Below are 57,671 nucleotides of genomic sequence, written 5' to 3'. Positions count from 1 at the left end.
CGCCGTCATGCGGATGGCATGGGCGCCGCCGGGTGACTGCGGCGCCAGCGGGGCGGCGGGGAACCAGGTCTCGCCGCGCAGCAGGGCCGCCACGGCCTGCTGCAGCACCTGCGGCGGCTGGGACTTGAGCACAAAGCCATGGGCCCCCGCCGCGCGTGCCTTCAGGGCAATCGCGCCATGCGTGTCGCCGCTGGTCATGAGCACGCGGCAGGCGGGCGCCAGCGTGCGGATTTCGCGCACCACGTCCGTGCCCGCGCTGGCACCCAGCCAGAAATCCACGATGGCCAGATGCGGCGATCCCCTGCCGGCCATGCACTGCAGGCCTTCGCCCGCATCGGCCACGGCATGGACTTCGGACAGGCCGAATTGTTTCAGGAACTCGGACACGCCCATGGCAGTCAGCGGGTGGTCGTCGATCACCAGGGCATAGCGGCCCGATTGGAGACAGGAGGAATCGGTCAGGAGGCGATGGCTGTACATGGTCCGCGCGAAGGCATGTCGAAAGGGCTGGAGCGCCAGGGCGCGCCCGGATACACCTTGCGCACATCGTAACGATTACCCCCCGGCCGGGGGGTGACCGGATGTCGGCCAACTCCCCAAAATCGCCGCCGATGCCCTGAGATTCCGCATGGAACGGGCATGTATTCAACGAGAAGGGGAGATAGTCATGAAGATGGTACAGCTCACGCGCCGCAGTGCGGCATTGATGCTTCTGGGAACCCTGGCCGCCTGTGGCGGCGGCGGTGGTGGTGGTGGATTGGGAGAACCGGGCGGCGGAGATCCCGGCAATGGCGGAAATCCTGGCAACCCCGGCACGCCCGGCAACCCTGGCGGCGGCACGACGACCCCGGTGACCGGCCAGTACCGCATGGAGACGGCTGCCGAAAACTTCGACGCGGCCCTGTCCGCCATGAACACGCTGGGGGCGCAAGGCTATGCCTTCACCTACAGCCTGGCCTCGGGCGGCACGACCTTCCCCGTTCCCATCGGTGACTTCTACGTTACCGACACGGCCCACACCGGCACGCGCCTGGACTACCGCATGGTGGCCGACGTGGCGGGCGTCTCGGCCCTGGTGGCCCAGCTCAATGCGCAGGGTGCGCAGGGCTACCTGTACAAGTCGGGCATGGCGTTCCCCGGCAGCACGCAGGACCTGCGCAACCTCTATGTGCGCAGCAGCAGCGCCGCCGCCACCTACAGCTACGAGACGCGCCCCGCCGTGGGTGCGCTGGACACGTCCGGCTTCACGCAGCAACTGGCCGAGATGAGCGGCCGGGGTTTCCGCTACATGGGCCCGCTGATCTCGGGCGACGAGATGTTCAACCTCTACGTCAAGGACTCCAAGGCACCGGCCTTCGAGTACGCGGTCTTCGCCCTGGCCGCGCCCTTCGGCATGGCCAACGGCACGGCGCTGAAGCAGCGCCTGGACGAGATGGGGGCCAAGGGCTACCTGCTGCGCGGCGCCCTGGTGCTGCGCGGCAATACCGAAGGCGTGCAGCTGTACGAAAAGAGCGGCGACCAGCAGGGCGCCATCGAGTACCGCCTCGAATCCGTGTCCAACAACGCCAGCCTCGCGCAGCGCCTGGAGCAGTTCAACCGCAACGCGGCCGAAGGCTTTTTCGCCTTCGGCGATGTGGTCACCGACGATGGCCAGTTCCATTCCATCTCGGTGCGCAACGTCCGCCGCATGGTGCATCCGCTGGCCGGTGCCTCCTTCCCCTGAGCAGGGCACAGGCATGCGCGGCCGGCGCATAATCCGGCCATTTTCCGCAGCAAGGGCGCCCAGGGCGCCCTTGCTCAGTTTGTTTCGAGAATCCATTCATGACTGCTTTCGAGGCCGTGCTCTTCGACTGTGACGGCGTGCTCGTCGACAGTGAATCCATCACCAACCGCGTGCTGTGCACCATGCTCAATGAATCGGGCTGGCCCATCAGCACCGAGGAATGCCTGCGCGAATTCATCGGCAAGACCGTGCGCAGCCAGGCCGCGCTGATCGAGGCGCGCACCGGCAAGCCGCTGACCGACGCATGGATGGCCGCTTTCTACGAGCGCCGCAACGCCGCGCTGCGCGCCGAGCTGGTGGCCATTGACGGCGCGCTGTCCGCCGTCAGCGAATCCCATGCGCTGTGCGCTGGCCGCATCGCCTGCGCCTCGGGCGCGGACCGCGCCAAGGTGGAGATGCAACTGGCCCAGGTCGGCATGGCCCCGTATTTCGAGGGCCGCGTCTTCAGCGGCCATGAGCTGCCGCGCAGCAAGCCCTTTCCCGATGTGTACCTGGCCGCAGCGGCGGCCCTGGGCGTGGCGCCTGCCAACTGCCTGGTCATCGAGGATACGGTGACGGGCGTCACCGCAGGCGTGGCCGCAGGCGCCACGGTCTGGGGCTACTTCCCGGCCGACCAGGGCCACGCATCGGCCGAGCAACTGCTCGAAGCCGGCGCCAGCTGCGTGTTCGGCGACATGGGCGAACTGCCCGCCATGCTGCGGGCCATTCTCCCGTCACGGGCCTGAGCCCCGGTCCCGCCTTCAGTCCCGCAACCGGGGCGAAGGCCGGGCCTCCACGCCCTGGGCCTGCGCGGCCTGCTGCTCGGCCAGCAATGCGCGCTGGAAGGCGGGCCGCTGCTGCAGGCGCGTCCAGTAGGCCTGGGTGGCCGGTCCCCACTGGGCTTCCATCTCCAGGTGGGCCGACAGCATCAGCGCATAGCCCACGGCCACGTCGGCAGCGGTGAAGCGGCCTGCCGTGAGCCAGTCGCGCTGTTGCACGTCCTGCTCCACGGCGCGCAGCCGCGCGAGGAACCAGCGCTGGTAGTCCTGGGCCACCTGGGGCTGGCGCCGCTCTGCCGGCTCGAAGTGCGCATAGCGCAGCACCAGGGTCTGCGGGAAGGTCAGCGTGGCATCGCTCATGTGCAGCCAGTTGAGGTAGGCCGCGAAGTCCGCCTCCTGCGGCTGCACGGACAGGCCGGCCCCGGGGTGCAGGGCGGCCAGGTATTCGCAGATGGCGGCCGACTCGGTCAGCCTGGCCTCGCCGTGGCGCAGCAGCGGCACCGTGCCCAGCGGGTTGAGTTCAAGGTAGCTGCGCTGCCGCACGCGCGGCGGAAACGGCAGCATGTGCAGCGTGTAGGGCAGCTGCAGCTCTTCGAGCATCCACAGCGCGCGGAAGGAGCGCGCGCTGACGCAGTGGTGGAGGTGGTGCATGTGCAAAGCCTAGGCTAGATGCGCGGACGGCGGCTGTCGCGCAGGATGCAAATCGCGCCAGGATGCACGCGGCCCTCATTCGGGCCGGGCTCGCGCGCTCTTGCGGAACTCGGAAGGCGACAGCCCCGTCCACAGCCGGAAGGCGCGGATGAAGCTCTTGTCGTTGAGAAACCCGCAGGACTGGGCGATGCGCTTGATGGGCCGGCTGGTGCGCAGCAGCAGGCCGATGGCGCGCTCGCGCCGCACCTCGTCCTTGAGGGCCTGCAGCGAGGCGCCTTCTTCCTTGAGCTGGCGGTGCAGGCTGCGCTGGGACAGGTGCAGCTGGCGCGCCAGCGTATCGGCCGTCTGCAGGCATTCGGCGTCGGCCGCCAGCAGCTGGCGCACGCGCTGCATCAGCTGGCGCTCGCGCCGGTAGGGGCGCACCTGCAGCGGCAGGGCGCGCTGCAGCATGCGCTGCAGCGCAGGCTCGTCGCGCGACAGCGGCATATCCAGAAAACGCGCGTCGAACTCGAGGCAGGCCCGGGCCGCGCCAAACTCCACCTCGCCCGGCGGGAACAGCAGCGCATACACGCCCGCATGCGGCGGGGGATCGAAGGGAAAGCAGGCGCGCCGCAGCGGCAGCGGCTCATCGATGAACCAGCTGGCAAGGCCGTGGATATTGCGCAGCACCGACAGCAGGCAGAACTCGCGCATGGCGCCCAGCGTGGACAGCTCCTCGATGGCCAGCGTGGCAACGCCGTCTTCCTGCGTCAGCGTGAGGCGGATGTCGTCGGCCAGCAGGCCATGGTGGCGGCACCAGCGCGCCAGCGCCAGGCCCAGCTGCTCGCTGCCCATGCTGGCGCGTGCCAGCATGCCGTAGCTGCCCCAGGGCAGGCGGCGCGAGAACCAGCCCAGGGCCTCGTCGTCGAGCTCGCGCATGGCGGCATCGGACAGTGCCTCCATCTGCAGCGCCGTGATGCACTCGTTGCGCTCTTTGACGGAGTCTGGCGCGATTTGTGCCTTCTCCAGGGCGGACAGGGCGCTGATGCCCCGGCGTTCGTAGGCCAGCATAATGGCCTGCACAAAGGCCATGGGCGTGACTGCAGGGTGTGCAGAGGCCATGGTGGCGGCCGCCTGGGGCAGGGGGGTCTTGACCAGCGAGGGGGTGAACATGCTGGCAATTATTGCAACCTTCGTGGCCTGTTCTGCTCGGGGTTGGCCCTTATGCTGCCACGCAATAGCTGCCGTGACGGGGCAGGCCACTGCATTTGCCCGTCCCAGGCGCCGCCGACGACACAGGAGACAACGCATGCCCGCCCAGAACGCCCCGCTCGCTTCCAGCCATGCCCAAGGCCGCACCGATGTGCCGCTGATCGAGCAGACCATCGGCGATTTCTTTGCCGACATGGCGGCCCGCCAACCCGGGCGCGATGCCCTGGTCAGCCGCCACCAGGGCCTGCGCTACAGCTATGCCGGCCTGCACACCGAGGCGCGCCGCCTGGCCAGCGCGCTGCTGGGCCTGGGGCTGGACAAGGGCGACCGCATCGGCATCTGGTCGCACAACAACGCCGAATGGGTGCTGATGCAGTTGGCCACGGCCCAGGTCGGCCTGGTGCTGGTCAACATCAATCCGGCCTACCGCACCTCCGAGGTGGAGTACGCGCTCAACAAGGTCGGCTGCAAGGCCCTGGTGACCATGGCGCAGTTCAAGACCAGCGACTACCTGGGCATGCTGCGCGAACTGGCCCCCGAGCTGGCCACGGCCGAGCCCGGCCGCCTGCATTGCGCGCGCCTGCCCCAGCTGCGCAGCGTGGTCTGGATCGACGTCGCAGGGCAGGGCGAAGAGCAGCCCGGCATGCTGCGCTTTTCCAGCCTGCTGGCGCGCGGCGATGCGCAGGATGCGCGCATCGACGCCGTGGCCGCCACGCTCAAGAACACCGACCCCATCAACATCCAGTTCACCAGCGGCACGACGGGCTTTCCCAAGGGCGCCACGCTGACCCACCGCAACATCCTGAACAACGGCTTTTTCATCGGCGAGTGCATGCGGCTGACGCCCGAGGACCGGCTGTGCATTCCCGTGCCGCTGTACCACTGCTTCGGCATGGTGCTGGGCAACCTGGCCTGCTTCACGCATGGCTCGGCCATCGTCTACCCGAATGACGGATTCGATCCGCTGCTGGTGCTGGAGACCGTGCAGGCCGAGCGCTGCACGGGCCTGCACGGCGTGCCCACGATGTTCATCGCCGAGCTGGACCACCCGCGCTTCAAGGAGTTCGACCTGAGCACGCTGCGCACCGGCATCATGGCCGGCTCGCCCTGCCCCATCGAGGTGATGAAGCGCGTGGTCAGCGACATGCACCTGTCCGAGATCACCATCGCCTACGGCATGACCGAGACCAGCCCCGTCAGCTGCCAGAGCGATGCCGACACGCCGCTGGAGCGCCGCGTGTCCACCGTGGGCAAGGTGCAGCCGCACCTGGAGGTGAAGATCGTCGACCCGGCCACGGGCGAGGTGGTGGCGCCCGGCGCCTCGGGCGAGCTGTGCACGCGCGGCTACTCGGTCATGCACGGCTACTGGGGGGACGAGGCCCGCACGCGCGAGGCCATCGACGACGAGGCCTGGATGCACACGGGCGACCTGGCCACCATGGACGAACAGGGCTATGTGAACATCGTCGGCCGCATCAAGGACATGGTGATCCGCGGCGGCGAGAACATCTACCCGCGCGAGATCGAGGAATTCCTCTACCGCCACCCGCAGGTGCAGGACGTGCAGGTGGTCGGCGTGCCCGACGTGCGCTATGGCGAGGAGCTGTGCGCCTGGATCATCGTCAAGCCCGGCCAGACGCTGACCGAGGACAGCGTGCGCGACTTCTGCAAGGGCCAGATCGCCCACTACAAGGTGCCGCGCTACATCCGCTTCGTCGAGGCCTTCCCGATGACGGTGACCGGCAAGATCCAGAAGTTCAAGATCCGCGACGAGATGATCGCCATGCTGGATCTGCGCCCGGCCAGGACCGCCTGAAGGCTGCTTTCATGCGCTGCCGCCAGCTGTCCACCGCGTGCCGCCTAGGGCGTGCCGCCCTCGGGCGCGGCCCCGGCCGAGGCTGCAGCGCGGCGCGCCACGACCAGGCGCTTGCGCAGCGAGACCTCCTGCATGTCCAGCTCGCTGACCAGGCGGCGCAGCGACTCGTCGTTGATGCGGTGGGCCTGGCGCTCGGCGTAGAGCGCGTCGCGCTCCTGGTGGATGCAGCGCAGCCGCAGCTCGATCTCCAGCAGGTAGCGCAGCTTGCGCTGGCGCACGACTTCGGGCGCCTCGCGCTGGATCTCGATGCTGGAGGCCGTGCCGCTGCCGTCGTCCAGCAGCTGGACGCGGTTGCGGTACTCCTGCGTCAGGTGGCCCATGACCTCCTGGTGCATGGCCACCCATTCGGGCGTATGGCCCTGGATCTCTTCCTCGCTGAGCGTCAGCCCGCCAATGGCGGACTGGCAGGCGGCCACGCGCGCCAGGCGTTCCTCGCGCACCGTGGGCGATTCGCCGGGCTGGGGCATGCGGCGCAGGATCAGCGGCAGTGCGATGCTGCCCAGCACCAGGGTGAACAAGATGGTGCCCGTGGCCAGGAAGACCAGCATCTCGCGGCCCGGAAAGGGCTGGCCGTTGTTCAGCAGCATGGGCACGGACAACGCGCCGGCCAGCGTCACGGCGCCGCGTATGCCGGCCATGGTGGTGGCCAGGTTCAGCAGGTGCGAAGGGCGCTCGGCCATCTTGCCCTGGAAGTGGGCGCGTGCCAGGCTGCGCTGCACGCCCAGGGTCAGCCAGATCCAGCGCATCAGCAGCAGTGCGCTGGAGATGATCACCACATAGCCCACCAGCACCCACCATTCGCTGCCCGCATCGTGCAGGGTCACGCCGATGATGGAGGGCAGCTGCAGGCCCAGCAGCAGGAAGATGGCGCCGTTGAAGGAGGCCTCGACCATGCTCCAGGTGCCCTCGGTCTGCAGCCGCTCGCTGATGTAGCTGCTGCGCTCCAGGTCGGCGAAGTTGGTGGCAATGCCTGCGGCCACGGCCGACAGGATGCCCGACACGCCGATCTTTTCGCCCACGATGTAGGCGGCGAAGGGCAGCAGGATCAGCAGCAGCACCATCTGCGTGGCAGCCACGTCGCCCAGGCGGCGCGTGATGGTGCTGCGCGCATAGGAAAAGCCCCAGCCGATCAGCGTGCCCACGCCCAGGCCGCCCAGGGCCATCCACATGAATTCCTTGGCCACTTCGGTCCACGAGAACAGGCCGGTCAGCGTGGCGGCAATGGCGAACTTCAGCGCCACCAGGCCCGAGGCATCGTTGAGCAGGGACTCTCCTTCGAGGATGTGCATGGTCTTCTCGGGCATGCCCAGGTTGCGCGTGATGGCCGAGACGGCCACGGCATCGGTGGGCGAGACCACGGCGGCCAGCGCGAAGGCCACGGTCAGCGGCATGCCGGGCACCAGCCAGTGGATCAGCCAGCCCAGCCCCACTACCGTGAACAGCACCAGGCCCAGCGCCAGGCGCAGGATGGGGCGGTACAGCGAGAAGAACTCGCGCTTGGGGATGCGCCAGCCGTCGGCAAACAGCAGCGGCGGAATGAACAGCAGCAGGAACAGCTCGGGATCGAAGGCGATGTGCAGGCCCTTTTGTGGCCAGGCGATCAGCGCTCCCAGGGCGATCTGTATCAGCGGCAGCGGGATGGCGCGCACATAGCGCGCGGCAATGCCGGTCAGTGCCCCCAGCAGCAAAACGAGCAAGACGATTTCAACGGTGTGCATACGGCATTTTCCCCAGCCCGGGCCGCCGTTCTTTGCAGCACATTCGAAAAAACCAAGCGCCCGCATCGGGCAAACACAAGAAGAGGCCACACATGAGCATTCTGGGCACCCAACTCAATCCGCGTTCGGCGGACTTCCTGGCCAATGCCGCCGCCATGCGCGCCGTGGTCGAAGACCTGCAGGCCCAGGTGGCCAAGGTCGCCGAGGGCGGCGGCGAGGCCGCGCGCGCCAAGCACGTGGCGCGCGGCAAGCTGCTGCCGCGCGATCGCGTGGCCATGCTGCTGGATCCGGGCACGCCCTTCCTGGAGATCGCGCCGCTGGCCGCGCTCAACATGTACCGCAACGACGCGCCCGGCGCGGGCCTGATCGCCGGCATCGGCCGCGTCAGCGGCGTGGACTGCATGATCGTGTGCAACGACGCCACGGTGAAGGGCGGCACCTACTACCCGATGACGGTGAAGAAGCACCTGCGCGCCCAGGAGATCGCCGCGCAGAACCGGCTGCCCTGCATCTACCTGGTGGACTCGGGTGGCGCCAACCTGCCCAACCAGGACGATGTGTTTCCCGACCGCGAGCACTTCGGCCGCATCTTCTTCAACCAGGCCAACATGAGCGCCGAGGGCATTGCCCAGATCGCCGTGGTCATGGGCTCGTGCACGGCCGGCGGCGCCTATGTGCCGGCCATGAGCGACGAGTCCATCATCGTCAAGAACCAGGGCACCATCTTCCTGGGCGGCCCGCCGCTGGTGAAGGCCGCCACGGGCGAGGTGGTCAGCGCCGAGGACCTGGGCGGCGGCGACGTGCACACGCGCCTGTCGGGCGTGGCCGACCACCTGGCCCACAACGACACCCATGCGCTGGCGCTGGCGCGCCAGTCCGTGGCCAACCTCAACCATGGCAAGCAGCCGGCGGCCGGCGACCTGCCGCCCGAGGCGCCGCTGTTCGACGGCGGCGAGCTGTACGGCGTGATCCCCGTGGACACGCGCAAGCCCTTCGACGTGCGCGAGATCATCGCCCGCGTGGTGGACGGCAGCCGCTTCGACGAGTTCAAGGCGCGCTTCGGCGCCACCCTGGTCTGCGGCTTTGCGCGCATCGAGGGCATGCAGGTGGGCATCATCGCCAACAACGGCATCCTGTTCAGCGAATCGGCCGTCAAGGGCGCGCACTTCATCGAGCTGTGCTGCCAGCGCAAGATCCCGCTGGTCTTCCTGCAGAACATCACGGGCTTCATGGTGGGCCGCAAGTACGAGAACGAGGGCATTGCCCGCCACGGCGCCAAGCTGGTCACGGCCGTGGCCACGGCGGCTGTGCCGAAGTTCACCATCATCATCGGCGGCTCCTTCGGCGCGGGCAACTACGGCATGTGCGGCCGCGCCTACTCGCCGCGCTTCCTGTGGATGTGGCCCAACGCGCGCATCTCGGTCATGGGCGGCGAGCAGGCGGCCAGCGTGCTGGCCACCGTCAAGCGCGACGGCATCGAGGCCAAGGGCGGCCAGTGGACGGCCGAGGAGGAAGAGGCCTTCAAGGCCCCCATCCGCCAGCAGTACGAGGATCAGGGCCACCCCTATTACGCGACGGCGCGCCTGTGGGACGATGGCGTCATCGACCCCGCCGACACGCGCCGCGTGCTGGCGCTGGGCCTGGCGGCCACGCGCAACGCGCCCATAGCGGACACGCGCTTCGGCGTGTTCCGCATGTGACGGCGGCCCCTCTTTCCTTGCAGCGAGGTACTCCATGAAAACCACCGCACTGACCCTCGAATTCCAGGGCCCCCTGGCCACCATCACGCTGACCCAGCCCGAAGTGCGCAACGCCTTCAGCGACGAGGTCATCGCCGACATCACCCACGCCTTCCACACCGTGGCCAAGCGCAGCGACGTGCGCGCCGTGGTGCTGGCCGCCGAGGGCCCGGCCTTTTGCGCAGGCGCCAACCTCAACTGGATGCGCCGCATGGCCGACTACTCGCGCGACGAGAACCGCGAGGATGCCGGCCTGCTGGCCGAGATGCTGCGCGTGATCTACGAATGCCCGCAGCCCACCATCGCGCGCGTGCAGGGCGATGTCTATGCGGGCGGCATGGGCCTGGTCGCTGCCTGCGACATGGCCGTGGCCGCCGAGGGCGCGGGCTTTTGCCTGTCCGAGGTGAAGATCGGCCTGATCCCCGCCACCATCAGCCCCTACGTGATCCGTGCCATGGGCGCGCGCGCCGCCCACCGCTACTTCCTGACCGGCGAACGCTTCGACGCGGCCGAGGCGCTGCGCATCGGCTTCGTGCACCGCGTGGTGGCGGCAGACGAGCTGGACAATGCCGTGGACGGCCTGCTCAAGCACCTGGTCAGCGCCGGCCCCGAGGCCGCCCGCGCCTGCAAGCGCCTGGTGATCGAGGTGGCCGAGCGCGAGATCAACGAACAGCTGATCGCCGCCACCGTCGAAGGCATTGCCGACATCCGCGCCAGCGCCGAAGGCAAGGAGGGCGTGCAGGCCTTCCTGCAAAAGCGCAAGCCGGCCTGGCTGGCCTGATACGCGCAGGCTGCCCTCCACCGAGCCAACGCCATGAGCACCCTGACCGACTCCCTCGTCCAGTGGCTGCAGTCCGTGGGCCTGTACCCGGGCCCGGCCGTGCACCACACGGTCAGCGAGGCGGCCGGCGAAGTGGCCGAGCGCGTGGGCCAGGCCGCCAGCGGCATGGACATGGCCGGTCTGCTGGCGTTGGCGGCGGCGCTGGGCTGGGCCAGCGGCTTTCGGCTCTACGCCGTGGTCTTCGTGACCGGGCTGCTGGGCGCGCTGGGCTGGGTGGCGCTGCCGGGCGGGCTGCATGTGCTGGAGCATCCGGCCCTGCTGTTCGCCAGCGGCGCGCTGCTGTTCGTGGAGTTCTTCGCCGACAAGATCCCCGGCGTGGACTCGGTCTGGGACCTGCTGCAAAGCGTGATCCGCATCCCGGCGGGCGCGGCGCTGGCGGCCGGCGTCTTCGGCGCCGACAGCGCGACCATGGCCACCATGGCGGCCCTGATGGGCGGCTCGCTGGCCCTGTCCAGCCAGGTGGCCAAGAGCACGGCGCGCGCGGCCATCAACACCTCGCCCGAGCCGTTTTCCAACGTGGGCGCGAGCCTGGTGGAGGACGGTGCCTCGGTGGGCGCGATCTGGCTGGCGCTCTCGCATCCGCTGGCCTTCGGCGTCGTGCTGCTGGTCGTGGTCATCGCGCTGTGGCTGCTGACCTGGGCACTGTGGCGCTTTCTCAAGGCCGTGGTGCAGCGCCTGCGCTCGCTGTTGGGCGGGTCTCCCGCGATGAATCAAAAACCATAGCCGCCGGTCGCCGAATGACCGGGGCTGCAGAGAAAACACTGGAGATAACGCATGTTCAAGAAGATCCTGATCGCCAACCGCGGTGAAATCGCCTGCCGCGTCGCGGCTTCCGCCCGCCGCATGGGCGTGCGCACCGTGGCCGTGTACTCGGACGCCGATGCCCGCGCCAAGCATGTGCAGGCCTGCGACGAGGCCGTGCACATCGGCGGCAGCGCCCCCAAGGACAGCTATCTGCGCTGGGAGCGCATCCTGGAGGCCGCCAAGGCCACGGGAGCCCAGGCCATCCACCCCGGCTACGGCTTTCTCAGCGAGAACGAGGAGTTCGCCCAGGCCTGCGCCGATGCCGGCCTGGTCTTCATCGGCCCGCCGCCCTCGGCCATTCGCGCCATGGGCCTGAAGGCGGCCTCCAAGCAACTCATGGAAAAGGCCGGCGTGCCCCTGGTGCCCGGCTACCACGGGGCCGACCAGGACCCGCAGCTGCTGCAGCGCGAGGCCGACCGCATCGGCTACCCGGTGCTGATCAAGGCCAGTGCCGGCGGCGGCGGCAAGGGCATGCGCCTGGTCGAGCGCAGCGAGGACTTTGCCGCAGCCCTGGCCAGCTGCCAGCGCGAGGCCATCAACAGCTTCGGCGACGACGCCGTGCTGGTCGAGAAATACGTGCTGCGCCCGCGCCACATCGAGATCCAGGTCTTTGGCGACACCCAGGGCAACTGCGTCTACCTGTTCGAGCGCGACTGCTCGGTGCAGCGCCGCCACCAGAAGGTGCTGGAGGAGTCCCCAGCGCCCGGCATGACGCCTGCGCTGCGCCAGAAGATGGGCGAGGCCGCCGTGGCCGCCGCCCAGGCCGTGAACTACGTGGGCGCGGGCACGGTGGAATTCATCGTCGAGCAGCCCGGCGGCTACGACCAGCCCGAGGCCATGAAGTTCTACTTCATGGAGATGAACACCCGCCTGCAGGTCGAGCACCCGGTGACCGAGGCCATCACGGGCGAGGACCTGGTGGACTGGCAGCTGCGCGTGGCCAGCGGCCTGCCCCTGCCCAAGCGCCAGGACGAGCTGCGCATCACCGGCCACGCCATCGAGGCGCGCATCTGCGCAGAAAACCCCGACAACGGCTTCCTGCCCGCCACCGGCACCCTGCATGTCTACCGCAAGCCCGACTGCGCCAGCTTCCGTGTCGGCGACGTGCGCGTGGACGACGGCGTGCGCGAGGGCGATGCCATCAGCCCCTTCTACGACTCCATGATCGCCAAGCTCATCGTGCATGGCGACACGCGCGAACAGGCGCTGGCGCGGCTTGATGCCGCCCTGGCCGAGACACGCATCGTGGGCCTGGCCACCAATGTGCAGTTCCTGCGCCAGGTTATCGCCAGCGATGCCTTTGCAACCGCCAAATTGGACACGGCGCTGATCGAGCGCGAGAAGCAGCATCTGTTCCACCAGCAGCGCCTGCCGCAGGCCCAGGCCGTGGCCGCCGCCGTGGCCCAGGTGCTGCAGGCCGAGCGCGCGCAGGAAACCGCCGACCCCTTCAGCCGCCGCGACGGCTGGCGCTCGCACGGCGTGGCCGAGCGGCGCTGGGACTTCCGCCAGGGCGAGGCCGCGGTGCCCGCGCGCCTGCGCTACCTGCATGACGGCGCGCTGCAACTGGCCGTGGGCGAGGGCGAGTCCCTCGCCGAGGGCCTGCTGTCCTGGCAACAGGCCGGGGACGGCGCCTTCGACGTGCAATTCGCGGGCCAGCGCCTGCGCGCCCAGGTCCATGTGCTGGGCGAGCAATGCCATGTGTTCGCCCCCCAGGGCGCAGCCGTGCTGGGCCTGGCCGATCCGCTGGCCCATGCGGGCGAGGTGCAGTCCGAAGGCGGCCGCCTGACGGCGCCCATGCCGGGCAAGGTGGTCTCCTTTGCCGTCAAGGCCGGCGACAAGGTCAGCAAGGGCCAGCCGCTGGCCGTGATGGAGGCCATGAAGATGGAGCACACCATCGCCGCGCCCGGCGACGGCGTGGTGGCCGAGCTGCTGTATGCGCCCGGCGACCAGGTGACCGAAGGCTCCGAGCTGCTGCGCCTGGAAAGCTGAGCCCGCAGGCAAGACAGTTTTGCGCAAAAGTCGCGCGTGGGCGTCGCCAGGCCGTTAGGCTTGGCCACCTATGCGAGTGACTTTCTGCTGCGAAGACACCAGGCCCGACGCCTGGCTGCAAGGACTGCGCGCGGCCCTGCCGGGCGCCGAGGTGGACATCTGGTCGCCGGGCGCGCCGCAGGCCGACTACGCCCTGGTCTGGGCGCCGCCCCAGCGCTTCATCGACGAGCAGCCGGGACTCAAGGCCCTGTTCAACATCGGCGCCGGCGTCGATGCGCTGCTGCCGCTGCGCCTGCCGGCCGGGTTGCCCGTCTACCGCCTGGAGGACGCCGGCATGGCCGTGCAGATGGCCGAATATGTCTGCCAGGCCGTGATCCGCTTCTTCCGGGGCCTGGACGGCTACGAGGCCGACATGGCCGCCGGCCTGTGGCAGCACCGGCCCAATCCCCGGCGCGTGGACTTCCCCGTGGGCGTCATGGGACTGGGCCGCATGGGCGAGCGCGTGGCGCGCGCGCTGACGGTGTTCGATTTCCCCGTCAACGGCTGGAGCCGTACGCCGCATGCCATCGACGGCGTGCGGGGCTTCTGCGGTCCGCAGGACTTCGACGCCTTTCTGCGCGCCACCCGCATCCTTGTCAACCTGCTGCCGCTGACCCCCGAGACCGACAGCATCATCGACGCGCGCAGCCTGGCCCTGCTGCAGCCGGGCGCCTATGTCATCAACGTGGGACGCGGCGGCCATGTGGCGGACGAGGACCTCATCGCCGCCATCGACGGGGGCCATGTGTCCGGCGCGTTGCTCGACGTGTTCCGCACCGAGCCGCTGCCCGACGGCCATGCCTTCTGGCGGCATCCGCGCATCACGCTCACGCCCCACACTTCGGCACGCACCCTGGCGCGCGATAGCGTGGAGCAGATCGTGGGCAAGGTCGCGGCGCTGAGCCGGGGCGAGCCGGTGAGCGGCCGCGTGGACCTGCGGCGCGGCTATTGAGGGACGTGCTCATGACGAGCCTTCCTCGCGCCCCGGCACCGGCAGCTCGCCGGCCAGCAGCGCCAGGCCCTGGCGCAGCAGCGCGTCATAGCGGGCACGCTCGGCCAGGCGGCGGTCCTCGGGCCAGTCGAAGAAGCCCTTGCCGGTCTTCATGCCCAGATCGCCACGCGCCACGCGCTCGCGCAGGGCCTGGGCCGGTACATCGGTGTTGGACAGCGTGGGGTACATGGTGGCGGCCGCCGCGCAATGCACCTCGATGCCCGCATGGTCGCGCTGCAGCACGGGGCCGGCCGCCAGGAAGCGGAAGCCGAAGCCGAAGCGCACGGCGGCATCCACATCCTCGGGCGAGGCAATGCCCTCGTCGATGAGGGCGAAGGCCTCGCGCGACAGCGCATGCTGCATGCGGTTGGCCAGAAAGCCGGGCTTGTCCTTCCTCACCAGCACCGGCACGCTGCCGCAGCCGCGCATGAAGCCGTGCAGCCACTGGCCCAGGGCCGGATCGCTGCGCTCGCCCAGCACCACTTCCACCAGTGGCACCAGGTGGGCGGGCATGAAGAAGTGCAGGCCCAGCATGCGCTGCGCCGTGGGCAGGCCGCTGGCGATGGCGCTGATGGGAAAGCCCGAGCTGTTGCTGGCCAGCACGGCGTCGGCCGGCGCATGCGCCTGCAGTTCGGCGAACAGCGCCTGCTTGGCATCCAGCCGCTCGGTGATGCATTCCACCACCAGGGCCACGCCGTCCCAGGCCACATCCTCCAGCGCCGCGCAGACCGAGACCTGGGGCGCGCACCGGGCGAAGCCGGCCGTGGCCAGCTCGATGGCAATGTGCTGCAGCAGCAGCTCGCGCCGTGCCGCGCCGGGATCGACCACGGTCACGCTGGCGCCGCCCCGGGCCAGGACCACGGCCACATCGGCACCCATGGTGCCTCCCCCGACGACCACCGTGCGCGCGTTGCGCGGCGAATTGCTGTGCATGCTGTCTCCTGCTGATTTCATGGATTTGAGGCGCAGTCTAGGCAGCCGTCATTGAACGGTAAAGACGCATTTTTCGATAAGCTGATCGGCGATGAAGATCAATTGGTCGGCCCGCGAGGTCGATGTCTTCCTGGCGCTGGCCGATTCGCTGATTCGCTGAGCCTTCGGCGCACGGCGCGGCAGATGCACCTGTCGCAGTCGGCCGTCTCGGGCACGCTGGCGCGGCGATCTGGGCTGGGCCGACGTGGCCCATCCGCCCCACATCTCCATGCCCGCTGGCACGACCGGTGCTGTGCCGCCCCATCGGCCTGGTGCGCCTGAGCGGCCGCCGCCTGTCGCCGGCTGCCGTGCGCATGGTGGAGATGCAGCGCGAGGAAATGGCGGCCCTGCCGGGCTGAAGGGGGCGCTGGCAGCCGTTGTGCATGGCCCGGCAGGATATGGGGTGGTGCCCGGGCCTGCAAGCCTGGACAATAGGGGCCGTACCCGTCATCCCGGTGAGAACACCCCATGAGCATTCCTTCCCGCGTCAAACTCGTCGATGTAGGCCCCCGCGACGGCCTGCAGAATGAAAAACAGCCCGTGCCCGCCGCCGTCAAGATCGAGCTGGTGCACCGCCTGCAGGAAGCCGGCCTCAAGGAAATCGAGGTCACCAGCTACGTCAGCCCCAAATGGGTGCCGCAGATGGCCGACAACGCCGAAGTCATGGCCGGCATCGTCCGCCGCCCCGGCGTGCGCTACAGCGTGCTCACGCCCAACATGAAGGGCCTGGAGGCCGCGCTGTCGGCGCCGCGCGAACTGTGGCCCGACGAGATCGTGGTCTTCGGCGCGGCCAGCGAGGCCTTCAGCCAGAAGAACATCAACTGCTCCATTGCCGAAAGCATCGAACGCTTCGCTCCCGTGGCCGAGGCCGCGCGCGCCCAGGGCATCTACGTGCGCGGCGCCATGAGCTGCACCGTGGGCTGCCCCTACGAAGGCGAGATCGCCCCCGAGCGCGTGGCCTACCTGGCCGGTCTCATGAAGGGCATCGGCGTGCAGCATGTGGGCGTGGCCGACACCATCGGCGTGGGCACGCCCGTCAAGGTGCGCAAGGCCATCGAGGCCACGCTGCAGCACTTCGCCATCGACGATGTCTCGGGCCACTTCCACGACACCTACGGCCAGGCCGTGTCCAACACGCTGGCTGCCCTGTCGCTGGGCGTGTGGCAGTTCGACACCTCGGTGGCAGGCCTGGGCGGCTGCCCCTACGCCAAGGGCGCCACGGGCAATGTGGCCACCGAGGACGTGGTCTACATGCTGCAGGGCATGGGCATAGAGACGGGCATCGACCTGGACAAGCTGATTGACGCCGGCCAGTTCATCAGCGACCACCTGGGCCGCCCCACGCAGTCGCGCGTGGCCAAGGCACTGCTCACCAAGCGCGCCAGCGCGGCTGCATGCGAGGCGGTGTGAGCATGTGCGGATCTGAACTCCACCATCTTCCCGAAGGCGTGCAGCGCGTGGCGGCCTTCCTGCAGCAGGCCGGCCACGGCGACGGACCGCGCATGCTGGACGGCGCCGCGCGCACGGCCCAGGAAGCGGCCGACCAGCTGGGCATCCTCGTGGGCCAGGTGGCCAAGAGCATCATCTTCCGCCGCCGCAGCGACGGCGTGGCCGTGCTGGTCGTGGCCTCGGGCGACCGCCGCGTGGATGAGAAGAAGGTCGCGGCCCTGGTCGGCCCCGTGGGCCGTGCCGACGCCGACTTCGTCAAGGCACAGACGGGCTTTTCCATCGGCGGCGTCAGCCCCGTGGCCCATGCCAACACGCCCGTGACCCTGGTGGACAGGGAACTGCAGCGTTTCGACACCGTCTGGGCGGCCGCCGGCCATCCGCACGCGGTGTTCGCGGCCACGCCGGCCGCGCTGCAGCTGCTGGCCGGCGCGCCCTGGGCCGACGTGGTGCAGGAGGTGTCGGCATGATGGACCCCAAGGAAATGCTGGCCCAGAAGGCCCGCGCCGCATACGCTGCGCGTGCCGAAGAGGAACCCGTGCTCTCGCCCTGCATCTCGGTCTGCCGCATGACGCCCGACCGCAGCCATTGCGAAGGGTGCTTTCGCACCATCGACGAGATCCGCGCCTGGTCCAAGTCCGATGCGCCGCAGCGCCTGGCGATCTGGAACGCGCTGCTGGAGCGCGCAGGCATCGCGGCCACCGCTCCCTAGATCCCCATCACGACGCACCCGCCATGAAGCAGATCACCTTCCATCTCGACTTCATCTCGCCCTATGCCTGGCTGGCGTTCGCGCAACTGCCGCAGGCGCTGCAGGGCATCAGCCACCACATGCAGTACCGCCCCGTGCTGCTGGGCGCGCTGCTGCAGCGCCACGCCAACCCGGGACCGGCCGGCATCGCGGGCAAGCGCGAATGGACCTACCGCCATGTGAGCTGGCTGGGCCATGCCACGGGCGTGGGGCTGGACATGCCGGCCCGCCACCCGTTCAACCCGCTGCCGCTGCTGCGCCTGGCGCTGGAGTGCAGCGACGACGGCACCATCAACCGCTTTGTGGCGGACGCCGTGCTGCGCCATGTCTGGCTGGGCGGCGCCGACGCGCTGGACCCTGCGCGGCTCGATGCACTGCGCGCCACGCTGGCGCCGCAGCTGCGCACGGATGCGGCGGACAACGCCAGGCGCCTGCTGCGCGAGAACACCGAGGCCGCGGCCGCGCAAGGCCTGTTCGGCGTGCCGGCCTGGGAAGTCGACGGCCGCCTCTTCTGGGGCCTGGACAGCCTGCCCATGCTGCGCGCCTACCTGGAAGGCGACAGCTGGTTCGACAGCGGCTGGGACGCGGCTGCAAGCGTGGAGCAAGGCCTGAAGGTTTGAATGGCGGGGCTGGAACAACGGCCCCGCCCCATGCCCAACGCCTTCAACTTCGCCGCCTCGCCCTTCGACTGCCTCACGCCCGACGAACAGGCGCTGGTGCGCGATGGCGTGGACATCGCCTACTTCCCCGAGGGCGCCGTGGTGCTGGACGCGGGCTCGGCGCCCACCCACCTGTTCGTCATCATCAAGGGCCATGTGGTGCAGACCGAGGGCGACGAGGTGCTGGCCAGCTACGGCCCCGATGACAGCTTCGACGGCCGCGCCCTGGTGGCCGGCCGCACGGGCAGCCGCTTCACCGTGGCCGAGGAACTCATCGCCTACCAGCTTGCGCGCGAAACCGTGGGCGAGCTGATCGCGCGCAACACGGCCTTTGGCGCACTGCTGTTCTCCGACCTGGGCCACAAGCTGGGCACATTGGCCCAGCGCGCCGACCGGCACGAATTGCAGTCGCTGACGCTGGCGCGTGTGGACCAGGCCTATCTGCGTGCCGCCCATGTGGTGGATGCGGCCACCGACATCGTCTCCGTGGTGCGCCTGTTCCATGCCGAGCGCACGACCAGCGTGCTGGTCTCGGGACTGCCGCAGGGCGGCCTGGGCATCTTCACGGGCACCACGCTGCAGCGCGCCATCCTTGACGGCCGCGCGCTGGACCGGCTGGCCGTGGGCGAGTTCGCCAGCCAGCCCGTGTTCACCGTGCGCGCCGACGACCAGCTGGGCGATGCCCTGGTCGTGCTGCTGCGCGCGCGCGTGCACCGGCTGGCCGTGCTGGATGCACAGGGCCAGGTGCTGGGCATCCTGGAGGCGCTGGACCTGTTCAGCTTCCTGGCCAACCACTCCCACCTGATCACCGTGCAGATCGAGCAGGCCGCCGACCTGCAGGCGCTGGAGCAGGCCGCCGCCCAGATCACGCGCCTGGTGGCCGCCCTGCACCGGGGCGGCACGCGGGTGGCCCTGATGGCGCGGCTGGTGCAGCAGCTCAATGCACGCCTGTTCGAGCGTGCCTGGCAGATGCTGGCGCCTCCGGACCTGGTGGCCCACAGCTGCCTCTTCGTCATGGGCAGCGAGGGGCGCGGCGAGCAATTGCTCAAGACCGACCAGGACAACGGCCTGCTGCTGCGCGACGGCTATGTGCCGCCCGATGATCTCGATGCCATCTGCGCGCGCTTTTCCGCGCAGCTGCAGCGCTTCGGCTACCCCGAATGCCCGGGCGGCATCATGCTCAGCAACCCGCAGTGGCGCGGCACGGTGGCCAGCTTCGGCAGGCAGGTGCGCGAATGGCTGATCCTGCCCGGCCCCGAGGGCCTCATGCACCTGGCGATCTTCCTGGACGCCCATGCCGTGGCCGGCGATGCCGCGCTGCTGGCCACGGTGCGGCGCGACCTGATGGCGCTGGCCCTGGACAGCGATGCCCAGGTGGCGCGCTTCGCCTCGGCCGTCGATGCCTTCGCGCACGAGCCGGGCAGCTGGTGGGAGCGGCTGCTGGGCCGCGGCGGCGAGGGTGCGCCCGTGCACCTCAAGAAGGCCGGCATCTTCCCCATCGTGCATGGCGTGCGCAGCCTGGCGCTGTCCCAGCGCATCGCCGCCACCGGCACGGCCGAGCGCATCGCGGCCCTGGTGGAAAAGGGCGTGCTCGACGGCGCCCAGGGCCAGGAGCTGCTCCAGGGCCTGCATTTCCTCATGGGCCTGCGCCTGCAGGCGGGACTGGCCGAGATCGACCTGGGCCGCCCCGTCACCGGCCATGTGGACCCGGCCCGCCTGAGCAGCCTGGAGCGCGACCTGCTCAAGGACACGCTGGCCGTGGTGCGGCGCTTCCGCGAACTGCTGCGCCAGCGCCTGCGGCTGGACGCGGTATGAGCGCGGCGCCCTTGCAGCGCTGGGTGGCGGGCCTGCGGCGCAACCGGCAGCGGCGCAGGCTGGCGGACCCCGCCTATGCCTTTCTCTTCGACGCGCCGCCGCCCGGCGAATGGGTGGCGCTGGACTGCGAGACCACGGGCCTGGATGTGCGCTGCGACCAGATCATCTCCATCGGCGCCGTGCGCATCGTGGGCGAGCGCATCCTGTCCAGCGAGCGCCTGGAACTGCTGGTGCGCCCCTCGCGCAGCGTGCCCGGCGACAGCGTGCGCATCCACCGCCTGCGCGAGCGGGACCTGGCCCGGGGCCTGGCCATCGAGGACGCGCTGGCGCAGCTGCTGCGCTTCATCGGCAGCCGCCCGCTGGTCGGCTACTACCTGGAATTCGACGTGGCCATGATCGAGCGCGTGCTGCGCCCCTGGCTGGGCACGGGCCTGCCCAACGAGCGCATCGAGGTCTCGGCCCTCTACTACGACCACCGCTTCCGGCAACTGCTGCCCTGGCAGCAGCAGGCGCCCGAGATCGACCTGCGCTTTGCCACGCTGATGGCCGACCTGGGCCTGCCGCAGCGCGAGGCCCACGACGCGCTCAACGACGCCGTGATGGCGGCGCTGGCCTTCATCAAGCTGCGCAGGCTGGGGGGTGGAAATCAGGGTGCCTGAAGGCACCCGCGAGGGCATGCGCTCAAGCGACGGAGACTGAAGGGTTCAGGCTGTACAGGCCGGTGATGCTGGCCTTGCCCAGCACCTGGGCTGCGTCCAGCGCCGCGCGCACATTGGCGCCGGTCAGTTCGCCGGAGACCGCCAGCGTGGGCGTGGCCAGCGCATAGACGGTGAAGACGTAGTGGTGGACGATGCTGTCGTTCCACGGGGGGCAGGGGCCGTCGTAGCCGTAGTAGTCGCCCTTCATCTGCTCGTCGCCCGCGAACCAGCCCGTGTAGTCGTTGATGCCGTGGCGCAGGCCGCCGGGGGCGGCCGGGCCGCTCTTGCCGCGTGGCGTGACGCCCTCGGACTGGGCACCTGCCGCGATCTCGGTGGTGGTGGCCGGAATGTCCAGCAGCAGCCAGTGGTAGAAGTCCACGCGCGGCAGGCTGGCCGGCACTTCGCGGCCTTCCTGGTTCACATCGTCGCCGCGGCTGGGCACGTCGGGATCATGGCAGACCACGGCGAAGGACTGCGTGCCTGCGGGCGCGCCGCTCCAGGCCAGGTGCGGGTTGCGGTTGGACGACAGCGCCACGTGCGAGGCCGCATCGGGCACCGCGAACGCGAATTCGCCGGGAATCGCCTGGCCGTCCTGGAAGCTTTGGCTGATGAGTTGCATGTCGGATCTGTCCTGTGCGTTGAAGAGGGAAGCGGTGCTGCACAGGCGAAGCTGCGCAGACCCCGCAAGTCTAGAGGCCTGGACGGCGCCGGCCATCGCATATCCGATCAGGCGCCTTCTCCAGCCGATCCACCTGAGGGAGGCTGCTGCCCCGCCAACGAAAAAGCCGGGCGCTGGGCCCGGCTTTGCATGGTGGGTGCCCGAGGGGCTCGGTGGCTCAGTGGCCCGAAGCACCCGAGGCGCCGAGGCCTGTTTCCGAGCGCACCTGCTGCGCGGGGAAGATGGCGCGTTCCTTGGCGGCCTGGGCGCTCTTGTCTAGCACCGAGAACAGCCACACGCCCACGAAGCCGATGGTCATGGAGAACAGCGCGGGCGAGGCGTAGGGGAACCAGGCCGAGCCTGCGGGGTTGCCCAGCGTGGCCTCCCACACCGGGGGCGAGACCACGGTCAGGCCCACGGAGGAGATCAGGCCCATGAAGCCGCCGATCACCGCACCCTTGGTGGTGCAGTCCTTCCACAGCACCGACAGCAACAGCGGGGGGAAGTTGGCCGAGGCCGCGACCGCGAAGGCCAGCGACACCATGAAGGCGATGTTCTGCTTCTCGAACACGATGCCCAGCAGCACGGCGATGGCGCCCAGCGTCAGCGTGGTGATGCGCGAGACGCGCAGTTCGGCGGCGCTGTCGGCCTTGCCCTTCTTGAACACCGTGGCGTAGAGGTCATGCGACACGGCCGAGGCGCCCGACAGCGTCAGCCCCGCGACCACGGCCAGGATGGTGGCGAAGGCCACGGCCGAGATGAAGCCGTAGAACACGTCGCCGCCCACGCTCTTGGCCACCAGCACGGCCGCCATGTTGGCCGTGCCCGCGCCGCCGTGGATCACGCCCTTGACCGTATCGGCCATCTCGGGGTTGGTCAGCACCAGGGTGATGGCGCCGAAGCCGATGATGAAGATCAGCACGTAGAAGTAGCCGATCCAGGTCGTGGCCCAGAACACGCTCTTGCGCGCTTCCTTTGCGTCTGGCACGGTGAAGAAGCGCATCAGGATGTGGGGCAGGCCCAGCGTGCCGAACATCAGCGCCATGCCGAAGCTGATGGCCGAGATCGGGTCCTTGATGAAGCCGCCCGGGCCCATGATGGCCAGGCCTGCCTTGGCGGCGGCCGAGGGATCGGCGCCGTTGTTGGCGGCGATCTCGGAGCGCACGCGCACGCCTTCGGCGAACAGCGCCTCGGGGCTGAAGCCGTACTTGGCCAGCACCATGAAGCCCATGAAGGTCACGCCGGCCAGCAGCATGCAGGCCTTGATGATCTGCACCCAGGTCGTGGCCGTCATGCCGCCGAACAGCACGTAGATCATCATCAGGCCGCCCACCAGCACCACGGCGATCCAGTAGTCCAGGCCGAACAGCAGCTTGATCAACTGGCCCGCGCCCACCATCTGCGCGATCAGGTAGAAGGCCACCACCACCAGCGTGCCGCTGGCCGCGAAGGCGCGGAACGGCGCCTGGGCGAAGCGGTAGCCGGCCACGTCGGCAAAGGTGAACTTGCCCAGGTTGCGCAGGCGCTCGGCCAGCAGGAAGGTCAGGATGGGCCAGCCCACCAGGAAGCCGATGGAGTAGATCAGGCCGTCATAGCCGCTGGCCATGACCGATGCCGAGATGCCCAGGAAGGAGGCGGCCGACATGTAATCGCCCGCAATCGCCAGGCCGTTCTGAAAGCCCGTGATGCCGCCGCCGGCCGTGTAGAAATCGGCGGCCGACTTGGTGCGGCCTGCAGCCCACTTGGTGATCCACAGCGTGGCCACGACGAAGGCCGTGAAGAGAATGATGGCGGTCCAGTTGGTGGCCTGCTTGGCGGCCACGCCGACATCGCCGCCGGCGGCCAGCACGGGCCCCGTCAGGGCCAGCGCCACGGCGGGCGCCAGCAGCATGCGTTGTGCGGAATTCTTCATTTCGTGGCGTCCTTCAGGATGTCCTGGGTGAGCTTGTCGTATTCGCCATTGGCGCGGCGCACGTAGAGGCCGGTGACGATCACCGAGAAGACGATCACGCCCATGGCAATCGGAATGCCCAGCGAGGTCACGCCCGCGCCAATGGGCTGGGCCAGAAAGGATTTGTCGAAGGCAATCAGCGCGATATAGCCGTAATAAACGACCAGCATCAGCAGCGTCAGAAAAAGGCCCAGGCGATTGCGTCTGGACCGCAGCTCCTGGTATTTGGGATGGCGCTGTATTTTGTCTACCACCGGATCGGTCATGGTTTGTCTCCTGAAGTTGGAATCGCGGCGGCAGCTCCATGGATCTGCAGCCTTGCGGCGCATTCTGGAAAGCGCTTCTGACCGAGTGCTTACGCAGTGCAGCATGGTTTGCCAGGGTTTTTACGGTGCTTTTCACATGGAAAAAGACGGCCTCAGGGTTGCTGCTGAGTTAGTAAGAAAACGTTCAGTTCGCCGTCAATTTCTGTAAGAGGCGAGTCAGATTCGCGTCAGCAGGCAGGCGGATAGTGAATCGGCGGGCCTATGGCAAGCCCGCTAAATATTCAATAAATCAAGGAGACAGACATGGCTATCAACGCATCGCAAGGCGCGGGGGTCAAGGCGACCCCGCGGCCCATGACTCCGGAAGAACGCAAGGTGATCTTTGCCTCGTCGCTAGGCACGGTATTCGAGTGGTACGACTTCTATCTCTACGGATCGCTGGCGGCCATCATCGCCAAGCAGTTCTTCAGCGGGCTCGATGCGGGATCGGCCTTCATCTTCGCGCTGCTGGCCTTCGCGGCCGGCTTCATCGTGCGGCCCTTCGGCGCACTGGTGTTCGGGCGGCTGGGCGACATGATCGGGCGCAAGTACACCTTCCTCGTGACCATCCTGATCATGGGCCTGTCGACCTTCATCGTCGGCATCCTGCCCACCTACGCCAGCATCGGCGTGGCGGCGCCGGTGATCCTCATCGGCCTGCGCATGCTGCAGGGCCTGGCCCTGGGCGGCGAGTACGGCGGTGCGGCCACCTATGTGGCCGAGCATGCGCCGCACGGCAAGCGCGGCGCCTACACCTCGTGGATACAGACCACGGCAACGCTGGGCCTGTTCCTGTCGCTGCTGGTGATCCTGGGCGTGCGCACCTCCATCGGCGAGCAGGCCTTTGCGGACTGGGGCTGGCGCATCCCCTTCCTGCTGTCCATCGTGCTGCTGGGCATCTCGGTGTGGATCCGCATGACGCTGTCCGAATCGCCGGCCTTCCAGAAGATGAAGGCCGAGGGCAAGGTCTCCAAGTCCCCGCTGACCGAGTCCTTCGGCCAATGGCGCAACCTCAAGATCGTGATCCTGGCGCTGATCGGCCTGACCGCCGGCCAGGCCGTGGTCTGGTACACGGGGCAGTTCTATGCGCTGTTCTTCCTGACGCAGCAGCTCAAGGTCGATGCGGTGACGGCCAACCTCATGATCGCGGCGGCGCTGATCATCGGCACGCCGTTCTTCGTGATCTTCGGTTCGCTGTCGGACAAGATAGGCCGCAAGCCCATCATCATGCTGGGCTGCGTGCTGGCCGTGGTGACCTACTTCCCCGTGTTCAAGGCGCTGACCGAAGCGGCCAACCCCGACCTGGCCGCGGCCCAGGCCAAGAACAAGGTGGTCATTGTCGCCGACCCCAAGGAATGCTCGTTCCAGTTCAATCCCACGGGTACCTCCAAGTTCACCAGCTCCTGCGACGTGGCCAAGCAGCTGCTGGCCGCAGGCTCGGTCAGCTATGACTCCGAGGACGCAGCGCCCGGCAAGACGGCCTTCATCCGCATCGGCAGCACCGAGATCCCCTCGTTCTCCATCAAGGGCCTGAGCCCCGAGGAAGCCAAGGCCAAGGACGCCGAGTTCAAGAAGACCGTGGCCAAGGTGCTGGCCGAGGACGGCTATCCCACCAAGGCCGACCCCGCGAAGATGAACAAGGTGATGATGGTCCTCATCCTGACCTACCTGGTCATCCTCGTGACCATGGTCTACGGCCCCATCGCCGCCATGCTGGTGGAGCTGTTCCCCACGCGCATCCGCTATACCTCCATGAGCCTGCCGTATCACATCGGCAATGGCTGGTTCGGCGGCCTGCTGCCCACCATGTCGTTCGCCATCGTGGCCCAGACCGGCAACATGTACAGCGGCCTCTGGTATCCCATCGTCATTGCAGGCGTCACGGCCATCATCGGAACGCTGTTCCTGCGCGAGACCAAGGATGTGGATATCTACGCGAATGATTGAGTGAAGGCACCCCCTGAGCGGCTTACGCCGCTTCCCCCTCTCTGCTTGCTTCGCAAGGGAGGGGGGCGCCACCCTCGCGGCGGGGCGGCGCGGCCGGCGTAGGCCCTTGCTTGGTGTCCCTGGCTTTGGGCCGCGCCGGGTTCATGCGATGTGCGTGTTATCGGCCGGAGTTTTTTGCTCTGCATTGATGAAAGCCCATGGCGGTTTGCCGTGGGCTTTTTCTTATGGCGCTTCTACTGGTTTTCCATGTCATGGCTGTGGCAGCAAAGCATCAGATCGCGCATTTTCAGAGGCGGCCGTACATTTTTTGACATGCCCGCACCTAGAATTCGCAGCAGCCGCAAATGGCACTGATCTAGAGCCGGAGTCGGCCCTGAGATTTCAAGAATACCCACTCAACAATCCCAAGGAGATGCCGAGATGATCAAGATGAACCGCGTTGCCCTGGCCGTGCTGGCCGTGCTGGGTTCCACCACCGTGATGGCGCAAAGCAGCGTCACGATCTATGGCCGTATCAACACCACGATCGAGCGCCAGAAGATCGGTGACGAAAGCGTCAACAAGATGGAGAACAACTCCTCGCGTTGGGGCATGCGCGGCGTCGAAGACCTGGGCGGCGGCCTGAAGGCCGGCTTCGTGCTGGAAAGCGGCTTCGCTTCCGACACCGGCATGGGTTCCTCCTCCACGGGCGCGCTGACCTTCGGCCGCCAGAGCGAAGTGAACCTGTCGGGCAGCTTCGGCAAGATCCGCATGGGCAACTTCTTCCCCGGTTCGTACTTCGCCACGGCCGACTACGTGAGCATGCACAACCATGACACGGGTACCTCGTCCGACGCGCTGTACTTCGACCCCGTCTGGTTCGCCAGCGGCCTGGGCACTGCCAACAAGATCTCCTACACCACCCCCAACATCGGTGGCCTGACGGTCGAAGGCTCGGTCTCCATGCACGAGAAGGCCACGCCCGCCCGCAAGAACGGCTATGACCTGGCCGTCAACTACGACGTGGGCCCCCTGGCCCTGGGCGCCGGCTACAGCCAGGTGGACGAAGACAAGCAGGCCGCCTTCCGCGCTGCCTACACCTTCGGCCAGTTCGTGGTCGGTGGCTACTACCAGCGCAACGACGAGCAGATCCGCGGCACGCGCAACAACTTCCGTCTGTCGGGCATGTACACCCTGGGCGCTTCCGAGTTCCACGTGAACCTGGGCCACGCCAACAAGTGGAGCAACATTGCCGACTCCGGCGCCAACCAGTGGACCCTGGGCTACAACTACAACCTGAGCAAGCGCACCAAGGTCTACGGCTACTACACCAAGGTGGACAACAAGGCCGGCGCCAACTACATGACCGGCGTGAAGGGCGCGGACTTCTCGTCCTTCGCCGTCGGCGTGCGTCACGCATTCTGATCGCCGCGCGGCGTAAGCCGCGAGCAAAGCAGGTCTGTTCCAATCAGTATCTGCCTGCCATCAGGCCTCGTACCGAAAGGTGCGGGGCCTTTTTGTCTGGGCCCGTCTTTTCACAGCCTGATCAAGGAAAAACCATGAGGATCATCGCGGCCGGTTGCCTGGCCTTTGTCGTCGTCTCGCTGCTGGCCGTCACCCAGGTGAAGGGCGTGCCGGACGGGCAGGCCATGCCTGCCTCCGTGCAGATGGCCAAGTAAGTCCTCGGCAAGAGGCACGAGCCCCGGACTGGTTCCGGGGTTTTTTTATGGTCGCGCGGATGCGTTGAGGGTGCGTCTTTCTGTTTAACCTGTATGAAAATACAGGTATTGGGAAACGTCTGATGCCTGACGCATGGACTGCCTAGAATGTTTGGCTCCCACTGACCACACAACATCCATGACGCACGGTCTGATTCGAATTCGCGGCGCACGCCAGCACAATCTCCAGAACCTGGATCTCGACATCCGTACCGGCGAGCTGACCGTGGTCACGGGGCCCAGCGGCTCGGGCAAGTCCAGCCTGGTGTTCGATACCCTGTATGCCGAAGGCCAGCGCCGCTATGTCGAGACCTTCTCGGCCTATGCGCGCCAGTTCCTGGACCGCATGGACAAGCCGGCCGTGGACCGTGTGGAGGGGGTGCCGCCGGCCATCGCCATCGACCAGACCAATCCCGTCCGCAACTCGCGCTCCACCGTGGGCACGATGACCGAGCTCAACGACCACCTGAAGCTGCTGTTCGCGCGTGCGGCCCAGCTGTTCGACCGCGACACCGCCGTGCCCGTGCGCCACGACACGGCCGACAGCGTGCTGGAGGAACTGGCCGAGCGTTGCCGGCAGGCCGGCGATCCGCGCATCGCCATCACCTTTCCCGTGGAACTGCCCGCCAACACCACGGCTGCCGAAGTGGAGCAATGGCTGTCGGCCAGCGGCTTCACCAAGGTCCAGGCCGAGCGCGAGGCCGAGAAGGCCGGCACCGTGGAGCCTGCCGCAGACGCCAAGGGCAAGAAGGCCAAGGCGGCGGCGCCGCTCAAGGTCAAGCTGCTGGATGTGGTGGCCGACCGCTTCCGCCTGGGCAATGTGGAGCGGGCCCGTGTCTACGAGGCCATCGAGGTCGCGCTCAAGCGCGGCAGCGGCCACATGACGGTTTATGTGCTGCCTGGGTCCGCCGTGGAAGCCGCAGGTGACCAGCCCGCCGAGCCCCAGTTGTGGAAGTTCTCGCTGGGACTACACTGTCCCGAAAGCGGCCTGAGCTACCAGGAGTCGATTCCCTCGCTGTTCTCCTTCAACTCCGCCGTGGGCGCCTGCGAGGCCTGCCGGGGCTTTGGCCGCGTGATCGGCGTGGACTGGGGGCTGGTCATCCCCAACGACAAGCTCACCCTGCGAACGGGCGCCATCAAGCCCGTGCAGACGCCGGCCTGGAAGGAGATCCAGGACGACCTGATGCGCCACGCCGAGGCCGAAGGCATCCCGCGCGACACGGCCTGGGCCAAGCTCACCGACGCACAGAAAAGCTGGGTGCTGGACGGCTCGCCCAACTGGAATGGCAAGTGGACCCAGACCTGGTACGGCATCAAGCGCTTCTTCGAATACCTGGAGAGCAAGGCCTACAAGATGCACATCCGGGTGCTGCTGTCCAAGTACCGCAGCTATACCGAATGCCCCACCTGCGGCGGCGCGCGCCTGAAGACCGAAAGCCTGCTGTGGCGCCTGGGCGGCAAGCAGGCCGCCGATGCCGTGCTGCCGCCCGGCGACGAAGGCCGCTACCGCCGCTTCATGCCGAAGGGCGTGGCCTGGAGCCGCGAGCAGCTGGACGCGCTGCCGGGCCTGTGCCTGCACGACCTGATGCAGCTGCCCCTGGTGCGGCTGCGCGACTTCTTTCAGCAGCTGGCGCCGGCTGCCGACGCCCCATTGCATGACGGCGAGGCCCAGGCGCTCAAGATGCTGCACGCCGAAATCATGGCGCGCGTGCAGTACCTGTGCGACGTGGGCATCGGCTACCTCACGCTGGACCGCCAGAGCCGCACGCTGTCGGGCGGCGAGGTGCAGCGCATCAACCTGACCACGGCCCTGGGCACCTCGCTGGTGAACACCCTGTTCGTGCTCGACGAGCCCAGCATCGGCCTGCACCCGCGCGACATGGAACGCATCACCGAGGCCATGCAGCGCCTGCGCGATGCGGGCAACACCCTGGTCGTGGTCGAGCACGACCCGGCCGTGATGTTCGCGGCCGACCGCATGATCGACATGGGCCCCGGCCCCGGCGCGCGCGGCGGCCAGATCGTGTTCGACGGCACGCCCGAGGACCTGCGCCATGCCGACACGCTGACCGGCGCCTACCTGGGCGGGCGCAAGCAGGTGGGCTTCGGCCTCAAGCGCATGGTGACCGAGTCCACGCCGCGCCTCATCCTCGAAGGCGCACGCGAGCACAACCTGCGCAGCATCGACGTGGACTTTCCGCTGCAGCGCCTGGTCACCATTACCGGCGTCAGCGGCTCGGGCAAGTCCACCCTGATCCAGGACGTGCTGGTGCCCGCGCTGATGCGCCACTTCGGCAAGCCCACGGATGCGGCCGGCGCCTTCGAGCGCCTGCTGGGCGCCGACCACCTGAGCGACGTGATGTTCGTGGACCAGTCGCCCATCGGCAAGACGGCGCGCTCCAACCCGGCCAGCTACGTGGGCGCCTGGGACTCCATCCGCGAGCTGTTCGCCATTGCGCCGCTGTCGCGCCAGCGCGGCTACACGGCCGCCAAGTTCAGCTTCAACAGCGGCGACGGCCGCTGCCCCACCTGCGGCGGCTCGGGCTTCGAGCATGTGGAGATGCAGTTCCTCTCCGACGTCTACCTGCGCTGCCCCGACTGCAACGGCACGCGCTACCGCCCCGAGATCCTGGAAGTCACGATCGAGCGCCACGCGGCCGGCGAGCTGCAGCCGCGCAAGCTCAACGTGGCCGATGTGCTGGAACTCACCGTGGCCGAGGCGGCCCTGCTGTTCGCCCAGGACCGCGAGGTCATCCGCGCCCTGCAGCCCATCGTCGACGTGGGCCTTGAATACGTGAAGCTGGGCCAGCCCGTGCCCACGCTGTCGGGCGGCGAGGCCCAGCGCCTCAAGCTCGCGGGCTTCCTGGCCGAAGCGGCCAAGGCCCAGGCCAAGTCGAAGCAGGCGCTGGCCAAGAAAGGCACATTGTTCCTGTTCGACGAGCCCACCACGGGCCTGCACTTCGATGACATCGCCAAGCTCATGCGCGCGCTGCGCAAGCTGCTGGAGGCCGGGCACTCGCTGATCGTCATCGAGCACAACCTCGACGTGATCCGTGCCAGCGACTGGCTGATCGACCTCGGCCCCGAAGGCGGCGACGGCGGTGGCGCCATCGTGGCCCAGGGCACGCCCGAGGAAGTGCGCCAGATTCCTGGCTCGCACACGGCCCAGGCGCTGCGCGAGTACGACCTGGCCATGGGCGTGGGCGGCGAGGCCGTGCGCGAGGTCGCCCCCATGCTCTACAAGAGCCAGCGCAAGGCGCATGCCATGTCGGGGGCGGCTGCCAGGAATGCCATCGAGATCGTCAACGCCAAGGAGCACAACCTCAAGCAGCTGTCGGTGGAGATCCCGCGCGGCAAGTTCAACGTGGTGACGGGCGTCTCGGGTTCGGGCAAGTCCACGCTGGCCTTCGACATCCTGTTCAACGAAGGCCAGCGCCGCTACCTGGAGTCGCTCAACGCCTATGCGCGCTCCATCGTCCAGCCTGCGGGACGGCCCGAGGTGGATGCGGTCTACGGCATTCCGCCCACTGTGGCCATCGAGCAGCGCCTGTCGCGCGGCGGGCGCAAGTCCACCGTGGGCACGACCACCGAGGTCTGGCACTTCCTGCGCCTGCTCTACGTCAAGCTGGGCACGCAGCACTGCATCCACGACGGCGCCGCCGTGCAGCCGCAGACGGCAGAAAGCATCGCGGCCCAATTGCTCACGCAGTTCCGGGGCCAGACCATCGGCCTGCTGGCGCCGCTGGTGGTCAACCGCAAGGGCGTCTACACCGAGCTGGCCGACTGGGCACGGCCGCGCGGCTACACGCATCTGCGCGTGGACGGCGAATTCCTGCCCACCACGGGATTCCCGCGCATCGACCGCTTCAAGGAGCACACCATCGAACTGCCCGTGGCCAGCGTCACCGTCACGGCGGCCAATGAGCGCGAACTGCGCGCGCACCTGGCGCAGGCGCTGGAAACAGGCAAGGGCGTGCTGCATGTGCTGTCGGGCCTGGACAACCTGGCCGATGCCATGGCCGGCGGCCGGAGCACGGCCGGCATCGGCAGCCTGCAGGTGTTCTCCACCCAGCGCGCCTGCCCGGTCTGCGCCACCAGCTATGCCGAGCTGGACCCGCGCCTGTTCTCCTACAACAGCAAGCACGGCTGGTGCCCCGACTGCGTGGGCACGGGCGTCAAGCTCACCAAGGACCAGCGCAAGGTCTACGACGACACGCAGATGGCCGAGGACAACCGGGGCCGCGAGGTCAAGTTCGAAGGCCAGGAAATCGAGGACCTGGCCGAAGTCACCTGCCCCACCTGCCAGGGCACACGCCTGAATGCCACGGCGCGCGCCGTGCGCTTCCATGGCGTGGGCATTGCCGAGATCGCCCAGCTGTCGGTCAACGACGTGCGCCAATGGGTGCAGGCGCTGGCTCTGTCCGGACGCGAGTCCGACATCGCGCGCGACCTCATCCCCGAGATCCAGAGCCGGCTCGAATTCCTGGAGGAAGTGGGCCTGGGCTATCTGACGCTGGACCGTGGTGCGCCCACGCTGTCGGGCGGCGAGGCCCAGCGCATCCGCCTGGCCGCGCAACTGGGCAGCAACCTGCAGGGCGTGTGCTATGTGCTGGACGAACCCACCATCGGCCTGCATGCGCGCGACAACCAGATACTGCTCAACGCCCTGCACAAGCTGGGCGACAAGGGCAACACCCTGGTCGTGGTCGAGCATGACGAAGACACCATCCGCCGCGCCGACCACATCATCGACATCGGCCCCAGCGCCGGCATTCGCGGCGGCCGCCTGGTGGCCCAGGGCACGGCGGCCGACATCATGGCGGCCGAGGACTCCATCACGGGCCGCTACCTGCTGCACGCCATGCGCCACCCGTTCCAGCCGCGCCGCTGGGTGGGCGAAGGCCAGCCGCCGCAGGCCGCCGCCGAGCTTGCAGCAGTGGCCGAACCCGTGCCGGAGCCCGCGCCTGTCAAGGTATCCAAATCCAAAAAGAAGGCCGCGCCTGCCGCTGCCGAAGCGGTGGCCGAGCCCGCGTCCGACGCACTGGGCTGGCTGACCGTGCGCGGCGCCCACTTGCACAACCTGCAGAACGTGGATGCGCGCGTGCCGCTCAAGCGCCTGGTGGCCGTCACCGGCGTCAGCGGTTCGGGCAAGTCCACGCTGGCGCGCGACGTGATGCTGGCCAATGTGGCCGCCTGGGTGGGCCAGCGCGCCACCAAGGCCGGGCGCGATGCCATGGACGCCGGCAAGGCGCCGCCGCTGTCCGGCTGCAAGGGCCTGCAGGGCTTCGAGGGCATTGACCGCGTGCTCGAGGTCGACCAGACACCCATCGGCAAGACCCCGCGCAGCTGCCCGGCCACCTACATCGGCTTCTGGGACACCATCCGCAAGCTCTACGCCGAAACGCTGGAGGCCAAGGCCCGCGGCTATGCGGCCGGCCGCTTCTCGTTCAACACCGGCGAAGGCCGCTGCCCGGCCTGCGAGGGCCAGGGCATGCGCACCATCGAGATGAGCTTCCTGCCCGACGTGAAGGTGCCCTGCGAGGTCTGCCACGGCGCGCGCTTCAATCCCGAGACCCTGGCCGTCTCCTGGCGCGGCAAGAGCATTGGCGACGTGCTGCAGATGGAGGTGGACGAGGCCGTCGAGTTCTTCGCCAGCATGCCCGGCATCGCCCACCCGCTGCAGCTGCTCAAGGACGTGGGACTGGGCTATCTCACGCTGGGCCAGCCCTCGCCCACGCTGTCGGGCGGCGAGGCCCAGCGCATCAAGCTCGTCACCGAGCTGACCAAGGTGCGCGACGACGTGACCCGGCGCGGCAACAAGGCGCCGCACACGCTCTATGTGCTGGACGAACCCACGGTGGGCCTGCACATGGCCGATGTGGACAAGCTCATCCGCGTGCTGCACCGCCTGGTGGATGCGGGCCACAGCGTGGTCGTCATCGAGCATGACCTGGACGTGATCGCCGAGGCCGACTGGATCATCGACCTCGGCCCCGAAGGCGGCAAGGACGGCGGCCGCATCATCGCGGCCGGCACGCCCGAGGATCTGGTGGCCGCGGGCACGCACACGGGCAAGGCCCTGGCCCCTGTGCTGGCCCGTTGAGCCTCAGGCGCAGGCCACGCCTGCGCTGCGTGCGGAGCCTGCGGACAGGCGGCTGCTCCAGAAGACCAGCACCAGGCCCACGGCCGTCAGCGCGGCGGCGGCCCAGCCCAGGTTGACCAGGCCCAGGCCACCGGCCAGGGCCAGGCCGCCGACCCAGGCACCCAGGGCATTGCCCAGGTTGAAGGCCGCAATGTTCAGGCTGGAGACCAGGTTGGCGCCCTGGGGGCCGGCCTGGTCCAGCACGCGCATCTGCATGGGAGCCACCGTGGCGAAGGCCACGACGCCCAGCACGATCACATAGGCCATGGCCACGGCCTGGTTCCCGAAGGCCCAGCGGCCTGCCGCCAGCACCACCATCAGCGCCGCGATGCTCCACACCAGGGCGCGCATCACGCCCCGGTCGGCCAGCTTGCCGCCCAGCAGATTGCCGGCGGCCAGGCCCGCGCCGAACAGCAGCAGGGTCAGTGCAACCAGGCTGTCGCCCATGTGGGTCACCTGGGTCAGCAGCGGCTCCACATAGGTGTAGAGCGCGAACACGCCCGCAAAGCCGAAGGCCGTGATGCCCAGTCCCAGCCAGACCTGGCCGTTGCCCAGCACGGCCAGCTCCTGCGCCAGCGGCGTGACCTCGGGGCGGCCCTGGTCGCGCGGCACGAAGGCGGCAAGGATGGCCAAGGCCAGCACGCCGATCGCGGCGACGGCCAGGAAGGCGCTGCGCCAGCCGAACATCTGGCCGATCCAGGCACCGGCAGGCACGCCCAGCAGGGTCGCCAGGGTCAGGCCCGAGAACATCAGCGCAATCGCCGAGGCCTTCTTGTCCGCGGGCACCAGTCCCGTGGCCACCACGGCGCCCACGCCGAAGAAGGTGCCGTGGGTCAGCGAGGTCAGCACGCGTGCCGACATCAGCCATTCATAGCTGGGCGCAAATGCGGCGGCCAGGTTGCCGGCGATGAAGATCAGCATCAGCGCCAGCAGCAGGCGCTTGCGCGGCCATTGGCGCGTCAGCAGCGTGAGCACGGGCGCGCCCACGGCCACGCCGATGGCGTAGCCCGAAATCAGCGAGCCCGCCGTGGGAATGCTGATGTGAAGATCCTGGCTGACCTGGGTCAGCAGGCCCATGATGATGAATTCCGTGGTGCCGATGCCAAAGGCACCGGCCGCCAGGGCGAGTAGGGAAAGAGGCATGGACGGATTCCTTGTGATCCTTGGTGTGATGTCCAGTAATGTCGCACTGCAACATATTTTTGTGTAGATGGAATAATGGAAACGGATCTGTTCCTGTGTGGAATAGATGACCTCTTTCAGGAGACGCCATGCCCGCACTTGCCCCACCCACGGCCACCGATACAGGCAACGCCGATGCCAACCGCTTTGCCGAGCTGGAAATGCTGATCCTGGTGGCCGAGCGCGGCAGCCTCTCGGCCGCTGCGCGCCACCTGGGCATCTCGCCCTCGGCCGTCAGCAAGAGCATGTCGCGGCTGGAGGCGCGCCTGGGCGTGCAGCTGCTGCAGCGCAGCACGCGGCGCCTGCATCTCACGCCCGAAGGCTGTCAGCTGTTCGAGCGCGGCAAGCGCGTGCTGGCCGACCTGGAGGAACTGGAGGCCTGCGTGGCCGTGCGCAGCGAACCACGCGGCCTGGTGCGCATCAACACCAGCTCATCGACCGGAAAAATGCTGCTCGTGCCCCTGGTGCCGCAATTGCTGCAGCGCCATCCCGGGCTGAGCCTGGAACTGAGCTTCACGGACCAGATCGTGGACCTGGTCGAGGCCGGCACGGACATCGCCGTGCGCTGGGGGCAGCTTCCTCCCTCGGACATGGTCGCGCGGCTGCTGGGCCGCACGCGGCAGGTCATCCTGGCCTCACCGGAGTACCTGGCCCGCATGGGCAGGCCCCTGCATCCAGACGAACTGGGCCTCCATGTGCGCCTGGGCTGGAGCTACCAGCGCGCCATACCGCACTGGCCGTTTCTGGTGGACGGCCAGCGCGTGGCCGTCGATATCGGGGAGGTGGTGCGCGTCAACGACGGCGATGTGATGCGCGAGCTGGCGCTGCACGGCACGGGCCTGGCCCGCCTGTCGCTCTACCACGCCTGGGCCGACGTGCTCGCCGGCCGGCTGGTGCCCGTGCTGGAGGAATTCAACACGGGCGACCTGGAGCCCATACACGCCGTCTACCTGGGCAAGCCCGACCGCCTGCCCCCGCGCACGCGTGCCGTGCTCGACTTCCTGCAGGCGCATGTGGACCTGCGGCATGCGGAGCAGCTGCCGGCGCTGCCCTGAGGTGTAGCCGGCAGCGGGGGCGTCACTCCTGCTCGGCGGTCGGCGGGGCGGCGTTGAAGGACAGGTTCTCGATGATGTCGTGCAGCACGGTAGGAACAGGGTCCACAGGTGCATCGGCCGCGTAGACGATGCCTGTGCCCACGCCCTTCGGGTCAATCAGGCGCTTGGCCACCAATACCTGTTCGGGGCGGGTTCCGTTGGTGCGGGAACTGCCTTCACCCTCGTTCACGCTGTAGACGAAGTAGTAGGAGCGCAGCAACTGGCCAGATCTGGTGATCTTCACGCACAGCACGCCGCCTTCCAGATTGCCCCGGATCTGGTGTTCGCAGCCAAACAGCCGGTCTGCCGTTTCCATCAGGCCATTTCCGTTCGCCGTGGCGGGTGTCTGCAGCTGCATATTCACGACTTCGGAGAAAACGCCTTCGCTACCGAAGGAAGTCAACGCCCAGATGCCCCGCAAGCTGGACGCCACCGCGGGATAACCGAAGTTGAAACGCGAAATCTCCACCTCCTGCTCGCCGGGAAGCGTGATGAATCCCGAAACGCCGCTGGTGAAGCGCATGCTGACCTGGCCCATATTGCGGTCCTCGGATCCCGAAAGCGGGCCGCTGCCCAGGTGGCGACCGCCCTTGTAGCGCATCAGCGGCGCAGAAAAGCGGTTGTTGCTCAGTGCACCTGAGGTCATGTAGAAGCTGGGCTGGCCATTGCTCTCATAAGCATACATTTGCATGACCAGCGTGCCGTTCTGTGCGTCGATGGCCAGCCCGCGCCCGGGTTTGCCATCAAGCTCCGAAGTCACGACCCAGGTGCCATTGCTGGGCATGAACGCGTGCGCCAGGCCGCAGCCCAGCAAGGTGGCCGTAGCCAGTAATTTCTTGAACATGAGTCTCTCTTTATGAGTGAATGGTGAGATCTTTGAATGATTTCGCAGGGGGTGGATTTTCAACGAAATCCGCCAGTTTCGGGAGATCTCTTGGAAGGTCGCAGGGCATGGATGCACTTCTGAAGTGATCGCTCGATAGATCCAGATGGCGAAGCATCTCAAACGGTGCATTTCTTGGAGGATTCAGCGCTGCGCAGCAACCTGTCAGACGCTTTTCTCGAGATTTTATGCAGCGGATTCTCGATGAACTTGAAGTAGAGCAAGGAGCAGACCACGACTGACACCAGATACACCAGCAGCGATAGCTTTCCGCCCCCTATCCACAGCAGGCCCGGAATCTTGGGGAAAAGCAGGCCGTAGAGAATCACCATCAAGGGAATGTGCAGCAGGTACAGCGCATAGGAGGCATCGCCCAGCCTGCAGAAGAAGCGGCTCAACGGGCTGCCGGACGACGGCAGCAATGCGGCCAGCGCCACCAGCCCCACGGACGCGCTGCCAAACAGCATCACCCGTTCCGGATAGTAGAGAAATGCAGCCATGCCGACACCCAGGAAACCGCCGTATTTCTGTGCCCAGATGCTCGCGCACAGTGCAATGGCGGTGAATATGGACCATGCTGCAATCGACTGCCGAGGCTTTCTTTGAATCCACTCGCTCAGCAGAAAGCCGGCAATGAATTCAATGATCAGTGGAGATGTCAGAAAAACATTCAAGAGGAAATTGTTTTCCCTGGGCGTTGCCGATCGATAAACCCCCAGATTGAATTGCACGGCTACGATCATCACAAATGTTGCCAGCAACGCAAGAAATACCGGAACGGCCTGCTTTCGTGTGAAGCAGAGCATGGCACCAATCAGTAGATAGAAATAAAGCTCATAGGTCAGCGTCCAGGAGACATTGAGCAGATAGAACTCCTGGGGCAGCAGCAGAAATGAATTCCAGCGGCTGATTTCGGGCCCGTTGAAGATGCCAAGCCAGACGCTGAGAAAAAGCACCAGCAGGAAGGCGGGCCAGTAGCCGCTGTAGATTCTCAAAAAGCGCCGGAAGACAAAGCTGGATGCAGTGCCAGCTCCGGGCCGCATAGGGCGCGTGGTCTCGGCCATGATGAAGCCGCTGATGACGAAGAAGATATCGACACCAGCGAAACCATAGACGGAAATCTCGGTGATCCACGCCGGGATGTTGGCGTAGTGGGCCGGATGCACATTGGGCGGAAGCGTGTGGTGCAGAACCACGAGAAAGGCGGCAATGAAGCGCAGTATTTGTATGTTTTTATAGATCATGCAGCCAAGGTGATACCTGAAAGTGCATGCCTGACTGACATGCGGTTGCGATATGGGGCATGAATCTGCAGAAATCTTCTGCCATGCGGGCAGGCGCCATCCTAAACCAAGACGGCTCTACGGCGGGCCGGTGGCTGCACTCCGCTGGCCAATGCAGAAAGCTGCCTGTTGGGCAGCTTTGCTCTTGGTCTTGTGGAGCTACGGTGCAATATGAACCGGCGCAAGAGTGTGTGACTATCTGGCCAAGGGTTTCATGTTGGCAAAGCTGTCCTGCCTGCTTCCATCCCGCCCGATGGCCCATGCGCACCACGCCGATACCGCGCCCGCAAACACCACATACAGGCACACCAGCCACGGGCTGCCACCGGCCGTCTTGACCAGCGCCGTCGCAATGATGGGCGTGGTGCCGGACGCGAAGATGCCCGAGAACTGGTAGACGAAGGAAATGCCGGTGTAGCGCACCTTGGCGTCGAACAGGTCGCAGAACAGCGCGGCTTCGGGACCGTAGACCGCCGCGTAGAGAATGCCGAAGGGCACGACGATGGCGATCCAGATCAGCAGCACATTGCCGCCGCTGTGGGCCATGAGCCAGAAGGCGGGGAAGGCCGAGATGGCGGTGATCAGCGATCCCCACAGATACACGCGGCTGCGGCCAAGGCGGTCGGACAGGCGGCCGAACAGCGGAATCGTGAAGCACATCACCACGGCGGCGACCATCACGCCGATCAAGGCGTCGGTGCGGCTGATCTGCAGGGTGGAGGTCAGGTAGCTGATCGAGAACACGCCGAAGACGTTGAAGAAAACGCCGTCGATATAGCGTGCGCCCATGCCCTTGAGCACATTGCCCGGATAGCGCCGCATCATGTCCATGAAGGGAATCGCGGTCTCGGCATTGCGTGCCTTGACGGCCGCGAATTCGGGCGTCTCCTTCACATGCAGGCGGATGTACATGCCCACGGCCACCATGAGTCCCGAGATCAGGAAGGCGACGCGCCAGCCCCAGGCCATGAATTGCTCCTCGGTGCACAGCCAGGACAGCAGGGCCACCACGCCCGAGGCCATGAACAGGCCGATGGCCAGGCCCACCTGCGGCAGGGAGGCGTAGAAGCCCCGCTTTTCCTTGGGCGCGTATTCGTAGGCCATGAGCACGGCGCCGCCCCATTCGCCGCCCAGGCCTATGCCCTGGGCCACGCGCAACAGCAGCAGCAGGATGGGGGCGGCCACGCCGATCTGCGCATGCGTGGGCAGCAGGCCGATCAGGAAGGTGGACACGCCCATGATCATCAGCGTGACCACGAGGATGCTCTTGCGCCCCACGCGGTCGCCGAAGTGCCCGAAGATCACCCCGCCCAGCGGCCGCGTGACGAAGCCCACGGCAAAGGTGGTGTAGGCCAGCAGCGTGGAGATCAGCGGATCGTCGCTGGGAAAGTACAGCTTGCTGAACACGATGCCGGCGACCACGCCGTACAGGAAGAAGTCATACCACTCGATGGTTGCGCCGATGAGCGCGGAGGTCACCACCTTGCGGATGACCCTGGGATCGGTTGCCGTCGTCATGCTGTCTCCTGGTTGTCTGTCGCATTGCCGGGATGCAGGAACGGGCAGTCATGCGACCTTGAGCTGCCCTGTCTCTCCGTGCCTGTCTTCGCGAACCATGTCGGCGGCCTTCTCGGCCATCATCACCACGGGCGCGTTGGTGTTGCCCGAGACCAGGGTGGGCATGACCGAGCAATCGACCACGCGCAGGCCGGCCATGCCGTGCACGCGCAGCCGCGCATCGACCACGGCCAGGGCGTCGCTGCCCATGCGGCAGGTGCCGCTGGGGTGGAAGATGGTGGCGCCGTGGTCGCGGCAGAACTCCAGCAGTTGCGCATCGCTGTGCGCATCGGGGCCGGGCTTGACCTCGCGCTTCACGAAGGGGCGCATGGCCGGCGTGTCGGCAATGGCGCGTGCCGCGCGCACGGCCGCCACATTGGTGCGGCGGTCCAGGTCGGTGGCCAGGTAGTTGGGCTGGATGGAAGGCGGCTCGAAGGCATCGCGCGAGCGGATGCGCAACTGCCCGCGCGACTCGGGCCGCAGCTGGCAGACCGACATGGTGAAGCCCGAGTACGGATGGACCTGCCCGCCTGCCATGTCGGCCGACAGCGTGGAGACGTGGAACTGGATGTCGGGCGTGGCGGCCACGGGCCGGCCTTGCTCGTCCCTGAGCGCACGCATGAAGCAGCCGCCCTGGTTGATGCCCACGGCCAGCGCGCCCGAGCGGAACAGCAGCCACTCCAGCCCCAGCCGCGTCCTGCCCATCCAGGAATTGAGCTGGTCATTGGTGGTGATGGGCTGGCTGCATTCGTAGCCCAGGCGGATCTGAAGATGGTCCTGCAGGTTCTCGCCCACGCCCGGCAGATCGTGCACCACGGGAATCCCCAGGGACTGCGACAGCGCGGCCGGACCTATGCCCGACAGTTGCAGCAGCTGCGGCGACTGGATGGCGCCTGCCGACAGAATCACCTCGGCCCGCGCCCGGGCCTGGCGCTCCTGCCCGCCTTGCCGGTAGCGGATGCCGGTGGCGCGCCGGCCGCGCACTACCAGCTGCGTGGCCATGGCGTCGGTCTCTATGCGCAGATTGGGGCGGCGCCGGGCCTCGCCCAGATAGGCCTTGGCCGTGCTGCAGCGCAGGCCCTTGTGGGTGGTGAGCTGGTAGTAGCCTGCGCCTTCCTGGTCGCGGCCGTTGAAGTCCTCGGTGCGGGGCACGCCGACCTGGCCTGCACCGGCAATGAAGGCCTCGATCAGCGGATGCTGTGCGCCGATGTCCGAGACCTTGAGCGGCCCGTACGCGCCATGGCCCGGGAAGGCGCCGCGCGCATTGCCTTCGGACTTCACAAAGTAGGGCAGCACCTCCTCATACGACCAGCCCGCATTGCCCAGCGCCGCCCAGTGGTCGTAGTCCTGGCGCTGGCCGCGCACATAGATCAGGCCGTTGATCGAACTGCTGCCGCCCAGCGTGCGGCCGCGCGGCCAGTAGATGCGCCGGCCGTTCATGTTGGGGTCCGGGTCGGTCTCGAACTTCCAGTTGTAGACGGGGCTCCACATGGTCTTGCCGTAGCCGATGGGCAGGTGGATCCAGGGCGAGCGGTCCGGCGGGCCGGCCTCCAGCAGCAGCACCCGCGTGGCCGGGTCCTCGGACAGGCGCGCGGCCAGCACGCAGCCGGCAGAGCCGGCTCCCACAATCACGTAGTCATAGCTGTCGATGGGGTCTGGCATGCAGTGGCTCCTTTTTGAGTTTCTTTAAAAGGAACTATTTGTTCCTTTGAGTGAAACTTATTCGCTGCTGCGCTGGACCGCAACCCCGCGCAAACCCTTGCCGGCTCCTGGCGATCAGGCATGATCGAAAGCGTTTCCGGCCTTCCACACGACACGACACCGCCCCATGCCGCCATCCCTTGCCAGCGCTGCCCCGGACCCCACCCCTGCACGGCAGGACGAAGCGAACTCGGTCTCCGATCGCTCCCTGGCCGTGCTCGATTTCGTGACCCAGGCCGAGGCCCCGCCGGGGCTCATGGACATCGCAGCCGCGCTCAACCTGCCCAAGGCCACGGCCTCGCGCCTGTGCGCCCACCTGGAGGCGCGGCAGTGGCTGCTGCGCCATGAGGGCGACCGAAGCTTCTCCCCGGGCCCCAAGCTGCTGAGCCTGGCTGTGCGCGCCCTGCAAGCCGACCCGCGCCAGGCCCTGCGCCATGAGCTGCTGTCCCAGCTGGTGGCCCGTCTGGGCGAGACCTGCAACCTCACCGTGCTGGACGGCACGCGCGTGCGCTACCTGGACCGTGTCGAGACCCACTGGCCGCTGCGCATCCAGCTGGAGGCCGGATCGATGGTGCCCATCCACGCCACGGCCAGCGGCAAGCTGTTCCTGGCCCATATGCCTGCGGCCCGGCGCGCGGCCATCCTGGACAGCGTGGAACTCACCGCCTGCACGGCCAACACGCTGACCACGCCCGAGGCGCTGGCGCAGGAGTGCGCGCGCATCGTGCGCGAAGGCCACTCCTGCGACCGCGAGGAATTCATGCGCGGCATGATCGCCGTGGCCGTGCCCGTGCGCGACGCCAAGGGCCAGTGCCGCGCCACGCTGGCCGTGCATGCGCCCGAGGCGCGCATGCCGCTGGCGCAGGCGCTGGAGGGCCTGCCGCACCTGAAGGAAACGGCCCAGCGCATGGCCGGCCTGCTCTTCTGAGGCGCTGGGCACCCCAGAAATAAGGCCCCCACGCTACCCTTGCTGCGCAAGGTCCGCTGCCCCCCCCAGGGGGCAGCTTTTTGCCTTGGGGCGGCCCGGCGGCAAAAAAAGGCCCCCACGCTACCCTTGCTGTGCAAGGTCCGCTGCCCCCCCAGGGGGCCGCTTTTTGCCTTGGGGCGGCCCGGCGGCAAAAAAAAAGGGCCTCACTCGGAGGCCCTTGTCGTCACTGGAAGCCCAGCGTATGCGGCAGCCAGGTGGATAGCGCGGGGATGAAGGTCAGCAGGCACAGCACCACGAAGTGGGCCAGCAGGAACAGCGGCATCTCGCGCGTGAGATCGGTGATGGACACGCGCGTGGCCACCGAGGTCACGAACAGCAGCCCGCCCACGGGCGGCGTGATCATGCCCAGCGTCAGGTTCACGATCACCACCATGGCGAAGTGCGTGGGATCGATGCCCAGGCTGAACGCAATGGGCGCCAGGATGGGCACCAGGATCATCACGCCGGGCAGCGGCTCCATGAAGATGCCGAACACCAGCAGCAGGATGTTCACCGCGATCAGGAACAGGGTGGGCGACAGCTGCCAGCTCACGATCAGCTCGGACAGGTACTGTGGGATGCCCTCCACCGTCAGCACCCAGGCAAAGGCGGCCGAAGTCGCCATCACCAGCAGCACCGAGGCCGTCAGCATGGCCGAGCGCGCCGCAATGCCCGGCAGCGCCGACCACTGCAGCGTGCGGTACACCCACTTGCCGCAGACCAGGGCATAGAACACGGCCACCACCGATGCCTCGGTGGGCGTGAAGATGCCGAAGCGGATGCCCACCACGATGAGCACGATCAGCATCAGCGCGGGAATCGCCTTGAAGCTGTTGATCCACATCGTGCGGCCGTCAGGACGTGGCTCGGTGGAGCGGTAGTCGCGCTTCCTGCACACCCACCAGTTCACGGCGGCCATGGCCAGCGCGATCAGGATGCCGGGGATGAAGCCGGCCATGAACAGGCCGCCCACGGAGACGTTCTCATCCTGCAGCGCGTAGATGATCATGCTCACCGACGGCGGAATGATGGGCCCCACGATGGCCGTGCTGGCCGTCAGCGCCGCCGCGTAGGAGCGCGCGTAGCCGGCCTTGTCCATCATCTTGACCATCATCGAGCCGGGGCCGGCCGCATCGGCCAGGGCCGAGCCCGAAATGCCCGAGAACAGCGTCAGCGACAGCACATTGGCATAGCCCAGGCCGCCACGCAGATGGCCCACGAACTGCGCTGCAAAGCGCAGCAGCACATGCGTGAGCGCACCGCCCGACATCAGCTCGGCCGCCAGGATGAAGAAGGGCACGGCCATCAGCGGAAAGCTGTCTATGCCCGTGAACATCTCCTTGAACACGATGAGCTGCGGATAGCGGCCGCCCACGAAGACGGCCAGCGCGGCGGAGATCGCCAGCGCGAAGGCCACCGGAAAGCCCAGCGTGAGCAGGACGATGATGGCGATGAAAAGCGTGATACCCATGATGTGCGTTCGAATCAGTTATTCATGGCAGAGCGATGGAACTGACATGCTCCAAGGCAGGAGACACCAAGCAAGGGCCGCCCCGCAGCGAGGGTGTCGTCCCCTGGGGGAAGGCGCGCAGCGACTCAGGGGGGTCATATGGATGCGGCTGCGTCGGCATCCATCTCGTCCGATTCGGCGAAGGAGCCGTCTGCGATATAGCCGCGCGCAATGAACAGCAGATGCACCAGCATCAGCACGAAGCCCACGGGCATGGCCGCGTAGACGAAGGAGATCGGAATGTCCGTGGCCGCCGTGGTCTGGAAGCGCGTGGCCCAGACGTACTGCGACGAGGCCACCGCCATCACCGCGCAGAACAGGCCCACGCCCAGCACCACGAGGCGGCGAAGCCATTGCGCCTTGCGCGTGCCCACCGAGCGGTGCAGGTTGTCGATGGCCACATGGCCGCCGAAGCGCAGCACCAGGCCCGCGCCCAGGAAGGTGACCCAGATCATCATGTGCCGGGCCACTTCCTCGGCCCAGACAATGGAGTCGCCCGTGGTGTAGCGCAGCACCACATTGGCAAACACGATGCAGGCCATGGCCAGCAGCAGCACGATCAGCAGCCAGCGGTTGCAGGCCACAAGGGCGCGTTCGATTCGGTTGAGCATAGGAGTGGGCGAGGGCAGGAGGGGAGTGGCGCAAGGGCCGGGCTGCCGCCGGATGTCAGATCATCGGCGCAGGCGCCGTGCGGGGCCACAGGTGTTGCCCGCAGCGGGGCGCCCTGCATTGCGGGCCGCAGCCCGCAATGCGTCAGGGGATTACTTGGCGTTGGCGATGGTGTCCAGCGTCTTCTGGCCGAACTTCTTCGCGTATTCCTTGTAGGCCGGCTCCAGCGCGGTGCGGAAGGCGGCTTGGTCCACCTTCTCCACCACCTGCATGCCATGGCTCTTGGCCTCTTCCACGCCCTTCTTCTCCACCGTGTCCACGAACACGCGCGAAGCGATGGCGCCCGACTTGGCGCCCTGCGTGAAGGCCGCCTTCTGGCTGTCGTTCAGCGTGCCCCAGAACGAGGGCGACACCAGCAGGGCCATGGGCGCGTACACATGGGCCGTCAGCGTCAGGTGCTTTTGCACCTGCCACAGCTTGGCCGAGGCCAGCACCGAGATCGGGTTCTCCTGGCCATCGATCGTGCCCTGCTGCAGCGCACCGATCACCTCGGGCCAGGACATGGGTGTGGGCGATGCGCCCAGCGTGCGGAAGGCCGTGATGTGCACGGGGTTCTCGGTCACGCGGATCTTCAGGCCCTTGAGATCGGCCACGCCGTTGACGGCGTGCTTGTTGTTGGACAGGTGGCGAAAGCCCTGCTCGCCCCAGGCCAGCGCGACCAGGCCGCGCTTGCTGAACTTGGCCAGCAGCTCCTGGCCGAAGGCGCCGTCCAGCACGGCGCGCGCATGCTGCGTGTCGCGGAACAGGAAGGGAATGTCCACCACGCCCACATCGGGCACGAAGTTGCTGATGGCGCCCGTGGAGACGATGGCCGCCTCCACCGTGCCCAGCTGCAGGCCCTCGATCAGCTCGCGCTCGCCGCCCAGCGCGGACGCGGGGAACTGCTTGAACTTGTAGGCGCCGTTCGTGCCCTTCTCCACCGCATCGGCCCAGGCCTGGGCCGCCGCACCGTAGTGCGAATTCACGGCCAGGGCGTAGCCCACCTTGACCTCCTTGGTCTGGGCCAGTACGGCGCCAGCCGAAGCAGCCGCCATGGCGGCCACGCAGGTCGAAAGAAGGGTGCGGCGGATCATTTGCATAGCGGCAGTCTCACTTGTTGTGTGTTGAAAAATGGCCCCCACGCTCCCCTTGCAGGGCAAGGTCTGCGGCCCCCCGCAGGGGGCCGCTTTTCATCCTGGGGCGGCCCGGCGATGAAAAAAAGAGCCCATGGATTGTAGTGACCACTCCCCTTGTGGCGACCACGTACAAAGCGCTCGTCATGTGCGTTGAGGTGCATCTGATTTGGCGATGTCGCGGGCAGCGATCGGCATATCAACCAATGGACAGACGCACCGGCTTTCCCACGCGGCTCAACATTTCAACCAGGGCGTCAATGGTGAACTTTGCAGTCTTTCTGTTCACCACATCCGAGATGCGCGGGCGGGACACCATCAGGATCTCTGCCGCGTCTGACTGCTTCAGGTGATGCTGTGCAATCCATTGCGCCAGCTCCGCCATCAGTTGCTCCTTGAGAAGATGGGTGTCGTTGATCTGCTGGCGCGATGCAGCTTGCAGCTTCAATGCCTCGTCTTCAGGAAAGCCCAGCTCCAGAAAGAGGTTTGCCTTCGCCTTGGTCACATGGCGGATTTCTGTATCGATCTTCATTTGTTGGCCTTTCTCATGTGGACCACGGCACGGTAGCGCGCCGATGCGATGTCCTTGTCGTGCCGGCTTGTCACCTGTGATTTCTTCTGGAAGCAGTGCAATACATAGACCGCTTCCTCGAACTTGGCCACATACATCACCCGGAACGCTCCGCTGGCGTCCCTCACGCGGATCTCCCGTGTCCCGGCGCCCACGTCGTCGAAGGGTTTCCAGTCCTCCGGTTCCTGGCCTGCCTGGACCTTGCTCAACTGAAAGCCCGCATCTCGCCTGGGGCCTGCGGGAAAGTCCCGCAGATCGTCGTATGAGGATCCGACCCAGCGGATGTCTTTGTCCTGCTCCATGGAAGATCCTTGTATAAAATTTTATACAGGCATGCCGAAGGCGTAAAGCGGCTGTATGGCCTTTCGAGTGCGTGCATCAAAGCAAAAACGCCCGAGGCGCAGGCATCGGGCGTTTTGCGTCATGGCAGGGGTGCCGTCTTCGTGCGCACGGCTCAGCGTGCCCCGATCCGCTCGAACTCGCTCTCCACCGCCGCATGTGCTTTCAGGATGCTTTGCGAAGGCGCAGGGCCCATGCGGCTGACGACCACCGTGGCCAGCCAGGCCAGGATGAAGCCGGGGATGATCTCGTACAGGCCCAGCCAGCCGAACTGCTTCCACACCAGCACCGTCACGGCGCCGGTGATGATGCCTGCCAGCGCGCCGCCGCGCGTCATGCGGCGCCAGAACAGCGACAGGATGATCACCGGGCCGAAGGCGGCGCCGAAGCCGGCCCAGGCATAGCTGACCATGCCCAGCACCTTGGAGTCGGGGTTGCTGGCGATGGCGATGGCGATCAGCGCCACCAGCAGCACCATGGCGCGGCCTATCCAGACCAGTTCGATCTGGCTGGCGTTCTTGCGCAGGAAGGTGCGGTAGATGTCCTCGGTCAGCGCGCTGGAGCACACCAGCAGCTGGCACGACAGCGTGCTCATCACGGCCGCCAGGATGGCCGCCAGCAGCGCACCCGAGATCCAGGGGTTGAACAGCTGCTTGGTGATTTCCATGAACACCGTCTCGGCATTCGCGTTCACGGCGGCCACGCCTTCGGGATGGGCCGCGAAGTAGGGGATGCCGATGAAGCCCACGGCCACGGCGCCGGCCAGGCACAGGATCATCCAGGTCATGCTGATGCGGCGGGCCGAGGGAATGGTCTGCACCGACGAGGCCGCCATGAAGCGCACCAGGATGTGCGGCTGGCCGAAGTAGCCCAGGCCCCAGGCCAGCAGCGAGACCACGCCCACGAAGCTGGCGCCACGGAACAGGTCGAACTTCTCTGCCGCCACGATGGCGTGCAGGTCCTGGCCCGGCTGCAGATGGCCCTGCACGGCCAGCCAGGCGATCACGGGCGCCAGGATCAGCGCCGTGATCATCATCGAGGCCTGGATGGTGTCCGTCCAGCTCACGGCCAGGAAGCCGCCGATGAACACATAGGCGATGGTGCACAGCGCGCCCACCCACAGGGCCGTGCTGTAGGGCATGCCGAACATGTTCTCGAACAGGCGCGCGCCCGCCACCACGCCCGAGGCGCAGTACAGCGTGAAGAACACCAGGATCACCACGGCCGTCACGATGCGCAGCACGTTGGAGTGGTCCTCGAAACGGTTGGCCAGATAGTCGGGCAGCGTCAGCGCATTGCCGGCGCGCTCGGTGTACAGGCGCAGCCGCGCTGCCACCAGGCGCCAGTTCAGGTAGGCGCCCAGGATCAGGCCGATGGCGATCCAGGCTTCCGACAGGCCGGACAGGTAGATGGCGCCTGGCAGGCCCATCAGCAGCCAGCCGCTCATGTCCGAGGCGCCGGCCGACAGCGCCGTCACGAAGCTGCCCAGGCTGCGGCCGCCCAGGATGTAGTCGGAAAGATTCTTGGTGCTGAAGTAGCCGATGGCGCCGATGCCGAGCATGGCGACCAGGTAGATGGCGAACATGATCGCCGTCGGGTCGTTCCAGTTGAATTGCATTGAAGTGTCCTGCGTTGGTCGTGTTTTTTCGGGTGGTGCGGGGCGCTTGCCAGGGGCCGGTTGTGCCGGCCCCGGCCGTTCAAGCCATGGTCATGAGCTGTGCATTGCCGCCTGCGGCGGCGGTATTGGTGCTGATGGATTGCTCGTGGAACAGCGCGGCCAGGTCATAGCCGCGGCCCGCATGCAGCTCGTCGCTGTTGCGGCTTTCCACGCGCACCAGGGCGCCATCGCGTGCGGCGACCTGGGCGCAGACCTGCAGCAGGGCGTCGCCGTCGCCCTCGAACAGCAGGGCGGCCATGGGCGCTGCCGCATCGGCCAGGGAGTCGGCGCTGGCGCTGTGCAGCCACGGCACGCCGGCGTCGCCAGCGGCCGCGCGCAGCGTCTGCCAGGTGGCGGCGCATCCGTGGTCGGTGCCGGCCTGGGCGCCGGGCAGCACGGCATGGCAGGCGTTGCCGCTGGCCAGGGCCGCCGCCACCTGGGCCACCAGGCCCAGCGGCGTGCGCGGCAGTGCCCAGACGGGGCCGCGCGGCAGCAGGCGGTAGCGGTTGGATTCGCCCGTGGGGCCGGGCAGCAGCATGGCGGCGTCAAGGCGCGAGGCGGCCAGGGCCTCGTCACAGGCGGCCAGGGCCTGCACCTGCTCATCGGCGGACATGTCCTGGGGCGGAGCCTTGGACAGCGTCTCGCGCAGCAGGCCCAGCAATTGCAGCGGCGCCTGGGCGGGCGACTCCACCCTTGCAAAGACCGACAGCGCCGCGCTGGCAGGCCCCTGCACCAGCCGGTGCAGGTACAGCGGGCCGCCGGCCTTGGGCCCCGTGCCGGACAGGCCCATGCCGCCAAAGGGCTGCACGCCCACCATGGCGCCGATCACATTGCGGTTCACATAGATATTGCCCGCATGCACGCGCTGGGTGAGGTGGGCAATGGTCTCGTCGATGCGGCTGTGCACGCCGAAGGTCAGGCCGTAGCCGGTGGCATTGATGCCATCGACCAGCGCGTCCAGCTGCTCGCGCCTGAAGCGGATCACATGCAGCACGGGGCCGAAGACCTCGCGCTGCAGGCGCGTGGTGCTGTCGATCTCGATGAGGGCCGGGGCCACGTAGTGGCCATTGAGCACGCCGTCCTTGCGTTCCACGCGCGTGACCTTCTGGCCCGCTGCGGCCATCTGCTCTATGTGCTGCTCGATCTGGCGGCGCGCCGCATCGTCGATCACGGGGCCCACATCGGTGCTCAGGCGGTCGGGGTTGCCCAGGTTCCACTCCTGCAGCGCATCGCGCAGCATGGTCAGCGTGCGGTCGGCCACATCGTCCTGCAGGCACAGCAGGCGCAGGGCAGAGCAGCGCTGGCCGGCCGAATCGAAGGCCGAGGCCAGCACATCGGCCACCACCTGCTCGGCCAGGGCCGAGGAGTCCACCACCATGGCGTTCTGGCCGCCGGTCTCGGCAATCAGCGGAATGGTGCGGCCCGCAGGCGACAGGCGGCTGGACAGCTGGCGTGCAATCAGGCGCGCCACCTCGGTGGAACCCGTGAACATCACGCCCGCTACCTGGGCATGGGCCACCAGGGCCGCGCCCACGGTCTCGCCCGTGCCCGGCACCAGTTGCAGCGCGTCGCGTGGCACGCCAGCCTCGTGCAGCAGGGCCACCATGGCGGCGGCCGTCAGCGGTGTCTGCTCGGCAGGCTTGGCCAGCACCGTGTTGCCGGCGGCCAGGGCCGCAGCCACCTGTCCGCAGAAGATGGCCAGCGGGAAATTCCAGGGACTGATGGCCAGCACCACGCCCAGAGGGCGCTGCGCGGCGTTGTCGAAATGCGCGGCCGCCTGGGCGCCGTAGTAGCGCAGGAAGTCCACGGCCTCGCGGACCTCGGCCACGGCGTTGGCAAGGGTCTTGCCTGCCTCTCGCATGATCAGGCCCATCAGCGGCTGGCTGCGTTGCTCCAGCAGGTCGGCGGCGCGGGCCAGCGCGTCGGCACGGGCGGCGGGCGGTGTGCCGGCCCAGATGGGCGCGGCCTGCGCGGCGCGCGCGGCGGCGGCTTCGGCTTCGGCCGCCGTGGCCTCGCGCACCCAGCCCACGATGTCGGACAGCTCGGCCGGGTTGCGCATGGGCTGCCAGCCTTCGGTACGCGCCGGGTCGGCAGGCAGGTCGGCATCTGCGGGGGCGGCCAGATAGGTCTGGCGCGTGCTGTGCAGCAGCGCGGCGGCCAGCGAGGCCAGTTGCTGCTCGTGCGCCAGGTTCAGGCCCTGGGAGTTGGCGCGTGCCTGCCCTGCCTTGTCACCCTGCTGCGCGAACAGATCGGCCGGCAGCGCAATGCGCGGGTGGGGAGCGCCCAGCCGGCCTTCATGGCGCGCGATCTTCATCACCTCATCTACCGGGTCGGCCACCAGGTCGGAGACCGGCACGGAGGCATCGCCGATGCGGTTCACGAACGAGGTGTTGGCACCGTTCTCCAGCAGGCGGCGCACCAGGTAGGCCAGCAGCGTCTCATGGCTGCCCACGGGCGCATAGATGCGGCAGGGGCGGGCCAGCTTGCCTTCGGAGGCCGGGCCCGTCACCTGTGCGTACAGCGGCTCGCCCATGCCGTGCAGGCACTGGAACTCGTACTGGCCGCTGTAGTAGCTGCCGCCCACGGCCTGGGCCAGGTGGTAAATGCTGGCCAGGGTCTGCGCGTTGTGCGTGGCGAACTGGGGGTAGATGGCATCGGGCGCATCCAGCAGCTTGCGCGCGCAGGCCAGGTAGCTCACATCGGTATAGACCTTGCGCGTATAGACGGGGTAGCCGGCCTGGCCGCCTTCCTGGGCGCGCTTGATCTCGCTGTCCCAGTAGGCGCCCTTGACCAGGCGCACCATCAGGCGGCGGCGGCTGCGGCGGGCCAGGTCCACCAGGTAGTCCAGCACCTGCGGGCAGCGCTTCTGGTAGGCCTGGACCACAAAGCCTATGCCGTTCCAGCCCTTGAGCGAAGGCGCGGCACACAAGGCCTCCAGCAGGTCCAGCGACAGCTCCAGCCGGTCGGCCTCTTCGGCGTCGATGTTCATGCCGATGTCGTACTGCTTGGCCAGCTCGGCCAGCTGCAGCACGCGCGGCAGCAGCTCGGCCATCACGCGCTCGTACTGCGCGCGGCTGTAGCGCGGGTGCAGGGCCGACAGCTTGATGGAAATGCCCGGCCCCTCGAAGATGCCGCGCCCGTTGGAGGCCGCGCCAATCGCGTGGATGGCCTGCTCGTAGGCCTGCAGGTAGCGCTGTGCGTCGGAATCGGTGGCGGCCGCCTCGCCCAGCATGTCGTAGCTGTAGCGAAAGCCCTGCTTTTCATAGGCGCGGCTGTTGGCCAGCGCCTCGGCAATGTCCTGGCCCGTCACGAACTGCTCGCCCATCAGCTTCATGGCGCGGTGCACGCCCTGGCGGATCAGCGGCTCGCCGCCCTTGCCGATCACGCGCGTCAGCGCCGACGACAGGTTCTTCTCGCTGCTCGTGGACGTGAGCTTGCCCGTCAGCACCAGGCCCCAGGCCGCGGCGTTGACGAACAGCGAGGGCGAGCGGCCCACATGGGCACGCCAGTCGCCCTTGCTGATCTTGTCGCGGATCAGCGCATCGCGCGTGGCACGGTCGGGAATGCGCAGCAGCGCCTCGGCCAGGCACATCAGCGCCACGCCTTCCTGGCTGGACAGCGAGAACTCCTGGACCAGCGCCGCCACGCCGCTGCCGGCCGGCGCATCGCGCAGGCCCTGCACCAGGCGGGTCGCCAACTCGCGCACCTTGTCGGCCTGCTGGGCATCCTGGGCGCGTGCCAGCGGCAGCAGCACCGGCAGGCACTCGGGCTCGGGCCGGTGCCAGGCTGCCGTGATGGCAGCGCGCAACGGCGTCTGCGGCAGGATGGATTGGGCGAATTCCAGAAAAGGTTGCACCTCTTGGCCGGAGTTGGGTTGCGCCTCTTCGATCGCGACATCGCCCGGGCTGTCGCCTGCGCCTGCAAGCCGGATGGTGGTTGCCCCGCGCTCCAGCGCATCGACGTACTGGACGACGGCCTGTTTGATCAACCAGTGCGGTGTGCGCCCGATCTGCTGGGCTGCGACGCGGATGCGCTCGCGCAAGGCGTCGTCGACTTTGATGCCTACGGTGGTGGACATAATGGATTGGAAAGAGGAAGTGCTCTTCCGATGGCTGGGTGCAACCGGATTTGGCGTGATTTCACATGGGTTGCACCTTTTTTGATAGGGGGTAAACCCTTTGTGTTTTCCCAGGCAAGTTGCGTCCAAATGAGCCCGTCCGAGCCGGCAGCCCTCCAGCCTCCAGGATCTTCCCCTGGATGATTCCAGCGCCTGCGCTTACTGGCAATGGATGGTGAACTCTGCGGAAGCGTTGGCGTTTCCGGGTACGGCCCCGGTTCAGTCTGCACGGTGCGTCCCTGCAGCGGAATCGAGAACGCCGTCTGCCGATTTAAAGTGCACATGGACGTGCGCCGACCTTGCTTTTTTCAATCTGCTGCGCAGCCAAGCCGCCGGTTGCTGCTGTAAAACAGCAAGCAGGCGTGGCAGCACGAGTCAATGACTGCAAGGATGCGTTGTGTGCGGTACGGCCATGTAGTGCTGCGGGTCGCTGGCGCGCATAAGGGTGCTATCGGATTGCTTGTCCGTTGCCGCGCCCTGCCGCGTTTCCTGGGCCGGCGCGAGCGAACCCTTTCTTGGCAAGAGGGTTCGCTTCAGACTCAGGTCTTGTCGGCCGCCTTCAAGGCACTGATCTTCAGGCTGGGCTGCAGGATGGCCAGCGGACGGTCAGCCCGCAGGGTGCGCTGCGGTGGCTTGTGCTCGCCGGTGCCTGTGTCGTGCCCTGCCGCCACGGGAGTTCTGCCCGCGTTGCTGGTGACTGGCGCCGTGGTGGGCAAGGCGCTGATCTTGACGCTCATGCGCAGTCCGTTCAGGTCGCGCTCCAGCTTCAGTGCCTGCTGGCTGTCGCTCGCCTGTATGGCACGAGCGGGCTGCACTGCCGCCGTGGTGACTGCCGGGGCGCTGGCGACTGCCGTGGCCGGTGCTGCCGTGCGTTCCTGGGTCATGCCGGCCAGCGCCACGGCCGACGCAGCGTTGGAGGCAGGGGCGCCGGCCACGGCTGTCCTGGCATTGGCGGTTGCGGCGGTCTTGCCCGGCGGGGCCGATGCCACGTCGGTGGCCGCAGGCAGCAGCTTGTTGCTTGCCACGCAGGGCAGCTCCAGGCTTTGCGGCGGCTGGTAGGTGGTGCTGCGCTTTCTTTCAGGCAGGGTATAGGAGAGGTTGCAGCCCACCATGCCGGTGTCGGTCTTCCACTGCACCTGCAGCTCGCCCTGGTCGGACAGCCCGCGCGCCAGCAGCTTGCCAGCCTGGCCGATCACGCCCAATTCCTTGCCGTCCATGTCCAGTACGCTGGCGCCAAAGGGCACGGGCAGGTTGCCGGCCTGCCGCGCACGGATCACGGCCGAGCGGCCGTAGGCCGTCTTGAATACCAGCAGAGGCACGGCGCCGGCCAGTGGCGCGACGTGCTGGCTGGTTTCCTGGAGCTCCACGTCCGTCGACAGTCCCTTGGGGTCGATGGAGACCTCGTTCATCGAGAACGGCGTCAGATACGGGACGACGGCATAGCCCCGGCTGTCCACCTTCACGCCGGGCGCGTTGTTGATGCGCGCGCCTTCCGCGTTCTTGGCCTCCACGATGGCAAAGGTGTCGGACACCGATTGCGACAGCGTCACGCCGCCCGGGTGGGCCACGATGGCGCCACGCGCGCCCACCGAGAACTGCTGGTAGCCGCTGCTGGCGCTGACGCTGCCGCTGAGTTCGGTCTGCGATGCGCGGTAGGTGGCGTTGGCGCTGGCACTGGTACTGCTGCCGCTGCTGACATTCATGCCACCGGTGTTGTGGTTGGCGCTGAGGCCGTAGGAGATGGCGTTGTCGTCGCCCAGCAGCCCGGACAGGTTGGCCTGGGCCTGCACGCGGCCGTGCGAGTCGCGGTTGGTATTGGTGGAGAGCATCATGCCGCGCTCCATGCTGAGCGGAATCGACAGGCCCACGTGCAGGAACGTGTTGGACTGCCCCCAGGCATCGCGCTGGCGCGCTGCAGAGAGGTTGTAGGAGATGTTGCGGAAGGAGTTGCTGTAGCCAATGGCGTAGTCGACGTTGGAGCCCTGGCGGTTCCAGTACTTGGCAGTGGACGCCGTGAGGCTGAGGCTGCCTCCCCCGGGTCCGAACTGCTGGCCCATGACCAGGGAGGCACGGTTGCGCGGCCGGTACAGGTCCGTTGAGGGCCGTATCAGATCGGCCTGATCCCGCGCGCGCATGGCATCGTTGAGGCCGAAGAATCCGTTGGTGGAGTAGCGATAGGCGGCAATGGCCACATGGGTGCCGGTCTGCACAAAGGACTTGGCGTAGCTGGCGCGCAGGCTCTGTCCGGAAAAGGAGCCGTCATTGGGAATACGGGTGGAGGCGTGCGTCATGTCGGCGCCAAAGGCACCCCAGGGCGTGGTGAGCGCCGCGCCAATCATGGGCGAGATATGGCCCTTGGCCACGGACACGCCGCCGTAGCCGGTCAGCATGTTGGTGAAGCCGTGCTGCCAGGTCGCCTGCGAGAACAGCGGCGAGGTATTGGGCAGGTGGCGTACCACGCCCGCCGTGAGGCTGTAGCGGTCCTGCCCCTCGCGCAGCGACAGCGGTACGGCTGCGTAGGGCACGGCAAAGCTGCGCACGGCGCCATCGGCCTCGGTGATGCTGACCTGCAGGTCGCCGCCGTAGCCCGTGGGATAGAGGTCGTTGATGACGAAGGCGCCGGGCGCCACCGTGGTTTCGTAGAGCTTGATGCCGTTCTGCGTGATGGTGACACGGGCATTGGTGTTGGCCACGCCGCGCACCACGGGCGCGTAACCGCGCTGGGAGTCGGGCAGCATGCGGTCGTCACTGTTCAAGCGTATGCCGCGAAACGAGGTGGAGTCCATCAGGTCGCCACCCGTGTAGGTGTCGCCCAGTATGAGCTGGGAGGACCAGTCGGCAATGTCGCGCTGCGCGTAGGTGGAAATGTTCTGGTAGTTGCGCCCTCCGGTGTCCGCCCAGCTGAAGGAGCCGTTGTGCCGCAAATGCCAGCGGTCGATGTTGACGCCGCCATTCAGGCCCAGGTAGCTCTGCGTGGTGTTTTCTGCGTTGCTGGAGCGCCCGTGGTAGGTGTTGAACTGGTAGCCGAGCAGGCCGACAGGCACGCCGGCGCTCCATTGGTCCGGGCTGACATAGCCGCGCACCGAGCGGCGCAGCGAGGCCTGGGGCACGCTCAGGTCCAGTCGCTGCTTGCCGAAGTCGAAACTGGTGAAGGCGCCCGCAACGATCTGGTCCAGACGGTTGCAGCCACCGTCGGCAGCCAGCTTCAAGGTGGCCTCGGGCGGCAGGCGCGAGAGGTCGATGCCCACCTTCTCCAGCAGTGCTTTGTCCAGGCAGGGCAGCGCATCCTGCGAGCCGGCAGGGGCCTTGAACTGCACTTCGCTGCGGCCAACCCAGTTGCCGTTGATGTAGATGTCCGGGTTGTAGTTGCCTGCCGTGACCACGTTGGCGCGCGAGTAGCGCGAGACGTCAATGGTCTGCTGGCCGGCGTACAGAAAGCTGGGGTCGAATTCGACGGCAGCCGGCGTGGGCTGCCACTGGCCGGTGGACGTGGTGGTCGTGACTTCCTTTACCTGCTGGCCCTGCTGGGCCTCGGACTGCCAGCAGACCAGCACGGAGAGCAGCAGCGCATGGCCGGGCTTCAGCTTGAAGTGCCCGGCAGGGCCTTGCCCTGGCCCCGGCATTTTTCCTTGTCCTTGCATTGCATGCCGGCTTTTGATCCTCTTTTCTGAATCTGGAAAGACTGGCCTGATCATTTGCTTATCTCCTAATGCTGTGCGCCCGATGCAAAGTGAACGGCCAAGGCCGATGTACCAGTCCCGGTAAAGAGATTGATGCAGTTTCGCTGGGTATTAACGCTGGGTATCGGTGTGCTGGCCGGTCTGAAAATGCAGTGGCACTAGATAATCAGACCGGAGAGGACGGTGGATTCGCTTGGTTGTGTTCGAATTGCCCTTTTTATTGGGCGGAATTGCCAATCCTTGCTTCGTGGTTGAGACTGGCGCCCCAATCATTGATGCTGCTGAACATCACCGTGGCACCTGCCACGCCAGCCATATTGGCGCCCGCAGGTTCCTTGATTGGGAAGGTGGCCACCTGGCCGGGAAGAACGGGCCCAACGCCTGCCTCGAAGGATTTGCCGTCGAGCTGCACTTCAACGCCAGCCACATTGACCACGAAGGCGCTGGGATTGCGTGCTTTCAACACAGGCTGGTTTTTGGCGTCAACACCTGCCGACCATTGAAGCTGGGCAGGGGCTTCCTGGGCATTGCCGGGCAGATTGCCGGGCCGGTACATGAGCTTGACGCGGGTGCGAAAGGCGAACTGGAGATTGTTGGAGTCGCCTTCCATTTCCGCCTTGGGCGGGACGTCCAGTACGTTGAGCCAAAACAGGGATTCCTTGTCCGCAGGCAGTGCTTCGCCTGAATAGATGATGCGCAACGTCTGGCTCTTGCCCGCCTCGATGCGCATGATGGTGGGCATGATGACGAAGGGAACGTCAATATTCTCAGGCGATTCCTGGTTGTTGCCCTTGTCCAGCCAGGTCTGCACCAGGGCCGGCTTGCTGCCTTCGTTGGTGAGCTGGATGGTGGCTTCCTTCTCGCCACCGTGGAAGATGATGCGCGTGCCCGTCAATGTCACGCTGGCCTGTGCCGCCGTTCCAAGAAGAAGGGACAACAGGATGGCAGCAAGTCCATATGAACGTTTGATCGTCAGCATCGGAGAACTCTCTGGGTTTTGAGCGAAAGAATGGGGCCGGGCCCATGTCAGGAAAGCAGAGGACACGGCATATCGACCACCGCAAGGCGGCCGATATGCCTGAAGTCGGTGATTACTGATAGACCAGCGAGTAGGTCACCGAGGTGTCGGTACGGCCTGCGGTCACGGGGCCGGTGGCCACGTATTCAGAGGCGAAGCGGATGACGGCCCGGCCCGTGCCTCCGACCTTGTTGTCGATGTCCACAAAGCGCGATTGGGCGGAACCGATCCTCAGGCGCTCGTTGTTGCTTGGATCCACGATGGCGATCTGGACACCGGAGGCCACGGTGGGCCCACCAGCACCGCTGGCAGCTGCGGGATTGAGCATGCCGGTGACCAGGTCCACGTTGGGGCCGGCTTCGAAGAACACGGCGACCTTGGAGACAGGCGTCGAGGCGTTGGCGTCGGCGGCCAGCTCACAGCCACTGAGCTCCAGCGCGAACGCCTGGCGGCCGACCGTGGCGCCCACGGTGGCCAACTGGTTGTTCGCCACGTTGGGCAGCTTCACGCCGTCCTTGGCTGCGCCGTCGATCGTGGTGTCCACCTTGCAGGTGGTGTTGACCACCTCGCCCGTGAAGTTGATGGTGCCGTCTGCTGCTTGAGCGGTGTTCATGGCCATCATGACCAGGCCGGCAACCGATGTCAGCAATGCGATCTTTTTCATGGGTATTCCCTCAGTTGAAGAGATAAATGAATTCCAGCGGCGATGAATGCGCTGATGGAATATGAGACTGTGTGGATGGTTGAGTTGTTAATAAATCATCAGTGTTCCATGTTCACCTCATCAATCCAATGGTTGGTAACTGTCGGCATGTCAAGGAATGGCAGGGGTCGCGATAATGCTGGAATAGGTGGCGTCGCCGATATGGGGGAATTGTTCGGATGAGGGGTGTTGGGGAGGGGGGTGGAG

The 57,671-nt window shown here is 67.2% G+C and carries 42 protein-coding genes (1 of these 42 running past the window's edge); 19 read left to right on the top strand and 23 right to left on the bottom strand.

Annotated elements, in window-relative coordinates; all coding sequences use genetic code 11:
• Positions 1-480, bottom strand: partial view of a response regulator transcription factor gene (locus A9976_RS10405; protein ID WP_183018941.1) — the 5' portion only. 258 nt of this gene lie to the left of the window's left edge; 480 of the gene's 738 nt are visible here — the first part of the coding sequence; the start codon lies at positions 478-480; the stop codon falls past the left edge of the window.
• A 187-nt stretch (positions 481-667) separates the two neighbouring features.
• On the opposite strand from A9976_RS10405, the gene A9976_RS10400 reads away from it, so the two are divergent.
• Both A9976_RS10400 and A9976_RS10395 read left to right on the top strand, forming a co-directional pair.
• A complete protein-coding gene (locus A9976_RS10400) occupies positions 668-1,723 on the top strand; it encodes a hypothetical protein (protein WP_183018940.1) in 1,056 nt (351 codons plus the stop codon).
• 98 nt (positions 1,724-1,821) lie between these two features.
• Positions 1,822-2,508 (top strand): HAD family phosphatase, encoded by a 687-nt coding sequence (locus A9976_RS10395; RefSeq protein ID WP_183018939.1) that lies wholly within the window; start codon positions 1,822-1,824, stop codon positions 2,506-2,508.
• A 15-nt stretch (positions 2,509-2,523) separates the two neighbouring features.
• Here A9976_RS10395 and A9976_RS10390 read toward each other — a convergent pair whose 3' ends face one another.
• Together A9976_RS10390 and A9976_RS10385 are read right to left on the bottom strand one after the other, a co-directional pair.
• Positions 2,524-3,192: a glutathione S-transferase family protein gene (locus A9976_RS10390; protein WP_183018938.1), complete on the bottom strand. Its 669-nt coding sequence runs from the start codon at positions 3,190-3,192 to the stop codon at positions 2,524-2,526.
• A 75-nt stretch (positions 3,193-3,267) separates the two neighbouring features.
• Entirely contained in the window at positions 3,268-4,344 is a 1,077-nt protein-coding gene (locus A9976_RS10385) for an AraC family transcriptional regulator (protein WP_183018937.1), read from the bottom strand.
• A 136-nt stretch (positions 4,345-4,480) separates the two neighbouring features.
• On the opposite strand from A9976_RS10385, the gene A9976_RS10380 reads away from it, so the two are divergent.
• Positions 4,481-6,199 carry an AMP-binding protein gene (locus A9976_RS10380; RefSeq protein WP_183018936.1) on the top strand — a complete coding sequence of 573 codons (1,719 nt, stop codon included), beginning with the start codon at positions 4,481-4,483 and terminating at the stop codon, positions 6,197-6,199.
• A gap of 44 nt (positions 6,200-6,243) precedes the next feature.
• Here the strand turns inward: A9976_RS10380 and A9976_RS10375 are convergent, their stop codons facing one another.
• On the bottom strand, positions 6,244-7,977 hold the full coding sequence (locus tag A9976_RS10375) for a Na+/H+ antiporter (protein WP_183018935.1): 1,734 nt from the start codon (positions 7,975-7,977) through the stop codon (positions 6,244-6,246).
• A gap of 92 nt (positions 7,978-8,069) precedes the next feature.
• Between A9976_RS10375 and A9976_RS10370 the strand changes: the two genes are divergently transcribed.
• The 5 genes from A9976_RS10370 (at position 8,070) to A9976_RS10350 (ending at position 14,341) form a co-directional block, all read left to right on the top strand.
• Positions 8,070-9,677 carry a carboxyl transferase domain-containing protein gene (locus A9976_RS10370; protein ID WP_183018934.1) on the top strand — a complete coding sequence of 536 codons (1,608 nt, stop codon included), beginning with the start codon at positions 8,070-8,072 and terminating at the stop codon, positions 9,675-9,677.
• Positions 9,678-9,711: 34 nt separating this feature from the next.
• Positions 9,712-10,497, top strand: coding sequence for an enoyl-CoA hydratase/isomerase family protein (locus A9976_RS10365; protein WP_183018933.1), 786 nt, complete (start codon positions 9,712-9,714; stop codon positions 10,495-10,497).
• 33 nt (positions 10,498-10,530) lie between these two features.
• Complete coding sequence (locus A9976_RS10360) at positions 10,531-11,280, top strand: DUF4126 domain-containing protein (RefSeq protein ID WP_183018932.1); 750 nt, start codon at positions 10,531-10,533, stop codon at positions 11,278-11,280.
• 51 nt (positions 11,281-11,331) lie between these two features.
• Positions 11,332-13,350 (top strand): acetyl/propionyl/methylcrotonyl-CoA carboxylase subunit alpha, encoded by a 2,019-nt coding sequence (locus tag A9976_RS10355; protein ID WP_183018931.1) that lies wholly within the window; start codon positions 11,332-11,334, stop codon positions 13,348-13,350.
• Positions 13,351-13,420: 70 nt separating this feature from the next.
• Entirely contained in the window at positions 13,421-14,341 is a 921-nt protein-coding gene (locus A9976_RS10350) for a glyoxylate/hydroxypyruvate reductase A (protein ID WP_183018930.1), read from the top strand.
• A 9-nt stretch (positions 14,342-14,350) separates the two neighbouring features.
• Here A9976_RS10350 and A9976_RS10345 read toward each other — a convergent pair whose 3' ends face one another.
• Positions 14,351-15,313, bottom strand: coding sequence for a 3-hydroxyacyl-CoA dehydrogenase family protein (locus tag A9976_RS10345; protein ID WP_183018929.1), 963 nt, complete (start codon positions 15,311-15,313; stop codon positions 14,351-14,353).
• A gap of 507 nt (positions 15,314-15,820) precedes the next feature.
• Here A9976_RS10345 and A9976_RS10335 point away from each other — a divergent pair.
• From A9976_RS10335 to A9976_RS10310, 6 genes are read left to right on the top strand one after another with little or no spacing between them, the layout of a single operon-like run.
• Positions 15,821-16,762 (top strand): hydroxymethylglutaryl-CoA lyase, encoded by a 942-nt coding sequence (locus A9976_RS10335; RefSeq protein WP_043820259.1) that lies wholly within the window; start codon positions 15,821-15,823, stop codon positions 16,760-16,762.
• 2 nt (positions 16,763-16,764) lie between these two features.
• On the top strand, positions 16,765-17,268 hold the full coding sequence (locus A9976_RS10330) for a YbaK/EbsC family protein (protein ID WP_183018928.1): 504 nt from the start codon (positions 16,765-16,767) through the stop codon (positions 17,266-17,268).
• Positions 17,265-17,510, top strand: a complete 246-nt coding sequence (locus A9976_RS10325) for a DUF1289 domain-containing protein (RefSeq protein WP_183018927.1) — start codon at positions 17,265-17,267, stop codon at positions 17,508-17,510. The genes A9976_RS10330 and A9976_RS10325 overlap by 4 nt, the downstream gene beginning before the upstream one ends.
• Positions 17,511-17,533: 23 nt before the next feature.
• On the top strand, positions 17,534-18,169 hold the full coding sequence (locus A9976_RS10320) for a DsbA family protein (RefSeq protein ID WP_183018926.1): 636 nt from the start codon (positions 17,534-17,536) through the stop codon (positions 18,167-18,169).
• The gene (locus A9976_RS10315; RefSeq protein ID WP_183018925.1) at positions 18,170-20,023 is read left to right on the top strand and encodes a putative nucleotidyltransferase substrate binding domain-containing protein; all 1,854 of its coding nucleotides are present in this window, start codon (positions 18,170-18,172) and stop codon (positions 20,021-20,023) included.
• Positions 20,020-20,682 carry a 3'-5' exonuclease gene (locus A9976_RS10310; RefSeq protein ID WP_183018924.1) on the top strand — a complete coding sequence of 221 codons (663 nt, stop codon included), beginning with the start codon at positions 20,020-20,022 and terminating at the stop codon, positions 20,680-20,682. The genes A9976_RS10315 and A9976_RS10310 overlap by 4 nt, the downstream gene beginning before the upstream one ends.
• 22 nt (positions 20,683-20,704) lie before the next feature.
• On the opposite strand, the gene A9976_RS10305 is transcribed toward A9976_RS10310, so the two are convergent.
• The 3 genes from A9976_RS10305 to A9976_RS10295 form a co-directional block, all read right to left on the bottom strand.
• Positions 20,705-21,340, bottom strand: a complete 636-nt coding sequence (locus tag A9976_RS10305; RefSeq protein WP_183018923.1) for a YbhB/YbcL family Raf kinase inhibitor-like protein — start codon at positions 21,338-21,340, stop codon at positions 20,705-20,707.
• Positions 21,341-21,557: 217 nt separating this feature from the next.
• Complete coding sequence (locus A9976_RS10300) at positions 21,558-23,291, bottom strand: cation acetate symporter (protein WP_183018922.1); 1,734 nt, start codon at positions 23,289-23,291, stop codon at positions 21,558-21,560.
• Entirely contained in the window at positions 23,288-23,596 is a 309-nt protein-coding gene (locus A9976_RS10295; protein WP_012207753.1) for a DUF485 domain-containing protein, read from the bottom strand. The genes A9976_RS10300 and A9976_RS10295 overlap by 4 nt, the downstream gene beginning before the upstream one ends.
• Positions 23,597-23,899: 303 nt before the next feature.
• Between A9976_RS10295 and A9976_RS10290 the strand changes: the two genes are divergently transcribed.
• The 3 genes from A9976_RS10290 (at position 23,900) to uvrA (ending at position 33,382) form a co-directional block, all read left to right on the top strand.
• The gene (locus A9976_RS10290) at positions 23,900-25,582 is read left to right on the top strand and encodes an MFS transporter (RefSeq protein WP_183018921.1); all 1,683 of its coding nucleotides are present in this window, start codon (positions 23,900-23,902) and stop codon (positions 25,580-25,582) included.
• Between the two features lie 420 nt (positions 25,583-26,002).
• Positions 26,003-26,986 carry a porin gene (locus tag A9976_RS10285; protein WP_183018920.1) on the top strand — a complete coding sequence of 328 codons (984 nt, stop codon included), beginning with the start codon at positions 26,003-26,005 and terminating at the stop codon, positions 26,984-26,986.
• 432 nt (positions 26,987-27,418) lie between these two features.
• Positions 27,419-33,382 carry an excinuclease ABC subunit UvrA gene (gene uvrA, locus A9976_RS10280; RefSeq protein ID WP_183018919.1) on the top strand — a complete coding sequence of 1,988 codons (5,964 nt, stop codon included), beginning with the start codon at positions 27,419-27,421 and terminating at the stop codon, positions 33,380-33,382.
• Between the two features lie 3 nt (positions 33,383-33,385).
• On the opposite strand, the gene A9976_RS10275 is transcribed toward uvrA, so the two are convergent.
• Entirely contained in the window at positions 33,386-34,564 is a 1,179-nt protein-coding gene (locus A9976_RS10275) for an MFS transporter (RefSeq protein WP_183018918.1), read from the bottom strand.
• A 128-nt stretch (positions 34,565-34,692) separates the two neighbouring features.
• On the opposite strand from A9976_RS10275, the gene A9976_RS10270 reads away from it, so the two are divergent.
• Entirely contained in the window at positions 34,693-35,658 is a 966-nt protein-coding gene (locus A9976_RS10270; protein ID WP_183018917.1) for a LysR family transcriptional regulator, read from the top strand.
• Between the two features lie 22 nt (positions 35,659-35,680).
• Here A9976_RS10270 and A9976_RS10265 read toward each other — a convergent pair whose 3' ends face one another.
• From A9976_RS10265 to A9976_RS10250, 4 genes are all read right to left on the bottom strand, one after another.
• Positions 35,681-36,541 carry a hypothetical protein gene (locus tag A9976_RS10265; RefSeq protein WP_183018916.1) on the bottom strand — a complete coding sequence of 287 codons (861 nt, stop codon included), beginning with the start codon at positions 36,539-36,541 and terminating at the stop codon, positions 35,681-35,683.
• A gap of 158 nt (positions 36,542-36,699) precedes the next feature.
• Positions 36,700-37,824, bottom strand: a complete 1,125-nt coding sequence (locus A9976_RS10260) for an acyltransferase (RefSeq protein ID WP_183018915.1) — start codon at positions 37,822-37,824, stop codon at positions 36,700-36,702.
• A 234-nt stretch (positions 37,825-38,058) separates the two neighbouring features.
• A complete protein-coding gene (locus A9976_RS10255) occupies positions 38,059-39,381 on the bottom strand; it encodes an MFS transporter (protein WP_183018914.1) in 1,323 nt (440 codons plus the stop codon).
• 48 nt (positions 39,382-39,429) lie between these two features.
• Positions 39,430-41,082 carry a GMC family oxidoreductase gene (locus tag A9976_RS10250; RefSeq protein ID WP_183018913.1) on the bottom strand — a complete coding sequence of 551 codons (1,653 nt, stop codon included), beginning with the start codon at positions 41,080-41,082 and terminating at the stop codon, positions 39,430-39,432.
• 166 nt (positions 41,083-41,248) lie between these two features.
• Here A9976_RS10250 and A9976_RS10245 point away from each other — a divergent pair, with 166 nt between their 5' ends.
• Complete coding sequence (locus tag A9976_RS10245) at positions 41,249-42,049, top strand: IclR family transcriptional regulator (protein ID WP_183018912.1); 801 nt, start codon at positions 41,249-41,251, stop codon at positions 42,047-42,049.
• A gap of 223 nt (positions 42,050-42,272) precedes the next feature.
• Here A9976_RS10245 and A9976_RS10240 read toward each other — a convergent pair whose 3' ends face one another.
• The 10 genes from A9976_RS10240 to A9976_RS10195 form a co-directional block, all read right to left on the bottom strand.
• A complete protein-coding gene (locus tag A9976_RS10240; protein ID WP_034363235.1) occupies positions 42,273-43,559 on the bottom strand; it encodes a TRAP transporter large permease in 1,287 nt (428 codons plus the stop codon).
• A 134-nt stretch (positions 43,560-43,693) separates the two neighbouring features.
• Positions 43,694-44,209 carry a TRAP transporter small permease gene (locus A9976_RS10235; protein WP_013800419.1) on the bottom strand — a complete coding sequence of 172 codons (516 nt, stop codon included), beginning with the start codon at positions 44,207-44,209 and terminating at the stop codon, positions 43,694-43,696.
• Positions 44,210-44,359: 150 nt separating this feature from the next.
• Positions 44,360-45,346, bottom strand: coding sequence for a TRAP transporter substrate-binding protein (locus A9976_RS10230; protein ID WP_016450058.1), 987 nt, complete (start codon positions 45,344-45,346; stop codon positions 44,360-44,362).
• A gap of 232 nt (positions 45,347-45,578) precedes the next feature.
• Positions 45,579-45,911 (bottom strand): helix-turn-helix domain-containing protein, encoded by a 333-nt coding sequence (locus A9976_RS10225; RefSeq protein WP_013800421.1) that lies wholly within the window; start codon positions 45,909-45,911, stop codon positions 45,579-45,581.
• Positions 45,908-46,252, bottom strand: a complete 345-nt coding sequence (locus A9976_RS10220; protein WP_013800422.1) for a type II toxin-antitoxin system RelE/ParE family toxin — start codon at positions 46,250-46,252, stop codon at positions 45,908-45,910. Before A9976_RS10220 ends, A9976_RS10225 begins: the two co-directional genes overlap by 4 nt.
• A gap of 152 nt (positions 46,253-46,404) precedes the next feature.
• Positions 46,405-47,907 carry a sodium/proline symporter PutP gene (putP, locus tag A9976_RS10215; protein ID WP_183018911.1) on the bottom strand — a complete coding sequence of 501 codons (1,503 nt, stop codon included), beginning with the start codon at positions 47,905-47,907 and terminating at the stop codon, positions 46,405-46,407.
• A 79-nt stretch (positions 47,908-47,986) separates the two neighbouring features.
• Complete coding sequence (gene putA / locus A9976_RS10210; RefSeq protein ID WP_183018910.1) at positions 47,987-52,024, bottom strand: trifunctional transcriptional regulator/proline dehydrogenase/L-glutamate gamma-semialdehyde dehydrogenase; 4,038 nt, start codon at positions 52,022-52,024, stop codon at positions 47,987-47,989.
• 578 nt (positions 52,025-52,602) lie between these two features.
• Positions 52,603-55,686, bottom strand: coding sequence for a fimbria/pilus outer membrane usher protein (locus A9976_RS10205; protein WP_183018909.1), 3,084 nt, complete (start codon positions 55,684-55,686; stop codon positions 52,603-52,605).
• A 274-nt stretch (positions 55,687-55,960) separates the two neighbouring features.
• Positions 55,961-56,722 (bottom strand): molecular chaperone, encoded by a 762-nt coding sequence (locus A9976_RS10200; protein WP_183018952.1) that lies wholly within the window; start codon positions 56,720-56,722, stop codon positions 55,961-55,963.
• A 112-nt stretch (positions 56,723-56,834) separates the two neighbouring features.
• Positions 56,835-57,425 carry a fimbrial protein gene (locus A9976_RS10195; protein WP_183018908.1) on the bottom strand — a complete coding sequence of 197 codons (591 nt, stop codon included), beginning with the start codon at positions 57,423-57,425 and terminating at the stop codon, positions 56,835-56,837.
• Positions 57,426-57,671 lie beyond the last annotated feature (246 nt).

Source organism: Delftia sp. UME58 (genome assembly GCF_014170385.1).
GTDB lineage: Bacteria > Pseudomonadota > Gammaproteobacteria > Burkholderiales > Burkholderiaceae_C > Comamonas > Comamonas acidovorans.
The sequence above is the reverse complement of the archived record's forward strand: the minus strand, read 5'-3'. Positions and strand labels throughout refer to the sequence as shown.

Bases quoted from the DNA above. Each gene is read 5' to 3' on its own strand.
- A9976_RS10400 (WP_183018940.1), top strand. From the start codon at position 668: ATGAAGATGGTACAGCTCACGCGCCGCAGTGCGGCATTGATGCTTCTG.
- A9976_RS10395 (WP_183018939.1), top strand. From the start codon at position 1,822: ATGACTGCTTTCGAGGCCGTGCTCTTCGACTGTGACGGCGTGCTCGTC.
- A9976_RS10390 (WP_183018938.1), bottom strand. From the start codon at position 3,192: ATGCACCACCTCCACCACTGCGTCAGCGCGCGCTCCTTCCGCGCGCTG.
- A9976_RS10385 (WP_183018937.1), bottom strand. From the start codon at position 4,344: ATGTTCACCCCCTCGCTGGTCAAGACCCCCCTGCCCCAGGCGGCCGCC.
- A9976_RS10380 (WP_183018936.1), top strand. From the start codon at position 4,481: ATGCCCGCCCAGAACGCCCCGCTCGCTTCCAGCCATGCCCAAGGCCGC.
- A9976_RS10375 (WP_183018935.1), bottom strand. From the start codon at position 7,977: ATGCACACCGTTGAAATCGTCTTGCTCGTTTTGCTGCTGGGGGCACTG.
- A9976_RS10370 (WP_183018934.1), top strand. From the start codon at position 8,070: ATGAGCATTCTGGGCACCCAACTCAATCCGCGTTCGGCGGACTTCCTG.
- A9976_RS10365 (WP_183018933.1), top strand. From the start codon at position 9,712: ATGAAAACCACCGCACTGACCCTCGAATTCCAGGGCCCCCTGGCCACC.
- A9976_RS10360 (WP_183018932.1), top strand. From the start codon at position 10,531: ATGAGCACCCTGACCGACTCCCTCGTCCAGTGGCTGCAGTCCGTGGGC.
- A9976_RS10355 (WP_183018931.1), top strand. From the start codon at position 11,332: ATGTTCAAGAAGATCCTGATCGCCAACCGCGGTGAAATCGCCTGCCGC.
- A9976_RS10350 (WP_183018930.1), top strand. From the start codon at position 13,421: ATGCGAGTGACTTTCTGCTGCGAAGACACCAGGCCCGACGCCTGGCTG.
- A9976_RS10345 (WP_183018929.1), bottom strand. From the start codon at position 15,313: ATGCACAGCAATTCGCCGCGCAACGCGCGCACGGTGGTCGTCGGGGGA.
- A9976_RS10335 (WP_043820259.1), top strand. From the start codon at position 15,821: ATGAGCATTCCTTCCCGCGTCAAACTCGTCGATGTAGGCCCCCGCGAC.
- A9976_RS10330 (WP_183018928.1), top strand. From the start codon at position 16,765: ATGTGCGGATCTGAACTCCACCATCTTCCCGAAGGCGTGCAGCGCGTG.
- A9976_RS10325 (WP_183018927.1), top strand. From the start codon at position 17,265: ATGATGGACCCCAAGGAAATGCTGGCCCAGAAGGCCCGCGCCGCATAC.
- A9976_RS10320 (WP_183018926.1), top strand. From the start codon at position 17,534: ATGAAGCAGATCACCTTCCATCTCGACTTCATCTCGCCCTATGCCTGG.
- A9976_RS10315 (WP_183018925.1), top strand. From the start codon at position 18,170: ATGGCGGGGCTGGAACAACGGCCCCGCCCCATGCCCAACGCCTTCAAC.
- A9976_RS10310 (WP_183018924.1), top strand. From the start codon at position 20,020: ATGAGCGCGGCGCCCTTGCAGCGCTGGGTGGCGGGCCTGCGGCGCAAC.
- A9976_RS10305 (WP_183018923.1), bottom strand. From the start codon at position 21,340: ATGCAACTCATCAGCCAAAGCTTCCAGGACGGCCAGGCGATTCCCGGC.
- A9976_RS10300 (WP_183018922.1), bottom strand. From the start codon at position 23,291: ATGAAGAATTCCGCACAACGCATGCTGCTGGCGCCCGCCGTGGCGCTG.
- A9976_RS10295 (WP_012207753.1), bottom strand. From the start codon at position 23,596: ATGACCGATCCGGTGGTAGACAAAATACAGCGCCATCCCAAATACCAG.
- A9976_RS10290 (WP_183018921.1), top strand. From the start codon at position 23,900: ATGGCTATCAACGCATCGCAAGGCGCGGGGGTCAAGGCGACCCCGCGG.
- A9976_RS10285 (WP_183018920.1), top strand. From the start codon at position 26,003: ATGATCAAGATGAACCGCGTTGCCCTGGCCGTGCTGGCCGTGCTGGGT.
- uvrA (WP_183018919.1), top strand. From the start codon at position 27,419: ATGACGCACGGTCTGATTCGAATTCGCGGCGCACGCCAGCACAATCTC.
- A9976_RS10275 (WP_183018918.1), bottom strand. From the start codon at position 34,564: ATGCCTCTTTCCCTACTCGCCCTGGCGGCCGGTGCCTTTGGCATCGGC.
- A9976_RS10270 (WP_183018917.1), top strand. From the start codon at position 34,693: ATGCCCGCACTTGCCCCACCCACGGCCACCGATACAGGCAACGCCGAT.
- A9976_RS10265 (WP_183018916.1), bottom strand. From the start codon at position 36,541: ATGTTCAAGAAATTACTGGCTACGGCCACCTTGCTGGGCTGCGGCCTG.
- A9976_RS10260 (WP_183018915.1), bottom strand. From the start codon at position 37,824: ATGATCTATAAAAACATACAAATACTGCGCTTCATTGCCGCCTTTCTC.
- A9976_RS10255 (WP_183018914.1), bottom strand. From the start codon at position 39,381: ATGACGACGGCAACCGATCCCAGGGTCATCCGCAAGGTGGTGACCTCC.
- A9976_RS10250 (WP_183018913.1), bottom strand. From the start codon at position 41,082: ATGCCAGACCCCATCGACAGCTATGACTACGTGATTGTGGGAGCCGGC.
- A9976_RS10245 (WP_183018912.1), top strand. From the start codon at position 41,249: ATGCCGCCATCCCTTGCCAGCGCTGCCCCGGACCCCACCCCTGCACGG.
- A9976_RS10240 (WP_034363235.1), bottom strand. From the start codon at position 43,559: ATGGGTATCACGCTTTTCATCGCCATCATCGTCCTGCTCACGCTGGGC.
- A9976_RS10235 (WP_013800419.1), bottom strand. From the start codon at position 44,209: ATGCTCAACCGAATCGAACGCGCCCTTGTGGCCTGCAACCGCTGGCTG.
- A9976_RS10230 (WP_016450058.1), bottom strand. From the start codon at position 45,346: ATGCAAATGATCCGCCGCACCCTTCTTTCGACCTGCGTGGCCGCCATG.
- A9976_RS10225 (WP_013800421.1), bottom strand. From the start codon at position 45,911: ATGAAGATCGATACAGAAATCCGCCATGTGACCAAGGCGAAGGCAAAC.
- A9976_RS10220 (WP_013800422.1), bottom strand. From the start codon at position 46,252: ATGGAGCAGGACAAAGACATCCGCTGGGTCGGATCCTCATACGACGAT.
- putP (WP_183018911.1), bottom strand. From the start codon at position 47,907: ATGCAATTCAACTGGAACGACCCGACGGCGATCATGTTCGCCATCTAC.
- putA (WP_183018910.1), bottom strand. From the start codon at position 52,024: ATGTCCACCACCGTAGGCATCAAAGTCGACGACGCCTTGCGCGAGCGC.
- A9976_RS10205 (WP_183018909.1), bottom strand. From the start codon at position 55,686: ATGCCGGGGCCAGGGCAAGGCCCTGCCGGGCACTTCAAGCTGAAGCCC.
- A9976_RS10200 (WP_183018952.1), bottom strand. From the start codon at position 56,722: ATGCTGACGATCAAACGTTCATATGGACTTGCTGCCATCCTGTTGTCC.
- A9976_RS10195 (WP_183018908.1), bottom strand. From the start codon at position 57,425: ATGAAAAAGATCGCATTGCTGACATCGGTTGCCGGCCTGGTCATGATG.